The sequence below is a fragment of the Pseudacidovorax sp. NFM-22 genome, assembly GCF_021401245.1.
GTDB lineage: Bacteria > Pseudomonadota > Gammaproteobacteria > Burkholderiales > Burkholderiaceae_C > Xenophilus.
This window is the reverse complement of record NZ_JACBFY010000007.1, coordinates 278,017-323,341: the sequence shown is the minus strand read 5'-3', so window position 1 is coordinate 323,341 and position 45,325 is coordinate 278,017. Positions and strand designations below refer to the sequence as shown.

General features: G+C 70.7%; 45 protein-coding genes (1 of these 45 cut by a window edge). 22 read left to right on the top strand and 23 right to left on the bottom strand.

Going from position 1 to position 45,325, the window contains the following annotated elements; all coding sequences use genetic code 11:
• Window positions 1–411: 411 nt before the first annotated feature.
• A complete protein-coding gene (locus L0984_RS24415; protein WP_234196937.1) occupies window positions 412–1,665 on the bottom strand; it encodes a styrene monooxygenase/indole monooxygenase family protein in 1,254 nt (417 codons plus the stop codon).
• Between the two features lie 261 nt (window positions 1,666–1,926).
• Here L0984_RS24415 and L0984_RS24410 point away from each other — a divergent pair, with 261 nt between their 5' ends.
• The 7 genes from L0984_RS24410 to L0984_RS24380 are packed head-to-tail and all read left to right on the top strand — an operon-like array spanning window position 1,927 to window position 9,671.
• Window positions 1,927–4,266: a bifunctional salicylyl-CoA 5-hydroxylase/oxidoreductase gene (locus L0984_RS24410; RefSeq protein WP_234196936.1), complete on the top strand. Its 2,340-nt coding sequence runs from the start codon at window positions 1,927–1,929 to the stop codon at window positions 4,264–4,266.
• Complete coding sequence (locus L0984_RS24405; protein ID WP_234196935.1) at window positions 4,263–5,033, top strand: SDR family NAD(P)-dependent oxidoreductase; 771 nt, start codon at window positions 4,263–4,265, stop codon at window positions 5,031–5,033. Before L0984_RS24410 ends, L0984_RS24405 begins: the two co-directional genes overlap by 4 nt.
• A gap of 53 nt (window positions 5,034–5,086) precedes the next feature.
• The gene (locus L0984_RS24400) at window positions 5,087–5,947 is read left to right on the top strand and encodes an enoyl-CoA hydratase family protein (RefSeq protein ID WP_234196934.1); all 861 of its coding nucleotides are present in this window, start codon (window positions 5,087–5,089) and stop codon (window positions 5,945–5,947) included.
• Window position 5,948: 1 nt separating this feature from the next.
• Window positions 5,949–7,112: an acyl-CoA dehydrogenase family protein gene (locus tag L0984_RS24395; RefSeq protein WP_234196933.1), complete on the top strand. Its 1,164-nt coding sequence runs from the start codon at window positions 5,949–5,951 to the stop codon at window positions 7,110–7,112.
• 22 nt (window positions 7,113–7,134) lie between these two features.
• Window positions 7,135–8,769, top strand: a complete 1,635-nt coding sequence (locus L0984_RS24390; protein WP_234196932.1) for an AMP-binding protein — start codon at window positions 7,135–7,137, stop codon at window positions 8,767–8,769.
• 5 nt (window positions 8,770–8,774) lie between these two features.
• On the top strand, window positions 8,775–9,248 hold the full coding sequence (locus L0984_RS24385) for an acyl-CoA thioesterase (protein WP_370646178.1): 474 nt from the start codon (window positions 8,775–8,777) through the stop codon (window positions 9,246–9,248).
• 30 nt (window positions 9,249–9,278) lie between these two features.
• Window positions 9,279–9,671, top strand: coding sequence for a RidA family protein (locus L0984_RS24380; protein ID WP_234196931.1), 393 nt, complete (start codon window positions 9,279–9,281; stop codon window positions 9,669–9,671).
• A gap of 27 nt (window positions 9,672–9,698) precedes the next feature.
• Here the strand turns inward: L0984_RS24380 and L0984_RS24375 are convergent, their stop codons facing one another.
• On the bottom strand, window positions 9,699–10,358 hold the full coding sequence (locus tag L0984_RS24375) for an aspartate/glutamate racemase family protein (protein ID WP_234196930.1): 660 nt from the start codon (window positions 10,356–10,358) through the stop codon (window positions 9,699–9,701).
• A 122-nt stretch (window positions 10,359–10,480) separates the two neighbouring features.
• On the opposite strand from L0984_RS24375, the gene L0984_RS24370 reads away from it, so the two are divergent.
• The 11 genes from L0984_RS24370 (at window position 10,481) to hydA (ending at window position 23,336) form a co-directional block, all read left to right on the top strand.
• Window positions 10,481–11,419 (top strand): LysR substrate-binding domain-containing protein, encoded by a 939-nt coding sequence (locus tag L0984_RS24370; RefSeq protein ID WP_234196929.1) that lies wholly within the window; start codon window positions 10,481–10,483, stop codon window positions 11,417–11,419.
• A gap of 101 nt (window positions 11,420–11,520) precedes the next feature.
• Entirely contained in the window at window positions 11,521–12,459 is a 939-nt protein-coding gene (locus L0984_RS24365) for a dihydrodipicolinate synthase family protein (protein WP_234196928.1), read from the top strand.
• 45 nt (window positions 12,460–12,504) lie between these two features.
• Window positions 12,505–14,115, top strand: coding sequence for an ABC transporter substrate-binding protein (locus L0984_RS24360; protein WP_234196927.1), 1,611 nt, complete (start codon window positions 12,505–12,507; stop codon window positions 14,113–14,115).
• Between the two features lie 18 nt (window positions 14,116–14,133).
• Window positions 14,134–15,165 (top strand): ABC transporter permease, encoded by a 1,032-nt coding sequence (locus tag L0984_RS24355; protein ID WP_234196926.1) that lies wholly within the window; start codon window positions 14,134–14,136, stop codon window positions 15,163–15,165.
• Window positions 15,162–16,010 (top strand): ABC transporter permease, encoded by an 849-nt coding sequence (locus L0984_RS24350; RefSeq protein ID WP_234196925.1) that lies wholly within the window; start codon window positions 15,162–15,164, stop codon window positions 16,008–16,010. Before L0984_RS24355 ends, L0984_RS24350 begins: the two co-directional genes overlap by 4 nt.
• Entirely contained in the window at window positions 16,007–17,719 is a 1,713-nt protein-coding gene (locus L0984_RS24345; protein ID WP_234196924.1) for a dipeptide ABC transporter ATP-binding protein, read from the top strand. Before L0984_RS24350 ends, L0984_RS24345 begins: the two co-directional genes overlap by 4 nt.
• On the top strand, window positions 17,716–18,774 hold the full coding sequence (locus L0984_RS24340) for an NAD-dependent epimerase/dehydratase family protein (RefSeq protein WP_234196923.1): 1,059 nt from the start codon (window positions 17,716–17,718) through the stop codon (window positions 18,772–18,774). The genes L0984_RS24345 and L0984_RS24340 overlap by 4 nt, the downstream gene beginning before the upstream one ends.
• Window positions 18,765–19,526: an SDR family oxidoreductase gene (locus tag L0984_RS24335; RefSeq protein WP_234196922.1), complete on the top strand. Its 762-nt coding sequence runs from the start codon at window positions 18,765–18,767 to the stop codon at window positions 19,524–19,526. Before L0984_RS24340 ends, L0984_RS24335 begins: the two co-directional genes overlap by 10 nt.
• Window positions 19,523–20,983: an FAD-dependent oxidoreductase gene (locus L0984_RS24330; protein ID WP_234196921.1), complete on the top strand. Its 1,461-nt coding sequence runs from the start codon at window positions 19,523–19,525 to the stop codon at window positions 20,981–20,983. The genes L0984_RS24335 and L0984_RS24330 overlap by 4 nt, the downstream gene beginning before the upstream one ends.
• 3 nt (window positions 20,984–20,986) lie before the next feature.
• The gene (locus L0984_RS24325; RefSeq protein WP_234196920.1) at window positions 20,987–21,766 is read left to right on the top strand and encodes an SDR family oxidoreductase; all 780 of its coding nucleotides are present in this window, start codon (window positions 20,987–20,989) and stop codon (window positions 21,764–21,766) included.
• A gap of 100 nt (window positions 21,767–21,866) precedes the next feature.
• On the top strand, window positions 21,867–23,336 hold the full coding sequence (gene hydA, locus L0984_RS24320) for a dihydropyrimidinase (RefSeq protein ID WP_234196919.1): 1,470 nt from the start codon (window positions 21,867–21,869) through the stop codon (window positions 23,334–23,336).
• Window positions 23,337–23,392: 56 nt separating this feature from the next.
• Here hydA and L0984_RS24315 read toward each other — a convergent pair whose 3' ends face one another.
• The 5 genes from L0984_RS24315 to L0984_RS24295 all read right to left on the bottom strand — a co-directional run bounded on the left by L0984_RS24315 (window position 23,393) and on the right by L0984_RS24295 (window position 28,152).
• Window positions 23,393–23,806, bottom strand: coding sequence for a VOC family protein (locus L0984_RS24315; protein ID WP_234196949.1), 414 nt, complete (start codon window positions 23,804–23,806; stop codon window positions 23,393–23,395).
• Between the two features lie 35 nt (window positions 23,807–23,841).
• Complete coding sequence (locus L0984_RS24310) at window positions 23,842–24,843, bottom strand: Bug family tripartite tricarboxylate transporter substrate binding protein (RefSeq protein ID WP_234196918.1); 1,002 nt, start codon at window positions 24,841–24,843, stop codon at window positions 23,842–23,844.
• A 51-nt stretch (window positions 24,844–24,894) separates the two neighbouring features.
• Window positions 24,895–25,947 (bottom strand): threonine ammonia-lyase, encoded by a 1,053-nt coding sequence (locus L0984_RS24305; protein WP_234196917.1) that lies wholly within the window; start codon window positions 25,945–25,947, stop codon window positions 24,895–24,897.
• The gene (locus L0984_RS24300; RefSeq protein WP_234196916.1) at window positions 25,944–26,930 is read right to left on the bottom strand and encodes an N-carbamoyl-D-amino-acid hydrolase; all 987 of its coding nucleotides are present in this window, start codon (window positions 26,928–26,930) and stop codon (window positions 25,944–25,946) included. The genes L0984_RS24305 and L0984_RS24300 overlap by 4 nt, the downstream gene beginning before the upstream one ends.
• Window positions 26,931–27,150: 220 nt before the next feature.
• Window positions 27,151–28,152: a LysR substrate-binding domain-containing protein gene (locus L0984_RS24295; protein WP_234196915.1), complete on the bottom strand. Its 1,002-nt coding sequence runs from the start codon at window positions 28,150–28,152 to the stop codon at window positions 27,151–27,153.
• 308 nt (window positions 28,153–28,460) lie between these two features.
• On the opposite strand from L0984_RS24295, the gene L0984_RS24290 reads away from it, so the two are divergent.
• From L0984_RS24290 to L0984_RS24280, 3 genes are all read left to right on the top strand, one after another.
• Window positions 28,461–29,468 (top strand): AraC family transcriptional regulator, encoded by a 1,008-nt coding sequence (locus L0984_RS24290; protein ID WP_234196914.1) that lies wholly within the window; start codon window positions 28,461–28,463, stop codon window positions 29,466–29,468.
• A 66-nt stretch (window positions 29,469–29,534) separates the two neighbouring features.
• Entirely contained in the window at window positions 29,535–29,771 is a 237-nt protein-coding gene (locus L0984_RS24285; protein ID WP_234196913.1) for a type II toxin-antitoxin system RelE/ParE family toxin, read from the top strand.
• Window positions 29,768–30,055, top strand: a complete 288-nt coding sequence (locus L0984_RS24280; protein ID WP_234196912.1) for a helix-turn-helix domain-containing protein — start codon at window positions 29,768–29,770, stop codon at window positions 30,053–30,055. Before L0984_RS24285 ends, L0984_RS24280 begins: the two co-directional genes overlap by 4 nt.
• Before the next feature lie 113 nt (window positions 30,056–30,168).
• On the opposite strand, the gene L0984_RS24275 is transcribed toward L0984_RS24280, so the two are convergent.
• The 13 genes from L0984_RS24275 to L0984_RS24215 all read right to left on the bottom strand — a co-directional run bounded on the left by L0984_RS24275 (window position 30,169) and on the right by L0984_RS24215 (window position 42,165).
• Window positions 30,169–30,699: a flavin reductase family protein gene (locus tag L0984_RS24275; RefSeq protein WP_234196948.1), complete on the bottom strand. Its 531-nt coding sequence runs from the start codon at window positions 30,697–30,699 to the stop codon at window positions 30,169–30,171.
• Between the two features lie 23 nt (window positions 30,700–30,722).
• Window positions 30,723–31,511, bottom strand: a complete 789-nt coding sequence (locus L0984_RS24270) for an SDR family oxidoreductase (RefSeq protein ID WP_234196911.1) — start codon at window positions 31,509–31,511, stop codon at window positions 30,723–30,725.
• 327 nt (window positions 31,512–31,838) lie between these two features.
• Entirely contained in the window at window positions 31,839–32,192 is a 354-nt protein-coding gene (locus L0984_RS24265; RefSeq protein ID WP_234196910.1) for an alpha/beta hydrolase, read from the bottom strand.
• Between the two features lie 265 nt (window positions 32,193–32,457).
• Window positions 32,458–33,060, bottom strand: coding sequence for a DUF4337 domain-containing protein (locus L0984_RS24260; protein WP_234196909.1), 603 nt, complete (start codon window positions 33,058–33,060; stop codon window positions 32,458–32,460).
• 107 nt (window positions 33,061–33,167) lie between these two features.
• Window positions 33,168–34,316 carry a mandelate racemase/muconate lactonizing enzyme family protein gene (locus L0984_RS24255; protein ID WP_234196908.1) on the bottom strand — a complete coding sequence of 383 codons (1,149 nt, stop codon included), beginning with the start codon at window positions 34,314–34,316 and terminating at the stop codon, window positions 33,168–33,170.
• A complete protein-coding gene (locus tag L0984_RS24250; RefSeq protein WP_234196907.1) occupies window positions 34,313–35,362 on the bottom strand; it encodes a tagatose 1,6-diphosphate aldolase in 1,050 nt (349 codons plus the stop codon). Before L0984_RS24250 ends, L0984_RS24255 begins: the two co-directional genes overlap by 4 nt.
• Before the next feature lie 2 nt (window positions 35,363–35,364).
• Window positions 35,365–36,315: a PfkB family carbohydrate kinase gene (locus tag L0984_RS24245; protein ID WP_234196906.1), complete on the bottom strand. Its 951-nt coding sequence runs from the start codon at window positions 36,313–36,315 to the stop codon at window positions 35,365–35,367.
• Window positions 36,312–37,382, bottom strand: a complete 1,071-nt coding sequence (locus L0984_RS24240; RefSeq protein ID WP_234196905.1) for an ABC transporter ATP-binding protein — start codon at window positions 37,380–37,382, stop codon at window positions 36,312–36,314. Before L0984_RS24240 ends, L0984_RS24245 begins: the two co-directional genes overlap by 4 nt.
• A gap of 10 nt (window positions 37,383–37,392) precedes the next feature.
• The gene (locus L0984_RS24235) at window positions 37,393–38,367 is read right to left on the bottom strand and encodes an alcohol dehydrogenase catalytic domain-containing protein (RefSeq protein ID WP_234196904.1); all 975 of its coding nucleotides are present in this window, start codon (window positions 38,365–38,367) and stop codon (window positions 37,393–37,395) included.
• Between the two features lie 11 nt (window positions 38,368–38,378).
• Complete coding sequence (locus tag L0984_RS24230) at window positions 38,379–39,194, bottom strand: carbohydrate ABC transporter permease (protein WP_076506249.1); 816 nt, start codon at window positions 39,192–39,194, stop codon at window positions 38,379–38,381.
• Window positions 39,195–39,204: 10 nt separating this feature from the next.
• Window positions 39,205–40,074, bottom strand: coding sequence for a carbohydrate ABC transporter permease (locus L0984_RS24225; protein WP_234196903.1), 870 nt, complete (start codon window positions 40,072–40,074; stop codon window positions 39,205–39,207).
• Between the two features lie 10 nt (window positions 40,075–40,084).
• Window positions 40,085–40,867 carry an SDR family NAD(P)-dependent oxidoreductase gene (locus tag L0984_RS24220; protein WP_234196902.1) on the bottom strand — a complete coding sequence of 261 codons (783 nt, stop codon included), beginning with the start codon at window positions 40,865–40,867 and terminating at the stop codon, window positions 40,085–40,087.
• Window positions 40,867–42,165: an ABC transporter substrate-binding protein gene (locus L0984_RS24215; RefSeq protein WP_234196901.1), complete on the bottom strand. Its 1,299-nt coding sequence runs from the start codon at window positions 42,163–42,165 to the stop codon at window positions 40,867–40,869. The genes L0984_RS24220 and L0984_RS24215 overlap by 1 nt, the downstream gene beginning before the upstream one ends.
• A 186-nt stretch (window positions 42,166–42,351) precedes the next feature.
• On the opposite strand from L0984_RS24215, the gene L0984_RS24210 reads away from it, so the two are divergent.
• Window positions 42,352–43,374 (top strand): LacI family DNA-binding transcriptional regulator, encoded by a 1,023-nt coding sequence (locus L0984_RS24210; RefSeq protein WP_234196900.1) that lies wholly within the window; start codon window positions 42,352–42,354, stop codon window positions 43,372–43,374.
• A 23-nt stretch (window positions 43,375–43,397) separates the two neighbouring features.
• On the opposite strand, the gene L0984_RS24205 is transcribed toward L0984_RS24210, so the two are convergent.
• The 3 genes from L0984_RS24205 to L0984_RS24195 all read right to left on the bottom strand — a co-directional run.
• Window positions 43,398–44,189 (bottom strand): sulfite exporter TauE/SafE family protein, encoded by a 792-nt coding sequence (locus tag L0984_RS24205; RefSeq protein ID WP_234196899.1) that lies wholly within the window; start codon window positions 44,187–44,189, stop codon window positions 43,398–43,400.
• Window positions 44,190–44,273: 84 nt separating this feature from the next.
• Entirely contained in the window at window positions 44,274–45,239 is a 966-nt protein-coding gene (locus L0984_RS24200; RefSeq protein WP_234196898.1) for a tripartite tricarboxylate transporter substrate binding protein, read from the bottom strand.
• A 31-nt stretch (window positions 45,240–45,270) separates the two neighbouring features.
• A protein-coding gene (locus tag L0984_RS24195; RefSeq protein WP_234196897.1) for an HpcH/HpaI aldolase family protein crosses the window boundary here: on the bottom strand, window positions 45,271–45,325 show its 3' end. It continues 755 nt past the right edge of the window; the window shows 55 of its 810 coding nt (coding positions 756–810); the start codon falls outside the window, past its right edge — the gene reads right to left on this strand; its stop codon occupies window positions 45,271–45,273.

Below are 45,325 nucleotides of genomic sequence, written 5' to 3'. Positions count from 1 at the left end.
GCGGACGGGCTGCGGGCCTGCCGAAGGACAGGCCCGCTTCGTGAACTGACTCGCGGCGTTTGTCTGAGCGCAGCGCGAAGCGCGTAGCGAGTTATGCCGCGGCCCGTCTGCCCGAGCACCGGAGGGGAGTCGGCGCGCAGCGCCGACCGCTCCACTTGAAGCGCCGACACGCCCTCACCGGCGCCAGGGCCGGACCGTCGCCCCGGTCCGCCGATCACCTGGCACAGCCAACCGCAGCCGCTGACCGCCAACCGCCAACCGTGGAACGACTAACCGACGAGCCCACGAGCCCACGAGCCCACGAGCCCACGAGCCCACGAGCCGACGCATCGAAGCATCGAAGCATCGAAGCATCGAAGCATCGAAGCATCGAAGCATCGAAGCATCGAAGCATGGACCACCCGCGCCCACTCAGGCAGCCACCGCCACCCCACCCCCCGCGTGCTCCGCGATGAACCGCTCGCACGCCTGCGCATCGGTCCACCACGGGAAGAACCCCGGCGGGTGGTTGAAGTTGTTGGCGATGGCATGGGCCACGCCCGGGATCTGGCCCGCCGCGCCCAGCAGGTTCAGCACATGGGGCGGCGGCGGCTCCAGCAGCGTGTTGGTCCAGCGCACCACGTGCTGGGCATAGTCCCAGAAGCGCTCGAAGGTCGCGGTCATCCAGGCCGCGTCGAAAGGCGCATCGCCGCGCGCCACGATGGCGTCGTGCACCACCTTGAAGGCCTTGGTCGCGTTGTTGGAGCCCTGGCCCGTGATCGGGTCGTTCACGCACACTGCGTCACCCATGCCGAAGACCTGGCGGCCCGAGGGCAGCGTGCCCACCGGCCGGCGCACCGTCGGCACGAAGCGGCCGGCCAGCACGCCGCCGTCGTCGGTCAGGCGCACATTGCGGCAGCGCTCGGCCTCCCAGGGCAGGTAGGTGTCGAGGATCTTCAGGCTCTGCCGCAGATGGTCCTCGGGCGTGCGGATGTCGCTCCAGCAGTCCATCGGGCCGCCGGGCACGCCCTCGAACACCATGATCTCGCAGGGCCCGCTGAGCGTCAGCGCCGGGAAGACGAAATACTCGCCCACGCCCGGGATCAGGTTGAAGCACACCCGCGAGTAGGGCGTGCGCGGCGCCATGCCGTGCACATAGGTCAGGGCCAGCGCGCGCATCGGCTGCGTGAACACGCTGCGCACCGGGTCGCGCTCGAACAGGCGGGTGATCTCGCCCTTGCCGGCGGACACCACCACCAGGTCATGCGTGGCGGCCAGCTCCTCCAGCTCGGCGATGCCGGCGTCCTGCAGCACGAGGTTGCCGCCGCGCTCGCGGAACAGTTCCATCCACGCCGGCATCTTCAGCCGCTGGTCCACCGCCTGGGCCGGACGGTCGAGCCGGGCAGACCAGTCGATCAGCCGCTCGCCACGGTGCTCCGGATGCGGCACCGTCAGGCCGATGCCTTCCACGGGCGGGCAGTCGTCGGCCCACCGGTCCAGGCCGAAGTCGCGCTCGATCTGCAGCGCGTTGTCGAACATGCACTGGCTGGACATCACCTTGCCCCGGCGCAGGTCGTCCGGGCTGCGGTTGGTGAGCAGGGTGACCTGGTCGCCCCGGCCCTGCAGGGCGAGGGCCAGGGGCAGGCCGGACTGGCCCGCTCCGACGATGGCGATCTTGCGGCTCATGGATGGTTCTCCTGGCGGATGCAGACGAAGAGGAAGGGAATGAACAAGTCAGGAAGGGGTTCGCGGTGCACCGGCGGGGTTGTCCCGACCGTGGCAGGGCCATGCTAGGAAGCGCCCCGCACCGCCGCTATCCGCTGGCCGCAGCGCCTGTCCGCCCGCTGCACGAGTTGCGCAGGCGACGCGGGGCAGGCCCAAATTGCTTGACAACTAAACTAAATGAGGAGGAGACTCCAACCCAAGCCATCGCAAAGGAGCCTCTCCATGAACATCGTCTGCATCGGCGGCGGGCCGGCCGGCCTGTACTTCGCACTGCTGATGAAGAAGCACAACCCCGGTCACCAGGTGACCGTGGTCGAGCGCAACAAGCCCTACGACACCTTCGGCTGGGGCGTGGTCTTCTCGGACGCGACCATGGAGAACATGCGTGCCTGCGACCGGGAGACGGCCGACGAGATCGAGCAGGCCTTCAACCACTGGGACGACATCGAGCTGCTGTTCAAGGGCCGGCGCATCCGCTCGGGCGGCCATGGCTTCGTGGGCATCGGCCGCAAGAAGCTGCTGAACATCCTGCAGGCGCGCTGCGAGGCGCTGGGCGTCAACCTGGTCTTCGAGACCGAGGCCGACAGCGACGCCGACTACCCCGACGCCGACCTCATCATCGCCAGCGACGGCGTCAACTCGCGCATCCGCAGCAAGTACTCCGACGTCTTCAAGCCCGACATCGTGGCGCGGCCCAACCGCTTCATCTGGCTGGGCACCAACAAGGTCTACGAGGCCTTCACCTTCGACTTCCAGCGCACCGAACACGGCTGGTTCCAGGCCCACATCTACAAGTTCGACGACACCACGTCGACCTTCATCGTCGAGACCACCGAGGACACCTGGAAGGCCCACGGCCTGGACCAGGCCGACCAGCAGCAGTCCATCGACTTCTGCGAGAAGATCTTTGCCGGCGACCTGCAGGGCGCGAAGCTGATGACCAATGCGCGGCACCTGCGCGGCTCGGCCTGGATCAACTTCCAGCGCGTGGTCTGCGAGCAGTGGTCGCTGCAGAACGAACACGGCAGCCACGTGGTGCTGATGGGCGACGCGGTGCACACGGCGCACTTCGCCATCGGCTCCGGCACCAAGCTGGCCATCGAGGACGCCATCGAGCTGGCCCGCCTGTTCGTCGCCCAGGGCGACACCCGCGCGCACATCCGCGAGGTGCTGAAGGCCTACCAGGAAGCCCGTCGCGTGGAGACGCTGCGCATCCAGAACGCGGCCTGGAACGCCATGGAATGGTTCGAGGTCTGCGGCAAGCGCTACTGCGACCAGCTGGAGCCCGAGCAGTTCATGTACTCGATGCTCACGCGCAGCCAGCGCATCAGCCACGAGAACCTGCGCCTGCGCGACCGCGGCTGGCTCGAAGGCTACGAGCGCTGGTTCGCGCAGCGCGCCGACGTGCCCGTGGCCGAGGGCAGGACCCCGCCGCCGCCCATGTTCACGCCCTACACGGTGCGCGGCGTCACGCTCAAGAACCGCATCGTGGTCTCGCCCATGGCGCAGTACTCGGCGGTGGACGGCGTGGCTGGCGACTACCACCTGGTGCACCTGGGCGCGCGCGCCCTGGGTGGCGCCGGGCTGGTCTTCGCCGAGATGACCTGCGTGAGCCCCGAGGGCCGCATCACCCCCGGCTGCCCCGGCCTGTACAAGCCCGAGCACACGATGGCTTTCAAGCGCATCGCGGATTGGATCCATGCCAACACCGATGCGAAGTTCGCCATCCAGATCGGCCATGCCGGCGCCAAGGCCTCCACCCGCCTGGCCTGGGACGGCATCGACCAGCCGCTGGAATCGGGCAACTGGCCGCTGCTGTCGGCCTCGCCGCAGCAGTACCTGGAGGGCGTGAGCCATCTGTCGCGCGGCATGACGCACGAGGACATGGCCGAGGTGAAGGCGCAGTTCGTCGCGTCCACCCGCGCTGCGGCCGAGGCCGGCGCCGACTGGCTGGAGCTGCACTGTGCCCACGGCTACCTGCTGTCGAGCTTCATCTCGCCGCTGACCAACCAGCGCACCGACGAGTACGGCGGCTCGCTCGAAAACCGCCTGCGTTATCCGCTCGAAGTGTTCGCCGCTGTGCGCGCCGCCTGGCCGGCGGACAAGCCGATCTCGGTGCGCATCTCGGCCCACGACTGGGTCGAGGGCGGCATCACGCCCGAAGACGCCGTGGCCATCGCCAAGGCCTTCAAGGCCGCGGGCGCGGACATGATCGACTGCTCCTCCGGCCAGGTGAGCAAGAAGGAAAAGCCGGTCTACGGCCGCATGTTCCAGACGCCCTTCGCCGACCGCATCCGGCAGGAGGCGGGCATTCCCACCATCGCCGTGGGCGCGATCAGCGAGGCCGACCATGCCAACAGCATCCTGGCCGCCGGCCGCGCCGACCTGTGCGCGGTGGCGCGTCCGCACCTGGCCAACCCGGCCTGGACGCTGACCGAGGCCGCCAAGATCGGCTACACGGCCATCCAATGGCCCAAGCAGTACCGCTCGGCCAAGCCGCAGATGGAAGCCAACTTCGCCCGCGAGAAGGCCATGGCCGAGGCCGCGGGGGCCGCCAAGTGAGCGGCGCCGCGGGCCCGCGCCATGCACTGGTGACCGGCGGCGGGCGCGGCATCGGCGCCGCCATTGCGCGGCGCCTGGTGGCCGAGGGCTGGCAGGTGACCGTGCTGGGCCGCAGCGCCGAGGCCGTGCAGGCCGTGGCGGCGGAAGATGCCGAGCACCTGTTCGCCGTCAGCGCCGACGTGGCCGACGCCGAGGCGGTGGCCGCCGCACTGGCCCAGGCCGAAGGCCGCTTCGGCCCGGTGGCCGCGCTGGTCAACAACGCCGGCCAGGCCGAGAGCGCGCCCTTCCACAAGATGGACATGGGCCTGTGGCAGCGCATGCTGGCCGTCAACCTGACCGGCACCATGGTCTGCAGCCAGGCCGTGCTGCCCGGCATGCTGGCGGCGGGCTGGGGCCGCATCGTCAACGTGGCGAGCACGGCGGGGCAGGTGGGCTATGCCTACGTGTCGGCCTACTGCGCGGCCAAGCACGGCGTGGTGGGCCTCACCCGCTCGCTGGCGCTGGAGCTGGCCACCAAGGGCATCACTGTCAACGCCGTGTGCCCGGGCTACACCGAGACCGACATCGTGCGCCAGAGCATCGAGCGTGTGGTCGCCAAGACCGGTCGCAGCCCCGCGGCCGCGCGAGCCGAACTCGTCAAGAGCAACCCGCAGGGCCGCCTGGTGCAGCCCGACGAGGTGGCCGATGCCGTCGCCTGGCTGTGCGGCCAGGGCGCGGGCGCCGTGACCGGCCAATCCATTTCCGTGGCGGGCGGCGAGGTCATGTGACCGCGCCGTCGCCTTCCGCCCCCCAAACGCAGACAGCAAAGAACGGAGACCGCATGAGCGAGAGCATTCCCCGCGTGGACCCGGCCCTGGTGGCCGGCAACCAGCGCCCCCTGGCCAGCTACGAGGCCAAGCACTTTCTCTGGTCGGTGAAGGACGGCGTGGCCACCATCGTGCTCGACCGGCCCGAGCGCAAGAACCCGCTCACCTTCGACAGCTATGCCGAGCTGCGCGACCTGTTCCACCAGCTCAAGTGGGCCGACGACGTGAAGGCGGTGGTGCTCACCGGCGCCGGCGGCAACTTCTGCTCGGGCGGCGACGTGCACGAGATCATCGGCCCGCTGGTGCGGCTGAAGGCGCCCGAGCTGCTGATGTTCACCCGCATGACCGGCGAGCTGGTCAAGACCATGCGTGCCTGCCCGCAGCCCATCGTGGCCGCCATCGACGGCGTGTGCGCCGGCGCCGGCGCCATCCTGGCCATGGCCTCGGACCTGCGCCTGGGCACGGCCCGCAGCAAGACCGCCTTCCTGTTCAACCGCGTGGGCCTGGCCGGCTGCGACATGGGCGCCTGCGCCATGCTGCCGCGCATCGTGGGCCAGGGCCGCGCGAGCGAGCTGCTCTACACCGGCCGCAGCCTGGGCGGCGAGGAGGGCGAGCGCTGGGGCTTCTTCAACCGCCTGTGCGCGCCCGACGAGGTGCTGGCCGAGGCCCAGAAGCTGGCCGCCCAGCTGACCGAAGGCCCCAGCTTCGCCAACGGCATCACCAAGACCATGCTGCACCAGGAATGGGCCATGACCATTGAGCAGGCCATCGAGGCCGAGGCCCAGGCCCAGGCGCTGTGCATGCTGACGCAGGACTTCACGCGGGCCTACGAGGCCTTCGTGGCGAAGCAGAAGCCCGTCTTCGAGGGGAACTGACGTGGCCGATATGACCTACCTCGATTGGCCCTTCTTCGAGCCGCACCACCGCGAGCTGGCGAAGGCCGTGGACGCCTGGGCCGCGCAGAACATCGCGCAGGACCATGGCCATGACGTGGACGCCGAATGCCGCGCGCTGGTCAAGGCGCTGGGCGCCGGCGGCTGGCTCAAGCATGCCGTCGGCGAATCGGCGCAGACCATGGACGCGCGCGCCATCTGCCTGATCCGCGAGACCCTGGCCCGCCACAGCGGCCTGGCCGACTTCGCCTTCGCCATGCAGGGCCTGGGCAGCGGGGCGATCAGCCTGCACGGTACGCCCGCGCAGCGCGAGCGCTACCTGACGCGCGTGGCCCGCGGCGAGGCCATCTCGGCCTTCGCGCTCTCCGAGCCCGATGCCGGCTCCGATGTGGCCGCCATGCAGTGCAGCGCGCGGCAGGACGGCGACCACTACGTGCTCGACGGCGAGAAGACCTGGATCTCCAACGGTGGCATCGCCGACTTCTACGTCGTGTTCGCGCGCACCGGCGAGGCCCCTGGCGCCCGGGGCATCAGCGCCTTCATCGTCGAAGCCGGCACGCCCGGCTTCGAGATCGCCGAGCGCATCGAGGTGATCGCGCCGCATCCGCTGGCCCGGCTGCGCTTCACCGGCTGCCGCGTTCCCGCCGGCCAGCGCGTGGGTGCGGCGGGCGAGGGCTTCAAGGTGGCGATGCGCACGCTCGACGTGTTCCGCACCTCGGTGGCCGCCGCCGCGCTGGGCTTTGCCCGCCGTGCCCTCGACGAGGCGCTGGCCCGTGCCACCACGCGCCGCATGTTCAACGGCGTGCTGGCCGACTTCCAGCTCACGCAGGCCAAGCTGGCGCAGATGGCCACCGCCATCGACAGCGCCGCGCTGCTGACCTACCGCGCCGCCTGGCGCCGCGACCGCGGCGAGCCGGTGACCAAGGACGCGGCCATGGCCAAGCTCACCGCCACCGAGAACGCGCAGCAGGTCATCGACGCCGCCGTGCAGATGTTCGGTGGCCTGGGCGTGGTGAGCGAGCAGCCGGTGGAGCGGCTCTACCGCGAGATCCGCGCCCTGCGCATCTACGAGGGCGCGACCGAGGTGCAGCAGCTCATCATCGCCCGCGAGCTGCTGCGCGAGGCCGGCACGCCCAAGGCCGCCTGAGCGCGCACGGCCGGAGACCGCCATGACCGCCAGCGCCCACGTCGACACCTTCGCACGCGAACACCTGCCGCCGCCCGAACAGCAGCCGGAGTTCATCTTCGAGATGCCCTCGCTGCAGATGCCCGCGCGCCTGAACTGCGCCACCGAACTGCTGGACCGCCACGTGGCCGAAGGCCGCGGCGACCGGCCCTGCATCCTGGCGCCCGGCCTGCGCTGGACCTATGCCGAGCTGCAGGACAAGGCCAACCGCATCGCCAACGTGCTGGTGACGCAGATGGGCCTGGTGCCGGGCAATCGCGTGCTGCTGCGCGCGCCCAACAACCCGATGCTCGCGGCCTGCTGGTTCGCGGTGATGAAGGCCGGCGGCATCGCCGTGGCCACCATGCCGCTGCTGCGCGCCAAGGAGCTGGTGCCCATCCTGGAGATCGGCCAGGTCACGCATGCGCTGTGCGACACCGCCCTGGCCGAAGAGCTGGCCCTCGCCGCGCAGAAGGCGCCGGTGCTCCAGCACATCCGCCACTTCCATGCCGACGGGCCCGAAGGCCTGGAGGCGCTGATGGCCGAGGCTTCGCCCGTCTTCGACAACGTGGACACGGCCGCCGACGACACCTGCCTGTTCGGCTTCACCTCGGGCACCACCGGCGTGCCCAAGGCGACCATGCACTTCCACCGCGACGTGATGGCGGTGTGCCATTGCTGGCCGCCGCACCTGCTGCGCGCCACGGCCGACGATGTGTTCATCGGCAGCCCGCCGCTGGCTTTCACCTTCGGGCTGGGCGGGCTGCTGCTCTTTCCCATGCATGTGGGCGCCTCGACCGTGCTGCTGGAAAAAGCCGGCCCGGCGCAACTGCTGCAGGGCATCCAGGACTTCGGCGCCACGGTGCTGTTCACCGCGCCCACGTCCTACCGGCTGCTGGCCGAGCAGGGCGCCGTGCTGCGCGCCACGCCGCTGCGCAAGTGCGTCTCGGCCGGCGAGGCACTGCCCGCCACCACGCGCGCGCTGTGGAAGCAGGCCACCGGCATCGAGCTGATCGACGGCATTGGCTCCACCGAGCTGCTGCACATCTTCATCTCGCACGACGAGGCCGGCGCGCGGCCCGGCGCCACCGGCAAGCCCGTGCCCGGCTACCGCGCCCGCATCGTGGACGAGCAAGGCCGTGAGGTGTCGCCTGGCACCGTGGGCCGGCTGGCGGTGCAGGGCCCGACGGGCTGCCGCTACCTGTCGGACCCGCGCCAGGCGCAGTACGTGCAGGGCGGCTGGAACCTCACGGGCGATGCCTATGTGATGGACGCCGACGGCTACTTCTTCTACCAGGCCCGCACCGACGACATGATCATCTCGGCCGGCTACAACATCGCCGCGCCCGAGGTGGAAGAGGCGTTGATGCAGCACCCGGCCGTGGCCGAATGCGCGGTCATCGGTGCGCCCGACGCCGACCGCGGCCAGATCGTGCAGGCCTTCGTGGTGCTGCGCGCCGGCCAGGGCGAGCCGGGCGAGGCCATGGTGCGCACGCTGCAGGACTTCGTGAAGGCCACCGTGGCGCCCTACAAGTACCCACGCTCGGTGGTCTTCGTGGCGCAGTTGCCGCGCACGCAGACGGGCAAGCTGCAGCGCTTCGTGCTCAAGCAGGCGGCGCAGACGGGAGCCACCCCGTGATCCGCATCGCCACCCCCGCCGACCCGGGCGAGGCCACCACCGAGGCATCGCCGGGCCGCTTCGCGCGCACGCAGCTCATCCGCTTCTCGCACTGCGACCCGGCCGGCATCGTCTTCTTTCCCCAGTACCTGGTGATGTTCAACCAGCTCGTCGAGGACTGGTTCAACGAGGGCCTGGGCGTCAACTACGCCGGCATGATCGCCGGCCGCCACATCGGCCTGCCCATCGTGCGGCTGGAGTGCGACTTCCGCGCCATCAGCCGGCTGGGCGACACGGTGCAGCTGGGCCTGTCCGTGGAGCGCGCGGGCGGCCGCTCGCTCACGCTGGCGCTCCAGTGCACCGGCACCGACGGCGAACTGCGCGTGGCCTCGCGGCAGGTGCTGGTGTTCACCAGCCTGCAGACGCACCGCGCCATCGACATCCCGCCGGACGTGCGCGAGGCGCTGGCGCGCTTCGCGCCCGATCCGGCCCACCCCTGAATCCCCCGTTTTTCCCCGCAGGAGTCCCGCATGCAAGTTCTTCTTCCTCCCGGCTGGCCGCGCCCCAAGGGCTATGCCAACGGCGTCACCGCCCGTGGCCGCATGGTCTTCGTGGCCGGCATGATCGGCTGGGATGCGCAGGGCGTGTTCCACACCGACGACCTGGGCGAGCAGGTGCGCCAGGCGCTGCAGAACGTCGTGGAGGTGCTGCGCGAAGCCGGCGCCAGCCCCGAGCACATCGTGCGCATGACCTGGTACGTGACCGACAAGCGCGAATACGTGGCCGCCTATCCGGCCATCGGCAAGCACTTCCGCGAACTCATCAACTGCTACAACGCCGCGATGACGGCGGTGGAGGTGTCGGCGCTGGTGGAGGACCGGGCCAAGGTGGAGATCGAGGTCACGGCGGTCGTGCCGGACTGATTCGAGCGATCGGGGGGCAGGCAGGGCTCACCAGCCCAGCCGCACGCGCCCCAGTGCCATGGCCGTGGCCGCCTGGGTGGGCTCCACGACCGGCAGGCCCAGCGCCTGGGCCAGCGGCTCGCGGAAGGTGGCCATTCCGGCGCAGCCCATCACCAGCACGTTCGCCCCTCGCTCGTCGCGCAGGCGCCGGCCAGCCTCGGTCATGGCGGCCAGCGTGGCCGGGCGGTCGGCCAGTGCCGACACGCCGCGGCCGATGGCGATCTCCCCCACGCAGCGCTGGGAGATGCCCATGGCGCCCCAGTTGCGCAGGTGGCGCGGAATCGATCCCGGCAGGATGGCGATGACGCCGAAGCCGTGGCCCAGCGTCATGGCGGTCAGCGCGGCCGATTCGCTGATGCCCAGCACCGGCACCGGCATGCTCTCGCGCAGCAGCTGCAGGCCGGGGTCGCTGAAGCAGGCGATGACGAACGCGGCCGCGTCGTCGCGATGGCGCTGCGCAAAGGCATGCACCCTCAGCGCCGCCTCATCCACGTGGGCCTGGGTCTCCACGCCCGGCGGGCCGTCATGCAGCGTCTCGCAGCGGATGGCGGGGCCGCCGGCCAGGCGCAGCGGCGCCACGGCCTCGTCCAGCCCGGCCGTCACCGCGGCGTTGCTGTTGGGATTGATGACGTAGAGGGTGCGGGTCATTCGGGGCGGGGCAGGCGGGCGTTCCGAAAAGTCTACGGCCGGCCTGCGCGGCATGGCACTTGCTAAAACGTGGGTCGCCATTAACCCGTTGTTATGGGCCGCCACGCGGGCGGACGCATCCCATGTCTTTGAACCTGCGCCAGATCGAGGTGTTCCGGGCCGTCATGACCACCGGTTCCATCAGCGGCGCCTCGCAGCTGCTCTTCGTCTCGCAGCCGGCGGTCAGCCGGCTGCTGTCCCACACCGAGGCGCGGGTCGGCTTTGCGCTGTTCGAGCGGATCAAGGGCCGCCTGTATGCCACCCCCGAGGCCAAGAAGCTGTTCCGCGAGGTGGAGCATGTCTACACCGGCGTGCAGCGCGTCAACGTGCTTGCGCAGGAATTGCGGGACCACGGCGACGGCATCCTGAACATCGTCTCCAGCCCGAGCGTGGGCCAGATGCTCATCCCGCAGGCGGTGGCGCGCTTTCGCGAAGACCATCCCAACGTCAAGCTGACCTTCGAGTACCTGGCCTACGGGCCGCTGATCGAGCACGTGCTGCACCAGAAGGCGGACCTCGCGGTCACGCTGATGCCGGTCGACCATCCCAACCTGGAGACCTCGCTGCTGGGCTCTGCGCGCATGGTGTGCGCCTGCCCCTACGGCCATCCGCTCGCCGCGCGGGCCACCCTGACCGTGGCCGATCTGCTGCCCTGGCCCTTCGTGGCCTACAACCGCACGACGGCCTTCGGCCGCATGGTGGGCGAGCTGTTCGAGGCAGCGGGCGAGACCATGCGCGCGGCGGTGGAGGTGGGCTCGCCGCAGAACGCCTGCGCGATGGTGCAGGCCGGCGTGGGCATCGCCCTGGTGGACGAGTTCTCGGTGCGCAGCTGGCAGGCCAGTCGGCTCGTCGTGCGGCCGGTGCAGGGCGCCCATCTGCTGCATGCCAATGCGGTCCATCCCCGCTTCGAGCCGATGTCGCGCGTGGCCCAGGCCTTCACCGAGGTCCTGCGCGAATTGATGCATCCGGGTGCGGAGGCTCCCCAAGATGGAGCGCGGATGCACGCTTCGGCAGCTGCTTAACCTGGTGTTAAGGGCGGCGCACAAAAAGGCACGCGACAGCGCTCGGGCCGGCTCCAAATAATCCGCGGCATCGAAGCCAGCACGGCCTTCACCGCCGCATCATGACCCTTTCCGCTTCCCCGTCGACCGACTCGTTTGCCCAGGCGCGCGGCGTCTTCACCATCTGCCCCACGCCCTTCACGCAGGACGGCGCGCTGGACCTGGACAGCATCGCCACGCTGGTCGATTTCCAGATCGCGGCCGGCGTGGCCGGGCTGGCCATCCTGGGCTTCCTGGGCGAGGCGCACAAGCTGTCGCAGGCCGAGCGCACGCAGGTCGTCGCGGCCTTCGTGGGGGCGGCGCGCGGCCGGGTCCCGGTGTGGGTGGGCGTGCGGGCACTGGGCGTGGCCGGCGCCATCGAGCAGGCCCGCGAGGCAGAGGCGCTGGGCGCCGGCGCCGTCTTCGCCGCACCCATGGACAAGGTGTCGGACGCGCAGCAGTTCGCCTACTACGCGGAGCTGGCGCGCTCGGTGCGCATTCCGGTCGTGATCCACGACTTTCCCGACTCCTTCGGCACCGAGATCAGTGCCGAGCTGGTGGCGCGCCTGGGCCGCGAGGGCGGCGTGCCCATGATCAAGATGGAAGAGCCGCCCGTCGGCCAGAAGATCAGCCGCATCCGCGAACTGGCGGGCGAGCGCATGCGCATCTTCGGCGGGCTCGGCGGCGTGTACCTGCTGGAGGAGCTGCAGCGCGGCGCCGTGGGCACGATGACCGGCTTTGCCTTCCCCGAGGTGCTGGTGGGCATCCACCGCCGCTTCGAGGCCGGCGACGTCGAGGGGGCGGCCGCGATGTTCGACCGCTTCTGCCCGCTCATCCGCTACGAGTTCCAGCCACGGATCGGCCTGGCGCTGCGCAAGTACATCTACATGCGCCGCGGCGCCATCGCCTGCGATGCGATCCGTGCCCCCGGCATGCGCATCGACCCGCTCACGGCCCGCGAGCTGGAGGCCGTCGTCGCCCGCGTCGGCCTGCGCATCGATGCGCCTGCGCCTGCGCTCTGAGTCTTCTGCGTTCCTCCTTCCTCTTCTCTTCGACAGAAAGCAACCATGGTCCTCCGTCCTTCTCTGCTCATGGCCGGCGTGATCGCCGCCTCCGCCGCCGTGCTGTCCCTGCCGGCGGCGGCCCAGTCCCGCGCCGAGACCCTGCGCTTCGTCAGCGGCGGCAACGTGAACACGCTGGACCCGACCATGCTCGGCAGCACCCGCGAATCCTTCTCGGTGGGCATGGCCACCTATGACCGGCTCGTGGCCTTCGGCACCAAGCCGCAGGGCGACAGCACGGTGTTCGACCTCAGCAACATCCGTGGCGAGCTGGCCGAGCGCTTCGAGGTCAGTCCCGACGGGCTGACCCTGACCTTCCATCTGCGCAAGGACGCGAAGTTCCAGGACGGCACCCCCGTCACGGCCGACGACGTGAAGTGGTCGCTGGACCGCGCCGTCAGCGCCAAGTCGCTGGCGGCCGCGCAGCTGCTGACCGGCTCCATGACCAGCCCCAGCCAGTTCAAGGTGGTCGATGCCCACACCTTCCAGGTCAGCCTGCCCCAGCCCGACCGGCTGGCGCTGCCCAACCTGGCCACCGTCTACCCGATCATCATCAATTCGAAGGTGGCCAAGGCCCATGCCACGGCCGAGGACCCCTGGGCGCAGGAATGGCTCAAGAGCAACACGGCCGGCAGCGGCGCCTACGTGATCGAGAGCTTCAAGCCGGGCGAGCAGGTGGTGCTCAAGCGCAACGACGCCTGGACGCGCGGCCCCGGCGGCAAGCCGGCGAGCTTTCGCCGCGTGATCGCCCAGACCATCCCGGAGGCCGCCACGCGCGCCAACCTGGTGGAGCGCGGCGACGCCGACCTGGTCATCGACCTGCAGGCCAGCGACGCGGCGGCGCTGCAGGCCAAGGGCAAGGTGAAAGTGATCTCCACGCCCATGTACAACGCCGTGACCTTCGTCTCGTTCAACACGCAGATGCCGCCCTTCGACAAGGTCAAGGTGCGCCAGGCCATCGCCTATGCGCTTCCCTACGACGACATGTTCAAGGCGGCGCTGTTCGGCCGCGGCAAGCCGCTGTTCAACGCCACCTGGACCGCCGCCGGCCCCGGTCCCGAATACCCGGTCGCGCAACCCGTCAAGCTCGACCTCGCGCGCGCCAAGCAGCTGTTGACCGAGGCGGGCTTTCCCAACGGCTTCGAGACCAGCTTCTCCTTCAACCTGGGGCAGGCGGGCGTGGCGGAACCCATGGCGGCGCTGATCAAGGAGTCGCTGGCGAAGATCAACATCAAGGTCGACATCCAGAAGCTGCCCGACGCCCAGATGTCCACGATGGTCACCGAGAAGAAGCTGCCCTTCTTCACCGAGAACATCGCCGCCTGGCTCCCGGCGACCGACTACTACTACCGCAACTTCTACACCGGCAACCAGCGCTGGAACTACAGCTCGCTGAACGATCCGGCCCTGCAGCAACTCGCCGAGACGGCCCGCTTCGAGCCGGATGCGGCCAAGTACGCGGCGCAGTCGCGCAAGCTCAATGCCATGGCCTTCGAGCTGATGCCGCAGATTCCCGTGTGGCAGGCCAGCCAGGACGCGGTCATGGCGCCCTCGGTCGCGGGCTACGTCTACCAGTTCCATCGCCAGGCCGACTTCCGGGACCTGTCGCGCAAGTAAGCCCGACGCCGACGCGCCATGAGTCTCGCCGCCACCACCGCCCGCCGCATCGGCCGCCGCTTCGTCTCCTCGCTGCCGGCGCTGGTGGGGGTGCTGATCTTCACCTTCATGCTGATGCGGGTGCTGCCCGGCGACCCCGCCGTGTTCTTCGCCTCCGGCCCGAATGCCGGGCAGGCCGAGATCGACATGGTGCGCAAGCAGATGGGCCTGGACCGGCCCATGTACGAGCAGCTGGTGCTGTACGGCCGCGACGTGGCGACGGGCGACCTGGGCCGCTCGCTCACCACGGGCCAGCCGGTGGTGGACGATGTCCGCGCGCGGCTGCCGGCCTCGCTGGAGCTGACCTTCTGCGCGCTGCTGATCGCGCTGCTCGCGGCGGTGCCGCTGGGCATCGTGGCCGCGCTGCGCGCCGGCTCGCTCATCGACCATCTGGTGCGCATGCTGTGTGTCGCCGGCGTGTGCGTGCCGACCTTCGTGTCCGGCCTGCTGCTGGTCTACGTGTTCTATTACAAGCTGGGCATCGCGCCCGACCCCACGGGCCGGCTGGACGTGTTCGTCACCGCGCCGCCGCGCGTCACCGGCTTCCTGCTGATCGACTTCGCGGTGGCGGGCGACTTCGCGGGCTGGTGGAGCGCCGCCCGGCAACTGGTGCTGCCGGCGCTGACGATGGCCCTGTTTGTGCTCGCGCCCATCGCCCGCATCACGCGGGCCTCCATGCTGGCGGCCCTGGGCAGCGACTTCGTGCGCACCGCGCGCTCGCTCGGCATGGCGCCGTGGCGGGTCACGCTGGTGTATGCGCTGCGCAATGCCATCCTGCCCGTGCTCACCATCCTGGGCATCGTGTTCTCGACCATGCTGGGTGCCAACGTGCTGGTGGAGAAGGTCTTCTCCTGGCCCGGCGTCGCCTCGTACGCGCTCGACGCGCTGCTGGCCTCCGACTACGCGCCGGTGCAGGGCTTCGTGCTGCTCATGGCGTCCATCTTCGTGCTGGTCAACCTCACCATCGACATCCTCTACAGCGTGTGCGACCCACGCGTGTCCATCGAATGAAGAGCGCCACCCTCAACCATGCCGCGTGGGTGCTGCGCGGCAATCCGCTGACGGCCATCGCCGCCTTCGGTGTGACCGGGCTGTGCCTGGTGGCCGCCCTGGGGCCCTGGATCGTGCCCCACGATCCGCTGGCCTCCAACGTGGCCATCGCCCTGCAGCCGCCGAGTGCGGCGCACTGGGCGGGCACCGACCAGCTCGGCCGCGACGTGTTCAGCCGCACCATCGCCGCGGCGCGGCTCGACCTGGCGATCGCGGCCTCGGCGGTGAGCCTGTCCTTCGCGCTGGGCGCGGTGATCGGCAGCCTGTGCGGCTACATCGGCGGACGGCTGGACCGCGCCGTCGGCCGCTTCGTCGACGTGCTCATGGCCTTCCCGCTGTTCGTGCTGGCCATGGCGATGGTGGCGGCGCTGGGCAACCGGGTCGAGAACATCGTCATCGCGACGGCCTTCATCAACCTGCCCTTCTACATCCGCTTCGCGCGGACCGAGGTCAACGTGCGGCGCAATGCGGGCTGGGTCGAGTCGGCGCGGGCCTGCGGCGACTCGCACCTGTCGGTGGTGCTGCGCTTCCTGCTGCCCAACGTGCTGCCGGCCATGGCGGTGCAGGTGTCGCTCAACCTGGGCTGGGCGGTGCTCAATGCCGCCGGCCTGTCCTTCATCGGCCTGGGCGTGCAACAGCCCACGCCCGAGTGGGGAATCATGGTGGCCGAGGGTGCCCGCTTCATCTCCACCGGCAACTGGTGGCTGGTGGCCTGCCCGGGCTTCGCCCTGATGACCGCGGTGCTGTTCTTCAACCTGCTGGGCGACGGGCTGCGCGACATCCTCGACCCGAGGATGCGGACATGAGCGCGCTTCCCCTCGCTGCCAAGGACGCCGGCACGGCGGGCGCCCGCCTGCTCGACGTCGAGGACCTGCAGGTCAGCTTTTCCACGCGACGCGGCAGGGTGGAGGCCGTGCGCGGCGTCAGCCTGTCCCTAGATGCCGGCGAGACGCTGGGCATCGTGGGCGAAAGCGGATCCGGCAAGTCGGTGACGGCCTTCGCCGTGACGCACCTGCTGGAGGCTGCGGGCCGCATCACCGGCGGGCGCATCGCCTACCGCGGGCGCGACATCACGCGGGCCAGTTGGAAGACGCTGCGCAGCACGCACGGCGCCGCGATCTCGATGATCTTCCAGAACCCCCGGGCGGCGCTCAACCCGATCCGCACGGTCGGCCTTCAGATCGCGGACGCGCTGCGCGTGCATGCGGACCTGGGCGCGGCCGAGGCGCGCGAGCGCGCCCTGGGGCTGCTGCGCGACGTGATGATCCGCGAGCCGGAGAAGCGCCTCGATGCCTATCCGCACGAGCTGTCCGGCGGCATGTGCCAGCGCGTGATGATCGCGATGGCCATCGCCAGCGAACCGGCGTTGCTGATCGCCGACGAGCCCACGACCGGCCTGGACGTCACCACGCAGAAGACGGTGATGGATCTGCTGGCGGACATCGCCCGCCGTCGTGGCATGGCGATCATCCTCATCACCCACGACCTGGGCCTGGCGGCCACCTACTGCCAGCGCGTGGTCGTGATGGAGCAGGGCCGCATCGTGGAGCAGGCACCGCCGCTGCAGCTGTTCCAGGCGCCCCGGCATCCGTACACGCAGCGGCTGGTGGCGGCCTCGCCCACGCCCACGTCGACCATCGCCGACCTGGTCGCCGGGACGCCCGAAGGCGCCGCCGCCCCGGCACGCCTGCCGGTGGCGCAGGTGCCCCAGCCGCCCGGCACGCCGCCCTTGCTGGAGGTGCAGGGCGTGGCCAAGCACTTCGACGGCGGCATCGTCGCCGTGCACGACGTCAGCTTCCGCCTGGCGCGCGGCGAAAGCCTGGGGCTGGTCGGCGAGTCGGGCTCGGGCAAGAGCACGCTGTCGCGCATCCTGTGCCGGCTGATCGACGCCACGCACGGCGAGGTGCTGTTCGACGGCCAGACGCTCAGCGGCATTCCGGCGCGCGACTTCCACCGTTCGCCGCTGCGGCGCGAGGTGCAGCTCGTGTTCCAGGACCCGCATGACAGCCTGAATCCGCGCTTCTCGGCCTGGGACTGCATCGCCCATCCGCTGCGCCGCCTCATGGGTCTGAAGGGCCATGCCGAGCTGGACCGTGCCGTGCGCGACTGCGCCGCCCGCGCCGGGCTGCCCGGCGAGCTGCTCGACCGCTTTCCGCACCAGCTCTCGGGCGGGCAGAAGGCGCGCGTGGGCATCGCCCGGGCCATCGCCTGCAAGCCGCGCCTGCTGATCCTGGACGAGCCCACGGCGGCGCTGGACGTGTCGGTGCAGGCGGTGATCCTGCAGCTGTTGGACCGGTTGCGGCGCGAGGAGGGCCTGGCCTTCGTCTTCGTCAGCCACGACCTGAACGTGGTGCGCATGATGTGCGAGCGCACCCTCGTCCTGCGCAATGGCCGCGTGGTGGAGGAGGGGCGCAGCACCGAGCTCTTCAGCGCCCCGCAGTCCGACTACACCCGAGCGCTGATCGACGCCATCCCGCATGTGGCGCTGGCCGAGCCGCGAAAGCGCGCCGCATGAGCGCCCGTCCGGCCGCTGCGCATGAGGCGCACACCGCAGGCACCGCCGAAGGCCGACCGCTCAGGGCACTCGTCTTCGGCGGCGCCGGCTTCGTCGGCCTGAACGTCGCACAGCACCTGCTGGGCGCCGGCGATGAGGTGCTGCTGTTCGACCGCAATGCGATCCCCGAGGCTGCGCAGGCCGCCTTCGACGCGCTGCCGGGCCGCTGGCGCGCGCTGTGTGGCGACGTCACCGACGCCGAGGCGGTGCGCGAAGCCGTGTCGCCGGGCCTCGACGTGCTGGTGCTGGGCGCGGCCGTCACGGCCGGCACGCAGCGCGAGGCGGACGATCCGGCGGGCATCCTGCAGGTCAATGTGCTGGCGCTGCCCGGCATCCTTCAGGCCGCGCGCGCCGCGGGTGTGCGCCGCGTGATCCAGCTCAGCTCGGCCGCGGTCTATGGCCGCGCCGCGCTGGGGGGCGAGCCGGTGGCCGAGACGGCGCCACCGCAGCCCGTCGGCTTGTATGGCATCTCCCGGCTGAGCGCGGAGATGGTGGCGTTGCGCCTGGGCGAGCTGTACGGGCTCGACGTGGTCAACCTGCGCCTCAGTGGCGTCTTCGGCCCGTGGGAGCACCGCACCGGCGTGCGCGACACCCTGAGCCCGCAGTTCCAGATCGCCGAGGCGGCCCATGCCGGCCGCCCGGCCCTGCTGCCCCGCGCCGGCCTGCGCGACTGGATCTACGCGCCCGACGTGGCGCGGGCCGTCGCGGCCGTCGCGCGGGCACCGGCGCTGCCTTCGCGTTGCTACAACGTCTCGGCCCCGGCGGCCTGGACGGTGCTGGACTGGGGCCGGCACTACGCCGCCGGGCGGCCCGGCTTCGCGTGCCGAGTGGTGCAGCCGGGCGAGGCACCCACCATCGACCTGCATGCCGAGACGGACCGGGCACCGCTGTCCGTGGCCCGCATCGCGGCCGACCTCGGCTGGCAGGCGCAATGGGGCTGCGCGGATTCGGCCCATGCGCTGGATGCGTGGCACGGGACGCACGACACCCTCTGGAGAAAGAACCCATGCGATTGAAGGATCAGGTCGCCGTCGTCACCGGCGGCGGCTCGGGCATCGGCGCGGCCTGTGCGCAGCTGTTCGCCCAGGAGGGCGCCCGCGTGGCCGTGGTCGATCGGCACGCCGACGCCGCCGAGGCCACCGTCGCGGCGATCGAGGCGGCGGGCGGCACGGCCTGCGCCTTCGGCTCGGACGTCGGGCAGCCGGGCACCGCCGATGCCGACGCGGCCCAGGTGCTGGCCCGCTGGGGCCGCATCGACGTGCTCGTGTGCGCTGCCGGCTTCTCCTGCGGCGGCACGGTGACCACCGTCGATCCGGCCGACTGGCAGGCCGTGTTCCGCGCCAACGTGGACGGCACCTGGCTGTGGGCGCGCGCGGCCATTCCGGCGATGCAGCGCCAGGGCGGCGGTGCGGTCGTCACCCTGGCCTCGCAGCTCGCGCTGGCCGGCGGCCGCGGCAACAGTGCCTACATCGCGGCCAAGGGCGCGATCCTGAGCCTGACGCGCACCATGGCCCTCGATTACGCGGCGGATGGCATCCGCGTCAACGCAATCGCGCCGGGCGCGATCGACACGCCCATGCTGGCGCGGGGCTTCGCGCGCCAGCCCGACCCGGCGCAGGCCCGCGCGGCGTCGATGCAGCGCCACGCGCTGGGCCGCTTCGGCCGCGCCGAAGACATTGCCGCCGCGGCGCTGCACCTGGCCAGCGACGCGGGCGCTTTCATGACGGGGACCACGATGGTGGTCGATGGTGGATGGACTGCAGCATGACGGATTCAGAGAGCAACGAACACGGACCCGCGGCACTGGCCGCGCTGGAAGCGCGCCTGAAGCGCGAACTGGCCTTCATCGCCCACCCGGCGCAGCCCTGGCTCACGCCCCGCACCGGGCCGGACGGCGCGCCCGCGCTGGACGTGCTCATCGTCGGCGGCGGGCAGGGCGGCTGCGCGGCGGCCTTCGGCCTGCTGCGCTCCAAGGTCGACAACCTGCTGGTCATCGACGCGGCGCCCGCCGGCCAGGAAGGGCCGTGGAACACCTATGCGCGCATGCACACGCTGCGCAACCCCAAGGAATTCACCGGGCCCGACCTGGACATCCCCGGCCTGACCTGCCAGTCCTGGTACTCGGCCCGCTTCGGCGCGGCCGCCTGGGAGGCCCTGGACATGCTGCCCAAGGAACTGTGGTGCGAGTACCTGCTGTGGGTGCGCCGCGTGGTCGGCGTGCCGGTGCAGAACGACACGCGGCTGCTGCGCATCGCGCCCGCGGGCCCGGACGGCCTGCTGGCGGCGGAGGTCGAATCCGGCGGGCAGCGGCGCACGCTCTACACCCGCAAGATCGTGCTGGCCACGGGGCAGGAAGGCGTCGGCCGCTGGTCGATCCCGCGCGCCCTGGCCGGCCTGCCGGCGGACCGCTGCGTGAACTCGGCCGAGCCCTTCGACTTCGGCCGCGTGGCCGGCAAGGTGGTGACCGTGATCGGGGCCGGTGCCTCCGCCTTCGACAACGCCGCCGCCGCGCTGGAGGCGGGCGCCGCCGAGGTGCACCTGCTGTGCCGACGTCTGGCGCCCCAGGTCGTCCAGCCCTACCGCTGGCTCACCTTCCGCGGCTTCATGCGCCACCTCTCCGACCTGGACGACCGCTGGCGCTGGCGCTTCATGCAGTACATCCTGGGCATGCGCGAAGGCTTTCCGCAGGGCACCTACGACCGCTGCGCCCGCCATGCCGGCTTCCACCTGCGCACCGGCGCCGGTGTGCAGGCCAGCCAGTGGGACGCCGCATCGGGCCGCATCGTGCTGGAGACGCCGCAGGGCGCGCTGCACACCGACTACGTGATCGCCGCCACCGGCATCGAGGTGGACTTCCACGCCCGCCCCGAACTGGCCGCCTGCGCCGGCAACATCGCGACATGGGGCGACCGCTACACGCCGCCCGACGACGAGCGCAACCCGCGCCTGGCGGCCTTTCCGTACCTGGCGGACGACCATGCCTTCACCGAGCGCGAGCCCGGCCTCACACCCTGGCTGCGCGACGTCCACCTGTTCGCCATCGGCGCGACGATGAGCTTCGGTGCCTCGGGCTCGTCGATCAACGCGCTGACCACCGCCATTCCCAAGCTGGTCCACGGCATCACGCGCGGCCTGTTCCGCGACGATGTCGAGGCGCACTGGCAATCGCTGCTGCGCTACGACGTGCCCCAGGCCGTGATCGCGCCGCAGCACAACGGAGGCTGAGCGATGGACCTGGGACTGACAGGACGCACGGCGCTGGTCTGCGGCGCCAGCAAGGGCCTCGGCTTCGGCTGCGCGCAGTCGCTGGCGCGCGAGGGCGTGGCCGTGACCCTGGTGGCGCGCGGTGCCGACGCGCTGGAGGCCGCGGCCGAGGCGCTGCGCCAGGCCACGGGCGCGGCGGTCGCCACCGTGGCGGCGGACATCACCACGCCGCAAGGCAGGGCGGCCGCCCTGGCCGCCTGTCCGGCGCCGGACATCGTGGTCACCAATGCCGGCGGCCCACCGCCGGGCGACTTCCGCGACTGGAACCGCGACACCTGGATCGCCGCGCTCGACGCCAACATGCTGGCGCCCATCGCCCTCATCCAGGCCACGGTGGACGGCATGATCGCCCGGCGCTTCGGCCGCATCGTGAACATCACCTCCGCCGCGGTGAAGGCGCCCATCGACATCCTGGGCCTGTCCAACGGCGCGCGGTCGGGGCTCACCGGCTTCGTGGCCGGGCTGGCGCGCCAGACGGTCGCGCACAACGTCACCGTCAACAACCTGCTGCCCGGCCCCTTCGAGACCGGCCGGCTGCGCGAGACGGCGCGCCGGTGGTCCCTGCAGAGCGGCAAGAGCGAGGAGACGGTGCTGGCCGAGCGGCGCGCGGCCAACCCGTCGGGCCGCTTCGGCACCATCGCCGAGTTCGGCGATGCCTGCGCCTTCCTGTGCAGCGCGCAGGCCGGCTTCATCACCGGGCAGAACCTGCTGATGGACGGCGGGTTGTACCCCGGCGTGTTCTGAGCGCCGGATCGGCTTTCGTCACGTCCATGTCCGCCTGTCACGCCCCGCATCGCCAGGCTCCGGCAACCCCCAACGTCTTTTCCCCAAGCTGGAGGCTTTCATGACCCCTTCCTTCGACCTCACGCTGCGCGGCGGCCGGGTCTGCAATGCCGATGGCTGCGTCGACGCCGATGTCGGCATCACGGACGGCCGCATCGCCGCCATCGCGCCGGGCCTGCCCGCGGGCCGCGAGGACGTCGACGCCACGGGCCGCTGGCTGCTGCCCGGCGGCATCGACAGCCACTGCCACATCGAGCAGCTCTCGGGCATGGGGCTGATGTGCGCGGACGACTTCTACTCGGGCACCGTGTCCGCCGCCTTTGGCGGCACCACGACCATCCTCTCGTTCGCGGCGCAGCACCGCCACGACAGCATCCCGCAGGTGCTGGAGGACTACGGCCGCCGCGCACGCGAGAAGGCCGTCATCGACTACGGCTTCCACCTGATCCTGACGCGGCCCGACGACGAGGCACTGCAGATGCATCTGCCGCAGGCCATCCGCGACGGCATCACCTCGCTGAAGGTCTACATGACCTATGACCTGCTGCGCCTGGACGACCACGCGCTGCTGGACGTGCTGGCCACTGCCGGCCGCGAGGGGGCGATGGTGATGATCCATGCCGAGAACCACGACATGATCCGCTGGATCGCGCGGCGCCTGCTCGACCGCGGCCATGTGGCGCCGAAGTTCCATGGCGTGGCGCACGACCCGCTGGCCGAGGCCGAGGCCACGAACCGCGCCATCCAGCTGTCGCGCCTGCTCGACGTGCCGGCGCTGATCGTGCACGTGGCCGGCGCCGAGACGGTGGAGGTGCTGCGCAAGGCGCGGCGTCTGGGCGCGCAGGTGCATGCCGAGAGCTGCCCGCAGTACCTGTTCCTGGAAGCGTCGGACGCCGACCTGCCCGGCGTGGAGGGCGCGAAGTTCTGCTGCAGCCCGCCGCCGCGCGACAAGGCCTCGCAGGAGGCCGTGTGGGCCGGCCTGCTCGACGGCACGCTGGGCATCTATTCGTCCGACCACGCGCCCTACCGCTTCGACGAGGCCGGCAAGCTGCCCAAGGGCGAAGCCACCACCTTCAAGGAGATGGCCAACGGCGTGCCGGGCATCGAGCTGCGCATGCCGCTGCTGTTCTCGGAGGGCGTGATGAAGGGCCGAATGGGCATCGAGCGCTTCGTCGCGCTAACGTCCACCAACCACGCGCACATGTACGGCCTGGCACCGCGCAAGGGCGCCATCGCCGTCGGCGCCGACGCGGACATCGCCATCTGGAACCCGGCCCGCGAGGTGCAGGTGACGCATGCGATGCTGCACGACAACGTGGGCTACACGCCCTACGAGGGCATGCGCCTGACGGGCTGGCCCGAGGACGTGTTCAGCCGCGGCCGCAGCGTGGTGCGCGGCGGCGAGCTGCGCGCGCAGCGCGGCTCGGGCCAGTTCATTTCCCGGGGCCGGCCCCTGCCCCCGGAGGTGCCGCGTGCGGCACCGGGCGGCCGGGGCGCCTTCAGCGCGCTCATCGGCCTCGAACGCGGCTGAGTGAGCAACCCGGGCGCCGGCGCGGCGACCGGGCGGCGTGCCGCGTTCACCCCTTGTCAGGTCGCGTAGATGGCCTCGACGCTGCGGAAGCCCTTGACCTCGATCGGATTGCCGAAGGGGTCGCGGAAGAACATGGTCCATTGCTCGCCCGGCTCGCCCTCGAAGCGCACCTGGGGTGCCAGCACGAAGGCGGTCTGCGCCTGCCGCAGGCGCTCGGCCAGGGCCTGCCACTCGGGCAGCAGCAGGATGATGCCGAAGTGCGGCATGGGCACCATGTGCTGGCCCACCACGCCCGTGGGTGCGGTGGCGAAGGGCGTGCCGAGGTGCAGCGAGATCTGGTGGCCGAAGAAGTCGAAGTCGACCCAGGTCTGGGTGCTGCGGCCTTCGCGGCAGCCGAGCACGCCGCCATAGAAATGCCGGGCGGCGTCCAGGTCGGTGACGTTGAAGGCGAAGTGGAAGATCGAAGGCAGTTGCATCATGGTCGTCGGATTCTGGATCCCGTGGCTCAATCCAGCGTGGCGCCGGAGTGCCGGATGGCCTCGGCCCAGACCGGCCGCTCCTTTTGGGCCAGGTCGAACAGATCCTGCCGCGGGCCGACGTGCACGTCGTAGGCCTGCGCGTCGAGCTGCTGCTTCACGGCCGGCGTGCGCAGCGCCTTGTTGAAGGCCGCGTTCAGCACGTCGAGGATCTTCGGGTCCACGCCGGCCGGTGCCACGTAGCCGTTCCAGGCCACGGCCTGGTACTTGGGCAGGCCGCTCTCGGCCAGCGTGGGCAGCGTCGGAAGGCGGCTGTCGCGCGCGGCGCCGGTAACGGCCAGGGGCACGATCTTGCCGGTCTTCAGGTGCGGGGCGATGGAGGTCGTGTTCTCGAAGACCAGGTCGACTTCGCCGCGCAGCAGGGCCAGGTCGGCCTCGACGCCGCCCTTGTAGGGGATGTGCACGATGGCCAGGCCGGCCATCGACTTGAACATCTCGGCGCTGAGGTGGCCGGTGGTGCCATTGCCGCCCGAGGCCACGGTGAGCTTGCCGGGGTTCTTGCGGGCCAGGGCGATGAGGCCGGCGACGTCCTGCACGCCCAGGTCGCTGCGCACGGCCAGCACGTTCTGCACGGAGCCCGTCAGCGCGATGGGCGCGAGCTGCCGGTCGGCGTCGTAGGGCAGCTTCTTGTAGAGCGACTGGTTGATGGCCAGCGTGGCCACGTTGGCGTAGCCGATGGTGTAGCCGTCCGCCGGCGCGGCGATCAGCGCCTGCGTGCCGATGATGCCGGAGGCGCCGACGCGGTTCATCACCACCACCGGCTGGCCCAGATCGCGGCCGACGGCCTCGGCCAGCAGGCGCGAGACGATGTCGGGTGTGGTGCCGGCGGCAAAGGGCACGATGAGCGTGACGGGTTTGTCGGGAAAGGCGGCCAGGGCCTGGCCGGCGAGTGCGAAGGCGGCGAGCGTCGCGGCCAGGGCGCGGCGCAGGGCGCGGTGGGGCAGGGTGCGGGAGAAGTGGGGGAACGACATGGGGGAATACTTTTCAAAACGATCCGGCGGGGCGCCGGGGGGAAATTCGACTCAGGCGTCCTGCCGCGCCATCACGTCCTGCAGCACGGAAAGGTCCACGTTGCCGCCGGACAGCACCAGGACGGCCGGGCGACCGTCCAGCCGCAGGTGGCCGGCCAGCAGTGCGGCCAGGGCGACGCTGCCGCCGGGCTCGACCACCAGGCGCAGCTCTTCGAGCGCGAAGCGCATGGCGCGGGCCACCTCGGCATCGGTGACGGCGACGGCACCGGCGAGCAGCGGCTGGTTGATGGCGAACGGCAGCTCGGCCGGCGTGGCGGCCTGCAGCGCATCGCACAGGCTGCGCGCATCGGCCGCATTGCTTTCGCGGCGGCCGCTGGCCAGCGAGCGGACGGTGTCGTCGAAGCCGGCCGGCTCCACGGCGATGCGGCGCGTCCAGGGGCTCAGGGCGTCCAGCGCCAGGCAGCAGCCGGCCATCAGGCCGCCGCCGCCGCACGGGGCTGCGAACAGGCCCAGTTCGGCCCGGGCGTCCGCGGGCAGGTCCTGCAGCGCCTCCAGCGCCACGGTGCCTTGCGCGGCCAGCACCTGCGGATGGTCGCCGGGCGGCACCAGCGTGGCGCCCGTGTCGGCCAGCAGGCGCAGGCCGATGGTCTCGCGGCTTTCCTTGCGGCGGTCGTAGTGAACGACCTTCGCGCCCTGGGCGAGTGCCTTCTCCACCTTGTTGCGCGGCGCATCGACCGGCATCACGATGGTGGCGGGCACACCCAGCTGGCGTGCGGCCCAGGCGATGGCCTGCCCATGGTTGCCGGTGGAATAGGCGACGACGCCGCGGGCGCGCTGCCCGGCATCGAGGGCGAGCAGGGCGTTGAAGGCGCCGCGCAGCTTGAAGGAGCCGGTGAGCTGCAGGTTCTCCAGCTTGAGCCACACCGGGCCGCCGGCAAGCGCATCGAGCGCGGGCCAGCGCAGCAGCGGCGTGCGACGCACATGCGGGGCGATGGCGTGGGCGGCGCGCAGCACGTCGGCGAAGCCGGGGACGTCCATCGCGCCCAGCAGCTCGTGCGTGATTTGCGCCGGCAGCGCGCCCGCGCGGGAGGCCACGGCGCTCATCGGGCGGGCTGCCACACGGGCGGCTCGGTGCTGCCCGTCTGGGTGGCGATGCGGGCGTAGGCCTCCAGCCGGCGATGCTGCGCGAAGTTGAAGATGGTCGTGCGGCCCAGCTCGCACATGGCGAGGTCGCAGTCCGCCACGACCAGCTCGTCGCCGCAGCTGGTGGCCATCGCCATGATCTCGCCCTGCGGGTTGACGATGACCGAGTGGCCCATCAGCTCGAAGCCGTCCTCGTTGCCGGCCTTGGCCACGCCGACGCCGAAGGTGGCGTTCTGGTAGCAGCCGGCCTGGATCGACAGCTGCGAATGGAAGTTGCGCAGATGGTTGGCCTCGAAGCCGCGGTTTTCCTGGTTCACGGCCGGCGTGTTGTAGCCCAGCATGACCAGTTCCACCTGCTGCAGGCCCAGCTCGCGCCAGGCCTCGGGCCAGCGGCGGTCGTTGCAGATGAGCGTGCCCAGGTTCACGTCGACCCCACCCACGGGGGCACGCACGACCGGAAAGCCCAGGTTGCCGACCTCGAAGTAGCGCTTCTCCAGGTGCTGCACCTTGCGCACCGTGGAGAACTCCTTGTGGCCGGGCAGGTGCACCTTGCGGTACTTGAGCACGATCTCGCCCGAGGGCGCGATGACGACTGCGGTGTTGAAGCGGCGCTTGCGCACCACGCCGGTCTCGTCGGCCTCGTGGGCGATCTCGCCATAGCCGAGGTAGCAGGTCAGGCCCAGGCGGCGGATGGCGTCGAACACCGGCTGCGTGGCCGGCGAGGGCAGCGAGGGCTCGAACCAGGCATCGGCCTCGTCCAGGTCTTCCACGTACCAGCGGGGGAAGAAGGTGGTGAGGGCCAGTTCGGGAAACACCACGACCTGGGCGCCGCGATGGTGGGCCTGCTCCAGCAGCCGCACCAGGCGGGCGACGACGACGTCGCGGCCTTCGGCCTTCTGGATGGGGCCGAGCTGGGCGGCGGCCACGGTGATCACACGTTTCATGGAGAGCGCATGGAGGATTGGGAGTGGCGCGATGCTCGGCGCCGCGGCGTGCCCTGGCAAATGCGCCACAGCCGGCGCCCGCCGTGCGCCCGGGCTGCGGCGCATGCCCCAAGTCGTTGATGCAAAAGGAAAAGCCGGCGCGTGGCGCGCGGCGGTGGTCGAATTCGATAGCCGCCGGTTATGGGCCGCCGCCAAAAGATGATGCGCGGGCGCCCTGTGCTCAGGCCTGCTGCGCCAGGGTGCGCAAGGGCAGGTGCTCGCCCGGATGCTCCGGCAGCGTGGGCGCCAGCGCCGCGTCGCGTCCTTCTTCCTTGAGCACCCGGCGCAGCGTCGCCAGGAACTCCTTGGCCATGGCCGACAGCGGCGTGGCATTGGCATGGATCAGGTAGATGCGGTGCGACAGCATCGGCGCCAGGGGCTTGAGCAACACGCCGTCCTGTTGCGGCCGGCGGGCGCCGAAGGCCTCGACCAGCGCCACGCCCACGCCTGCGCGCACCAGGCCCATGGCCTCGGGGGTCGAGCGGATCTCGACATGGGCGCGCATCGTCAGCCCGGCCGCCGCGAAGAAGTCGCTGGTGAGCCGGCCGAAGGGCGTGTTCGGCCCGTAGCCGATGAGGGTCTGGCCCGCCAGGTCGGCCACGCTCACCGATGTGGCCGGCGCCAGCGGATGCTTCTCGGGCACCGCGCACTGGATGAAGCCATGGCCGATGGCCTGCGACGAGGTGTTGGCGCTGGAAGGCGGCGGCATGGACGAGATCGCCAGGTCGGCATGGCCCAGCAGCACGTGCGGCAGCAGCGAGTCGAAGGGCAGGGGCCGGTACTTGATGCGCACCTCGGGGTAGCGCGCCCGGAAGCGGCGGATGGCCACGGGCATCAGCCACTCCGCATAACTGGGGCTGCACACCAGCGAGAGTTCGCCGTGCGTGCCCGCCGCGAGGTCGGCCGCCAGCGCATTGAAGCGCCGTACCCCTTCGATGATGCCCTCGACCTCGGAGAAGAGGCGCTGCGCCTCGGGCGTCGGCTGCAGGCGGCCGCGCACCCGCTCGAACATCAGCATGCGCAGCCGGCTTTCGGCGGTGGCGAGCACCCGGCTCACGGCCGGCTGGGACACACACAGCATCCGCGCCGCCCCGCTGAGGGAGCCGGCGATCATGATGGCGTGGAAGACTTCGATCTGCCGCAGGTTCAGCGGCACGGGAGGAGCGGGCAGGGCGGAGGACATGGGCGGCAAGGACCGCACGGGCGGCCAGGGGACGGCAGACGCAAGGAGCAGGCCATCCGGCGGCTGGACGACCGGCCGTGCCCCTGCCGCCCGTGCGGACCGGGCCACCGACACGGTGCGGTCATGCACCGGCGGCGGGCGCCCGGTGGCATCTGGGGCTTGCCCGGAGTGCGCCCGAATTGGTTGAGGGTTAAATTAAATGGGCCGTTGCCGTGGCGCCGATCTTGCTATCGGTCAAGCCACTGCTGCATCGATCGCAGCGCGTCCAAACCCGCCGGCCACCGGCTCTGCGCGACACGAGGCCCGCCATGAACCCCACTGCCAGTGCCTTCTTCACCCGCCCGCCGTCGGCGCCCCTGCCGGCGACGCGGCCGCTGCGGCCCTTCTTCGCCTCGGCCGATCTCGAAGAGACGCGGCTGCGCGTGGGCAGCGTGATGAAGCCGCACCGGCTCGACGTGGCCGGCCGCGCGCAGCGCCTGGATGCGCGCATGCACCACGCCAGCTTCGGCGACGTGTCGCTGAGCCTGCTGGCCTATGGGGCGGAGGTGGAGATCCAGCCCGGTCCGCTGGAGGATTTCTTCCTGGTCCAGATGCCGCTGGCGGGGCGCGCGCAGGTCGACAGCGGCGGTCAGCACAGCGACTCGGGCCCGCACGAGGCCACGGTGCTCAGCCCGAGCGAGGACACGGTGATGCGCTGGTCGGCCGACAACCAGCAGCTGATGGTGCGCGTCTCGCGCGCGCTGGTGGAGCGCACGCTGGCGCTGCAACTGGGCCGCGCGCTCGACGCGCCGGTGCGCTTCCAGCTGGGCTTCGGCTGGCGCGACAACGCCATGTGGATGCACCTGCTGGGCTACCTGCAGGAGATGATGGCGCAGGACATCGACCTGTCGCAGCACCGCCTGGTGAGCCAGCAGGTGGGCCAGCTGGTGGCGGCCACGCTGCTGTCGGTGCAGCCCCACAGCCACAGCCATGCGTCGCCTGCGCGCTGCAACACGGTGCTGCCGCGCCATGTGCGCCGCGTGCAGGACCACATCCAGGCGCATGCGCACGAGCCGCTGTGCGCCGACCAGCTGGCCGAGGTTGCCGGCGTGAGCGTGCGCAGCCTGTACGCCGGCTTCAAGGAATTCCTGGGCGTGAGCCCCATGCAGTACCTCAAGGACCTGCGGCTGGAGCGGGCACGCGCCGAACTGCTGGGCGGCAGCACCCATGTGGCCGGCGTCGCCCTGCGCTGGGGCTTCGGCCATCTGGGGCGCTTCAGCGCCGACTACCGCGCGCGCTTCGGCGAGTATCCGAGCGAGACGGTGCGGCGGCATTGAAGGCAGGCACGCCCGCCGCGTCGCTCAGGATGGCCGTTGGCCACTGGGCCGAGTCGCGCTCGCCCCGTGGGCTGCAACGCAGCTACGGTGGGGTTTGACGGATTGCCCTCCGACACGGTGAAGCACCTGGAGGACAAGCTGTGGGAGCTGCGCATCCGAGGCAAGGACGGCATTGCAAGGGCGATCTACCTGACCGCGGTCAGGCGGCGGGTCGTGATCGTCCGGGTCTTCGTCAAGAAGACCCAGAAGACACCGAAGCACGAACTGGAATTGGCTCGGCAACGGGCGAAGGAAGTCGAATGACCAAGCTGAAGGACCTGCACGGGAAGTGGTCCAAGGACCCGGCATATCGGGAAGCCTACGACGCACTGGAGGAAGAATTCGCCCTCGCCGAGGCCATCGCGGAGGCGAGGGCGGCGGCAGGGCTCACGCAGGCCGAAGTGGCCGAACGCATGCAAACGACGCAGAGCAATATTGCGCGCATGGAAGCCGGCCGGAGTTCGCCATCCACGCGAACGCTGGAGAAGTTCGCCCACGCAATCGGGGCCCGGCTCAAGATCAGCTTTGATCCGGTTCGGTCCCGATGACGCCGAGGAGCGCCTGCCATGGGAAACATGGCGTCAATGGATAGCTGGCGGCGGAACAGCGTGGCGAACGCACTGCGCTCGAGCTGAGCGCGACCTGGGCGCGGCTGCGGGCCTCAGGCCGCCAACCCCGTGAACCGCCCCCCATGGAACACCAGCGGCGCCGTCTCGCTGCGCGCCACGCGCAGCACGCGACCCACCAGCAGATGATGATCGCCCGTCTCCCGATGGTGGTCGCTGGCGCACACCAGCGTGGCCGCCGCGCCCGCGATGGCGGGGACGCCCTCCGGCGCTTCCGTGATGGCGGTGCCCGCGAACTTGTCGAGGACCGCCGGGTTGGCGAAATGCCTGGCCAGCGCTTCCTGTTCGCAGCCCAGCACGCTGATCGTGAAGTGCGCGCAGTCCCGGAAGGCCTGCAGGCTGGGCGAACGGTTCACCAGGCTCCACAGCACCAGCGGCGGCTCCAGCGACAGCGAGGCGAAGGAGTTGATGGTGAGGCCCACCGGCCGGCCGTCGGCCGTGCGGGTGGTCACGATGGCCACGCCGGTGGGATAGCAGCCCAACACCGTGCGCAGCAGGCGCGGGTGCAGGGCCTCGTCGTTCCAGGGTGGCTGGGCGCTGTCGGGCGCCGCATCATTGGCCGCCATCGTGGGGGCAAGGGCGACGGCGTTCATTCGGCCAGCCTCGGAATGGCCGGCACGGCCTGCTCGGGGCCCATGGCCGAATAGCCGCCGTCCACCGCGTAGTCGGCGCCGGTGACGAAGCTGGCGCCCTCCGACAGCAGGAAGGCCACCACGTTGCCGACTTCCGCCGGGTCGCCCACGCGGCCGAGCAGGTGGTAGGCGGCCGCCACACGGTCGGTCTTGGCGCGGTCGCCCTGGGTCAGCTCGTCCATCACCCGCGACCAGGTCCAGCCCGGCGACACGGAATTGACGCGGATGCGGTCGGCCGCGAAATCCATCGCCATGCTGCGCGTGACCTGCACCAGCGCCGCCTTCGACACCGGATACAGCCAGCGCCCGGTCTGCGCCACCTTGGCCGAGATGCTGGTGAAGTTGACGATGGCGCCGCCGCCGGCCTGGACCAGGTGCGGGCGCACCGCCCGGGCGGCCATGACGGCGCTGACCACGTTCACGTCCAGTGCGGTGAGCCAGTCCTGCCGGCCCGATTCGGCGCCGCCATCCAGGTAGGTGCAGGCCAGGTTGACCAGCCCGTCGATGCGGCCGAAATGGGTGGCGACCTCGGCCACGGCCTGGGCCAGCGCGTCGTCCTTCGTCACATCCACCGGCCAGAAGCGGGCGCGGTCCTCCTGGCCGGCCACGGCGCGCGCGCCGCCCGCCTCATCGATGTCGAACACCGCCACCTTCGCGCCAGCCTGCAGGAGCACCTGGGCCACGCCCGCGCCGATGAGGGTGGCGCCGCCGGTCAGCACGATGACCTTTCCGTCCAAGCGATGCATGTGAGTTGCCTTTCATCCGTGATGTCGGCGCCGCAGGTCGGGCTCTGCGAGCCCGACCCGGCGCGTGGATGAATGGTGCGGCGCCCGTCCCCGCGGGCCTAGCCGCGCACGGCGGTGGCTATCCGCAGACTGCGAACACTTGGCTGCGGCCTGGACAGCCAGCCCGGCCACGGAAGCAGGCCGGAGCTTGCCTGGGCCCAGGCGGCTGCGATGCCCCAAAGCAGAAAGCCGGCATGCTTTCGCATACCGGCTTCCGGATTGCCCGAAGGCATCCGCCCTGCGCCTTGCCCGCTGACAACGGGCGCCGCGCCGGGCGGCGGAGGTCTTTTACAGACCGGCCTTGCGGTAGACCGACAGGCTGCCCTGGGTGTACTGCGTCGGGATCGTGCTGTTCACGAAAGCCTTGGAGTCCAGGTTGGCGGTCGGGTTGTGGGCAGCGGCCACGGCTTCGGCCTGCACGGCGGCACGGCTGCGGGGAGCGGCCGGAGCGACGGCGACTTGCTGGCCGACGTATTCCAGGTTCTGCTCGGCGCGAGCGGCTTGCACGCCTTGGGCGTTCACTTCGGCGCGGCTGAAGGCCGACACGGGGGCGACGACGCCTTGGTATTCCTCGGCGCTGGCGCCGGAAACGGCGGCGAACGACAGGGCGGCGAGGGCGATGATCTTCGAGGTCTTGGTCATGATTTTTCTCCTGTAGGCAGGCATTGCGTTGAACAGAGCTGGCAAGGCACCCGCCTCGCCGGCTTCGGGTCTGCGTTCAATCGCTGGCCCGTGAGATGAATTGTGGACCCAAGATCTAGGGAAAACCCTTGTCTTTGACGAACGTCACGTTCACGCCAGCGAAACAATCGCGGCGTGATTACCTACGTCGTTGCATCGGTAGAACTCTGCGCGTGACCCCCGGAACGGCGGCCCGCGGCGTAGGGGTTGCGCTGCGAAGCGTGTCTCAGATGTGGGCGAGCGCGAGGCCGCCGATCACCAGGCCCAGCCCGGCCACCCCGAACATGCCCCACTCCAGCCAGCGCTTGCGGGTGAGCAGCGCGATGGCGGCCAGGGCGATGGAGACCTGCAGCGCGGTGGTGGCCTGGGCCCAGCGGTGGTGCTCGTGCAGGGCCGCGTCGGAGCGGTGGTCCCAGTCGTCGGCCTCCTTGTCCAGCTTCTGGGCGGCCAGCTGGATCTCGGCCTTCTCCTTGTCGTAGCGCGTCGCCTTTTCCTGCATGGCCGGCTTGCGGTCCTCGGGCGACAGGTCGCGCGCGAACTCGGCCAGCGCCTGCTTGGTGCTCTTGGCCTGGTAGTAATTCCACTGGTTGGCGGCTTCGGTGCGCTTCATGCCGGCGTTGTTCTTGTAGAGGCCGGCATTGGCCTGCGTCAGCCCGCCCATGTAGGCAAAGATGGCGCCGACCGTGGCGATCACGGCGGTGAAGACGGCCACCTCGTTGGTGATGCTGCGCTGCTTCTTGGCGGCGGCGGCATGCTCGGCCTCGTGTTCGGCGGCATGCTGGAGTTCGTGGTCGTGCGGACCGTGGACGTGGAAACCGGAAGAGGACATGGCGGAAGGCGTGCGTTCTTGGAGGTGTTGGACGCCGCCGGATGGCAGCGACCGGGATGATCCCAGCCTTCGATGAACGCACGCCGTACGGCCGGCGCCGACCCCGCCTAGAGCGGGATGCGGAAAGCCTGGGCCGCCTTGAGGTCGGGCTGCACGCCCAGGCCGGGCTTCATCCCCAGGTGCACGGCGCCTTCTTCCAGCGCGAACACCGGCGTGGCCAGCAGGTCGCGCAGCGGGTTGGGGTTGGCATCCACCTCCACATGGCCCGGCCCGCCCACCGCCGCCTTGAGGTGGAAGGAGGCCGTGAGGCCGATGCCGGCCCCGAGCCAGTGCGGACAGAAGCGCTTGCCCTGCGCCAGCGTGCGCCGGCCCACGGCCAGGCAGCCGCTGAAGCCGCCCCATTTGCCCAGGTCAGGCTGGATGATCGACAGGCCCTCGGCGCCGATGTGGGCGTCGAAGGCGTCCAGGCCGGCCAGGTTCTCGCCACCGGCCAGCGGCAGCGGCTGCTCGCGCGCCAGCCGGGTCCAGTCGGCCAGCGGCGTGTCGGCGCGCACGGGCTCCTCCAGCCAGCCGAGGTCGTGGCGCGCCATGCGGCGGCCGGCCGCGATGGCCTCGTCCAGGTCCCAGGCCTGGTTGGCATCGACCATCAGCGGCGCCGCGGGGCCGATCACCTCGCGCAGGGCAGCCAGGTTGGCCTCGTCGCGCTCGGCGCCGAAGCCGACCTTGAGCTTGAAGGCACGGTAGCCCTCCGCGCGCTTGGCCGCTGCCAGCTTCTCGGGCGCCGTCGGGTTGAGGCCCGAGGCATAGAGCGGCACCGGCGCAGGCGCCGCCAGGTCGGGCGCGAGCAGCTTCCACACGGGCAGGTCGTGGCGGCGGCCCAGCAGGTCCCACAGCGCGATGTCCAGGCCGGCCACGATCTGCGCCAGCGGGCCGGGCTCGCCGCACTGGATGGCCAGCACGGCCAGTTTGGCGCTGAGCGTCTCGAAGCAGTGCTGCGGGCTCGTCCACTGCGGCCCGCAGGCCAGCGGCGGCAGGTAGGTCAGCGCCATGCGCGCGCGGTGCTCCGCGCCCACGGTCGGAAAGTTGCACCAGACCTCGCCCCAACCCTCGGCGCCGTCGTCGGCGATGGCGCGCAGCAGCAGGGCCGGCCGGTCGCGCATGATGCCGAAGGAGGTCTGCACCGGCGGATCGGCCGGCGCGCGGAAGACGAAGGCCTCGATGCGTTCGAGGCGCAGATCGGTCGCCGCTGCCGTCATCCCGCGTAGGCCAGGCAGAACTCGCCCTCGGCCTTGAGCGTGTCGAAGGCGCTGTAGTCGGCCTGCCAGGCGTTGCCGGCGCGCTCGGTGAGGGCGGCCAGTTCGGCCAGCGTGGCCGTGCCTTCGCGGCGCAGCTGGGCCTCGAAGCCGGCCAGGTCGGGGAACTGCTGCAGCGCCTCCCACCACACGGCGCGGCCGGCCAGGAAGCCATGGGCGCCCGCCGCGTAGGCGTACGCCATCACGCGCAGGAACTGCTTGGGCGTGACACCGGCCGACAGCATCACCCACGGGATGCCGGCATCGCGGCAGATGCCGCCCATCTGGTCGAACAGGGCCTGGGCCTGGCGCGACTCGGCACTGTCGCCATGCGCCGGCAGGCTAGCGCCGGGCAGCGGGCTTTCGAGCTTGAACAGGTCCACGCCGTAATGCGGCTTGGCGAACTCGCGCACGCTGTCGAGCACCAGCTCGGGCAGCTTCTCGGGCGACTCCACATAGTCGGTGGTGTGGCGCTCGCTCTTGGGAAAGGGGTAGACCAGCAGCTCCAGCACCAGCGGGATGTCGTGGATGCGGCACTGCTCGCCGATCTCGGCCACGTAGCGCTGCTGGTGGGCCACGATGTCGGCATCGGCATCGGGCCGGTACCAGGCCAGCACCTTGACGCCGTCGCCGCCGGCGCGCTTGATCTTCTCGACGCTCCAGTCCTTGATCGAATGCGACAGGCGGCCGCCGGGCTGGTCGCGGAAGCGGTGGTCTTCCAATGTCACCACCAGGCCGGTGTGGGCCGGCAGCTTCTGCAGGCCCGCCGGGAAGGCGTAGTTGGGATCGAACAGCATGGCGCTGGCATGCGGGCCCAGCACGTCCACCAGCACGCGCTTGACCGCGACCATGTCGGCGAAGGCCACGTCGGCCGGGGCGATGCCCTGCTTTTTGGCGATGAGGCTGGCGATGGGCGGGCGCTGGTCGAGCGCCACCATCGTGAAATGCCCGGCGGGCGTGGCCATGCGGCGCAGGCCCCATTGCTTGCCCAGACGGAGGTTGTTCGCCATGTTCAGTGCTCCTGGATCTCTTGAAGGAAGGTGAGTGCATCGCCCAGCCGGGGCGCGCCCGAGCGGCCTCCGGCCTGCCGGCACTTGAGTGCCGCGGCTGCGGCGGACAGACGGAAGGCCTGCGCCGGTGCCAGTCCGGCACCGAGGGCGAAGGCGAGGGCTCCGTGGAAAACATCGCCGGCACCGGTGGTGTCCACCGCGTCGACGGCAAAGGCGGGCAGCGTCTGCAGGGCGCCGGCTTCGTCCAGCCAGGCCACGCCGCGTTCGCCCAGGGTCACGGCGGCCAGCCGACAACCGCGCGCGCGGGCCACGCCCAGTTGTGCGTGCAGTGCGCCGCCGCCGCTGTAGGCGGCGAGCGCGGGCTCCGAGAAGGCGGCCACATCGGTGTGCGGCAGCAGCTGGTCGAAGACCCAGGGTTCGGCCATGTCGCCGTCGAGCACCGAGGGCACGCCGTGCCGGCGGGCGGCCTGGAAGAGGGCGAGCGCGCCCTCGGGCCAGCGTGGGTCGGCCAGCACCGCCTGGGCGCCGGCCACCGCGTCGAGCGGCAGCCAGGTGGGATCGGCCGGCAGGCCGTCGCCGCGGAAGTTGACGATCATGCGTTCGCCGCGGCCGTCGACCACGATGCCCGAGACCGAGGAGCGGGCCCCGTCGAAGAGCCGGAACTGCGCCACGTCCACGCCGTCCCGCGCCAGTTCGTCGCGCATGGCGCGGCCGGCGCTGTCGTCGCCGGCACGGCCCCAGAAGCGCGCGTCGGCGCCCAGGCGGGCGGCGGCCACCGCCGCATTGGCGGCCATGCCGCCGCCGCCTTCGCGAAAGTCGCCGGCGCGGGTCTTGCCACCGCCCGTAGGCAGGGCGTCCACCCCCCAGGTCAGGTCGAAGGCCGACAACCCCAGGCAGATCACCACGGGCCGCGCCGCGCGCAGCGCATCGGGCAAGGGGGGCAGGGCGTTCACCGCAGCACGTCCCCGGTGGCGGCGTCGAACAGGTGCACCTTGGCTGGGTCGAAGCCCAGCGCGATGGGGGCGCCCGCGTTCACCGCCAGCTCGGGCGCCACGCGCGCCACATGGCGCTTGCCGTCGAAGTCGAAGTACACCAGCGTGTCCGAGCCCAGCGGCTCGACCACGCTCACGGTGGTGCGCAGCGGGCCCTCGGCCTGCGCCAGCAGGTGCTCGGGGCGGATGCCCAGCACGGCCCTGGCGCGGCCGGCCGCGAGCATCGGCTGCAGCCGCTCGGCGGGCATCGCGAGCAGGGTGCCATCGGCCAGGCACAGGCCGCCGGCTTCCACGCCCACGTCGAAGAAGTTCATGGTGGGCGAGCCGATGAAGCCCGCCACGAACTGGTTGGCGGGCTGGCGGTACACCTCGTCGGGCGTGCCGAACTGCTGCACCACGCCGGCCTTGAGCACCACGATGCGGTCGGCCATGGTCATGGCCTCCACCTGGTCGTGGGTGACGAAGATCATGGTGGTCTTGAGCTGCTGCGACAGCGCCTTGATTTCGGTGCGCACCTCGCCGCGCAGCTTGGCGTCCAGGTTGGACAGCGGCTCGTCGAAGAGGAAGACCTTCGGGTTGCGCACCATCGCGCGGCCCATGGCCACGCGCTGGCGCTGGCCGCCCGACAGGGCCTTGGGCTTGCGCTGCAGGAAGGGCTCGATGTGCAGCAGGCCGGCCGCGCGCTGCACGCGGCGGTCGATCTCGGCCTTGTCCATGCCGCGCATCTCCAGGCCGAAGGCCATGTTCTGGTAGACGCTCATGTGCGGATAGAGCGCGTAGTCCTGGAACACCATGGCGATGTCGCGCTGCGCGGGCGGCACGTCGTTGACGCAGGTGTCGCCGATGTAGAGCTCGCCGCCGTCGATGGGCTCCAGCCCCGCGATCACGCGCAGCAGGGTGGACTTGCCGCAGCCCGAGGGCCCGACGAAGACGACGAATTCCTGGTCCCGGACCTCCAGGTCGATGGCGGGCACCACGGTGATGTCGCCGTAGCGCTTGGTCAGGCCTCGCAGATGGATCGCTGCCATTCGCGTCGCCTCAGGAAAAAGCCAGCAGCGGCTTGACCAGCTCGCCCGCCACGAAGCGGCCGAACATCTCGGGCAGCTGCGCGATGCCGAACTGCGCGTCCACCAGCTGGCGGTAGCGCGCCTTCTCCTTGCGCAGCAGCTCCACGTTGAGCGCGAAGTCCGACTTGGGGAAGTAGAAGGTGCGCACCATGTAGAAGTCCTTGCGGCGGATGGCCGGCGTCTCCTGCACGGGCCAGGGGGCATCGCTTTCGCCGATGAGGATCAGCACGCCACGCGGCAGCACGATGTTCATGCCCAGCGAGCGCGCCGCATGCGAGCCGCTGCACTCGACGATGAGCTTGAAGCGCTTGCTGTTGTCGCCCACCGGGTGCCGGCGCGCGCCGAAGGACTCGGCCAGTTGCAGGCGCTCCTCCTTCAGGTCGGACACGTAGACCTCGGTGTAGCCCAGGTTGAGCAGCGCCACGATGGCGCCCATGCCCACCGGACCCGCGCCCGTGACCAGCACCGGCCCTGCGCCCTGCGGCGGCACCAGGTTCTGCACGAAGCGGATGCCGTGCGCCGCGGTGCCGATGGTGTCCAGCAGCAGCGGCGCCAGTTCGTCCTCGATGTCGTCGGGCACGGGCAGCAGGCACTGCTCGGGCACGGCCAGGTATTCGGCGTAGCCGCCCGGGCGGTTCCAGCCCACCAGCACCGACTCGTTCAGGCACATCTGCGTGTCGCCGCGGCGGCAACTCTCGCAGTGGCCGCAATGCACCGGGATGTAGACCAGGCAGCGCCGGCCGTCGAGCGCATGGCCCGGCTGCTCGACCACGCCGAAGATCTCGTGGCCGGGCGTGAAGGTCGCGCCCTTGATCCAGAGCTTGGTGTCCGAGCCGCACAGCGCCGTGCGGCGCACGCGCAGGAGCACCTCGCCGGCGGCGGGCACGGGACGTTCGATGTCGGCGACCGTGATGGTCTTGTCGCCATGGAAGACAGCTGCTTGCATGAGGTTGGCTCCTAGCCCTTGACGGCACCGAGCGCGAGGCCCGACACCAGACGGCGTTGCACGAAGAAGGCGAGCACCAGCGGCGGCAGCGCGATGAGCGTGGCCGCGGCCATGAGGGCGCCCCAGTTGGAGGCCCCCTCGCCGATGAAGTTGAACGAGGCGGCGATCAGCGTCTTGGTGTCGCCGTTGGACAGCACCAGCGCGAAGAGGAAGTAGTTCCAGGAAAAGACGAAGGCCAGGATGGCCGACACCACCAGCCCCGGCATCACCAGCGGCAGGGCGATGCGCCACAGGATGCGCGGCACGCTGCAGCCGTCCACCTGCGCGCTTTCCAGCACGCTGCGCGGGATGTTGTCGAAGAAGGGCAGCAGCACCCAGATGACGATGGGCATGGTGATGACCGCATGCGTGACCACCAGCGCCGTGTAGGTGCCGATCAGGTTCAGCTCGCGGAACATCACGTACCACGGCAGCAGGAAGAGCGTGCCCGGCGCCATGCGCGCCAGCAGCGTGACCGTGGCCGGCCAGGTGATGCGCGTCCACGACACCGCGAAGGCCGCCGGCACGCCCAGCACGATGCCGATGACCGTCGAGCCGATGGTGATGACCAGGCTGTTCCAGGTGTAGTGGGCGAAGGGCGTGGTGCCGAAGAGCTGGCGGTAGTTGTCCAGCGTGGGCGTGAAGAACAGCTTGGGCGGGTAGGCCGTGACCTCGGCGGAGGGCTTGAAGGAGGCCAGCACCATCCAGGCGATGGGCGCCAGGATGATCAGGCCCACCAGCGCGATCTGCAGCGCGTTCAGGCGGCGGATGAGGGCGTCGTCGTGCATGCGTGTCTCCTCACCAGGCGACGCGCTTGCGCGCCTGGGTCAGCACCACCACGGCGCCCAGCACCAGCGTCGAGAGCGTGATCATCAGCGCGCTCGCATAGCCGATCTCGAAGAACTCGAAGCCCTTGCGGAAGCCGTAGATGTTGAGCGTGTTCGAGGCATTGCCCGGCCCGCCCTGGGTGGTGATGTAGATGATGTCGAAGAAGCGCAGCAGGTCGACGCTGCGCAGGATGGCGGCCGTGACGATGGTGGGCATCAGCAGCGGCAGCGTGATGCGCCAGAAGGTCTTCCAGCGCGAGGCGCCGTCGATCTGCGCCGCCTCGTATACGTTGGGCGGCAGCGACTGCAGCCCGCCCAGCACGATCAGCGCCACGTAGGGCGTCCATTGCCAGGTGTCGATGAAGGCGACGGTGGGGATCACCCACTGGGGCGACGCCAGCCAGTCCGAGCGCGGCAGGCCCACGCTCTCCAGCAGCCAGTTGGCCGCGCCGATGGACGGGTCCAGCACCACCAGCCACATCATGCCCACCACCACCGGCGGCAGCACGAAGGGCGAGATCATGAGCGTGCGCACGATGCCCGAGAGCTTCTTGGACGAATGCAGCAGCAGTGCGACGTAGGTGCCCAGCACCAGCTGCAGCACCAGCGAGAGCACGTACAGCACCAGGGTGATCTTCAGGCCGTTCCAGAACTCGCCGTCCTGCAGCATGAGCAGGTAGTTCTGGCCGTAGTTGAGCGTGGCGCTGCCGCCGAAGCTGAACTCGTGCAGGCTCAGCCAGATCGTGTAGGCGAAGGGAAAGGCGATCAGCGCCAGCGTGAAGATCACGGCCGGCGTGGACAGCATGTTCAGCTGCCGGCGGGTTCCGATGGATTGGCTCATGGGAAGGTCCTCATCCGGCCAGGAAGCCGCCGTCCACCGCCAGCACGGTGCCGGTCATGTAGTGGGCGGCCGGCGAGGCCAGGAAGAGCGCGCTGCCCGCGATGTCGGTGGGCTGGGCCCAGCGGCCCTGCGGAATGCGCGCGCGGATGCGTTCGTAGTGGGCCGCGTCCTGGCGGCCTTCGGCGTTGATCGGCGTCTCGACATAGCCGGGCGCCACCGCGTTGACACGGATGCCCTCGGCGGCCCAGGCCAGGGCCAGCGACTTGGTGAGCATCACCACGCCGCCCTTGCTGGCGCAGTAGGCCGGAATCCACGGCAGCGCCGCGAAGGCGTTCATGGAGGCGATGTTGACGATGCTGCCGCCGCCAGCATCGCCATGCGCCGCGAGCAGCGGCTTGCAGGCCGTGCACAGGCGGAAGGTGCCGGTGAGATTGACGTCCAGCACGCGCTGGAAGGTCGCAACCTCGAACTCCTTGAAGCGCGCCAGGATGCCGGCGCAGTTGACCAGCGTGTGCAGGCCGTCCAGCTCGCCCACCAGCCGCGCCACGTCGTCGTCGCGGGTCACGTCCAGCGTGGTCAGGCGCAGGTGCGCGGCAGGCTTCAAGGTGGACGCCGCCAGCGCGGCGTCGTCCACGCCGGTGGCGACCACCTCGCAGCCGGCGTCGGCGAAGGCCTGCGCGATGGCGCTGCCGATGCCGCCCGCACCGCCCACCACCAGCACGCGGTGGCCCGGCGCGAAGGCGAAGGGGCTCCCGGCCGCCCGCGGGCGGCTGTCTTCGGCGATCGTGTCCATCAGTCCTTGGCGATCAGGGCGTCGAGCTGCTTGTCGGCGTCGGCACAGGCCTGGGCGACGGTCTTCTGGCCCAGCAGCAGTTCGTTCACAGCTTGGCCCACGTATTCGCGCGAGGCCGGGTTGGCCACGATGGGGTAGCCCACTTCGGAGGTGCCGGTCTTGCCCAGTTCGCTGACGGTGGCGGCCCATTCGCGGCGCACCGGCTCGCCGTCCATCCAGGCCTTGTAGTCGGCGCCGTTGGCGACCGAGGCGCGCGGCGGCGCCACGCCGTCCAGCGCCAGCTTCTCCTGCACGGCGCGGCTGGTGGCCCACTGCACGAAGTACCAGGCGGCTTCCTTCTTCTTGCTGTAGGCCGAGACGGACATGGTCCAGCCGATCACCGTGGGGCGCGAGCCGCCGGGGCCGGCGGGCAGCACGGCGATGGCCGTGTCCTTGAGGCGGGCGCCGCCTTCCATCACGCTGCGCAGCTCGTTGGAGGACTCGAAGGCCATCGCCGCCTTGCCCTCGCGGTACAGGCTGCTGATCTGATAGAAGCTGTAGTTCACCACGCCACGCGGGCCGTAGTCCTTGAGCAGCTTGGCATACAGGGCCAGCGACTCCTGGCCCGGCTTGCTGCACAGCTGCGACTTGCCGTCCTTCATGTAGTCGCCGCCGAAGTTGTGCAGGAACACGCTGTAGCTGAAGGGCAGGGCCGGCTTGAGGCCGCGCGAGACGAAGGGCGTCACGTCCGGCTCGCAGCTCTTGAGCTTGGCGGCCACGCCTTCGAGTTCCGGCAGGCTCTTGGGCAGCTGCACGCCGCACTTCTGGAACAGGTCCTTGCGGTAGTACAGCACCGGCCCTTCGATGTTGAGTGGCACGCCCATCACGCGGCCGTTGTAGCTCGCGTCCTTCACCAGGCCGGGGCTCAGGTCGGCGAAGTCGTAGCCGGGCGCGGCGGAGGTCTTGATGAGGTCGGTCAGGTCGGCATACCAGCCGGCCTTGGCGAACTGCAGGCCCTCGCGCGAGGGCAGGGACATGAACAGGTCCACCTCGTCGCTGCGCGAGTTCATCACCGTCACCATGCGCTGGCGCATCTGCTGCTCCTGGTAGCTGTCCACCTTGAGCGTCATGCCGGTCTGCTTCTCGAAGTCGTCCTTGTGCTTGAGCAGCGCCGCCGCCACCGGGTTGTTGTTGGCCAGGAAGGTGAGGGTCGTGCCCTGGTACTTCTTCCAGTTGAACTCCTGGGCGCCCGCCGTGAGCGACAGCGTGGCCAGGGCGACCGTGCCGAGCACGGCGATGGGACGGTGGATGGAACGCATGGATGTCTCCTTGTTCTGTCGGCCATGCCGACGGGTCGAAGCGATGTAACCGTTTACAGAATTGTGGGTGATTGACGGGTGACGATCAACCGCGCCGCGGGCGGAGATGGGGTGTTTTTTATTGGGGTTTGCCCTTGAAAACGGTGCTTCAGCCGATGTACCTGTTTTATGTAAACTGTTTCATCGATGAAGAACAAATCCGTCGGCATCCGCGAAGTGGCGCAGCACGCGGGCGTGTCCACTGCCTCGATCTCGCGGGCGCTGAACAGCCCCGAATCGGTGAGCCCGGCCCTGCGCCTGAAGGTGGACGCGGCCATCGCTGCGCTGGGCTACATCCCCGACGCGGCGGCGCGGGCGCTGTCGTCGCGGCGCACGCGCACCATCGGCGCCATCATCCCGACGGTGGACAACGCCATGTTCGCGCGCGGCATCGAGGCGCTGCAGCGCTACCTGTCGCTGCAGGGCTACCTGCTGCTGCTGGCCACCAGCGGCTACGACCCCGAGGTCGAGTTCCGCCAGGCGCAGAACATGGTCAGCCGCGGCGTCGACGGCCTGATCCTGCGCGGCGACATGCACACCGAAGGCCTGCGGCGCCTGCTGGCCACCCAGCGCATGCCCTTCGTGAACGTGGGCGTCTACCACCCCGACAAGCCCTATGCCTCCATCGGCGCCAACAACGAGGACGCCGCCTGGCGCGCCACGCGCTACCTGATCGGGCTCGGCCACACGCGCATCGCCATGGTGGCGGCCATGTCGGCCCACAACGACCGTGCCTCGGCCCGCGTGGCCGGCGTGCGGCGCGCGCTGAAGGAGCAGGGCCTGCCGCTGCCCGACGACTGGTACTACGAGGTGCACTACCGGCTGGACGATGCCCGCCAGGCCGCGCGGGCGCTCATGGCCCGCCCCGAGCGTCCGACGGCGGTGGTCTGCGGCAACGACGTGCTGGCCTACGGCGTGCTGCTGGAGGTCGAGCGCCACGGCCTGCAGGTGCCCGGCCACATCTCGGTCATGGGCTTCGACGACCTGGAGTGGAGCCGCCACCTGCGGCCCAGCCTCACGACCATGCACCTGCCCACCGACGAGGTGTGGACGCGGGCCGGCGAGCACCTGGTCAAGCAGCTCAGTGGCCAGCCCTGCGTGATGCACCACGAGGTGGATGCGACGCTGGTCGTGCGCGAATCGACCGCGCCGCCGCGCGCCAGTGCCTGAGGGTCGGTGGCGCGCAGGCCGTGTCAGTGGGCGTGCAGCGCCCCAAGCGCGAGCGAACCGCCCGTGGCCACCAGCAGCGCCGCCACGCCCCAGCGCAGCGCCGCGGCCGGCACATGCGGCTGCAGGCGCAACGCCAGCCGCGTGAGCACCTGCACCAGCGGCAGCGCGATGGCCGACAGCAGCACCGCCCGCAGCGAGAAGCCGCCCGTGGGCACGTTCAACACGATGCGGGTCAGCGCATTGGCCGCGAACATCAGCAGCAGGCTGCGGCGCACCACGTCCAGCCCCAGCGGCTGGCGGTAGAGGTGGTAGACGATGGGCGGCCCCGAGGTGCCGAACAGCCCGCCCATCAACCCCGACACCAGCCCGGCGACCGCGAACTGCCGCGGCGGCGCCAGCGTGGCCCGCACGGCGCCCCGGCGCAGCAGCACCAGCGCGCACAGCACGATCACCACCCCCAGCAGCAGCTTGAGCGCCGTGGTGGCGCCCGCGCTCAGCCAGTGCAGCAGCACCAGGCCCAGGCCCACGCCGACGCAGCTCGTGAGCATGGCCGGCTTCATCAGCGTCCAGGGCACCGGCTGCCGGTGCGCGCGGAAATAGGCCCAGGCATTGGCCAGCGTCAGCACCGTCGCCACGTTGGCCGCATCGGCCACCGAGGCCAGGTCGAAGCTGGCTACCAGGCTCAGGAAGACCAGCCCGAAGGCGAAGCCCGAGAGCGTCTGGGCGAAGGTGGCGATGGCGACGCACAGCAGGTACAGGGCCAGCGTGGCGGGCGAACCGAGAAGGGCGGCGAGCGAGGTGAGCGAGGGCGGCATGCGGGAGAGGAAGTCGGCCCGGCGGCCGGCACAGGAGCCTCGACGGCTGAGCCCATTTCGGCCGACGCCGAAAGGCCCAGGGGCTCAGTCCTTGTCGGCGAGGCCCAGGTCGCGGATGAGTTTTCCGTAGGCCTCGGATTGTTGCGCGGCGAAGGCCGCGAAGCGCGGGCCGTCCAGGTAGGCGGGCGGCGTCTCCAGGCGTTGGGCTTCGCTCTTGTACGCCTCGCTGGCCAGCGCGGCCTGACAGGCCGACTCCAGCCTGGCCAGCACGGGCGCGGGCAGGCCCTTGGGCGCGATCACGCCGCCCCAGATGGAGGCCGTGATGGGCCAGCCGGCCTCGGCCATGGTGGGCACGTCCGGATAGCCGGGCAGGCGCTGCTCGGCGAACACGGCCAGCGGCCGCAGGCCGTATTGCTTGGAGACGGTGGGCGTCTCGCTGAACAGCATGACCTGCTTGCCCAGCAGGCCGGTGACCATCTCGCCCGAGCTCTTGTAGGGCACGTGCAGACCCTTGGCCTGCGCCTTGTCGAGCAGCATCTCCATGGCCAGGTGCAGCAGCGTGCCGCGGCCGGACGAGCCGTAGGTGAGCGTGCCGGGGTTCTTGCGCGCGAAGGCCAGCACGTCGGCCACGCTCTGGAAGGGCGACTCCTTGGGCACCATCATCATCAGCGGCACGGCGTAGGTGCGGCAGACGTGGTCGAAGTTCTGGTGGCTGTAGCCGGTCTTGCGGATGGCCGGCTGCAGCACCTCGGGCCCGATCACCGACAGGCCCACGGTGTAGCCGTCGGGCCGGGCGCGCATGAGCTGCAGCATGCCGATGGCGCCGCCCGCGCCGGCCTTGTTGTCGACCACCATGGCCTGGCCCAGCTGCTCGCCCATGTGGCGCTCCAGGATGCGGGCCATGATGTCCGAGGTGCCGCCGGGCCCGAAGGGCACGACCAGGGTCACGGGCTTGTCGGGATAGGTGGGCTGCGCCTGCGCCGGCAGGGCGGCGGCACAGGCCAGGGCGGCCCACAGCAGGCCGCGCACGGCGGCCGGTCGGATCTTCATCGTTGTCTCCTTGAATGGGGTCGGGCGCGCGTCAATACACGCTGCTCTCGAATCCCTTGGCGAGCGAAGGACGGATCGCCTCGATG

What these genes read in the sequence shown, in the direction of transcription:
- L0984_RS24415 (WP_234196937.1), bottom strand. Translation starts at nt 1,665, where the DNA reads ATGAGCCGCAAGATCGCCATCGTCGGAGCGGGCCAGTCCGGCCTGCCC.
- L0984_RS24410 (WP_234196936.1), top strand. Translation starts at nt 1,927, where the DNA reads ATGAACATCGTCTGCATCGGCGGCGGGCCGGCCGGCCTGTACTTCGCA.
- L0984_RS24400 (WP_234196934.1), top strand. Translation starts at nt 5,087, where the DNA reads ATGAGCGAGAGCATTCCCCGCGTGGACCCGGCCCTGGTGGCCGGCAAC.
- L0984_RS24390 (WP_234196932.1), top strand. Translation starts at nt 7,135, where the DNA reads ATGACCGCCAGCGCCCACGTCGACACCTTCGCACGCGAACACCTGCCG.
- L0984_RS24380 (WP_234196931.1), top strand. Translation starts at nt 9,279, where the DNA reads ATGCAAGTTCTTCTTCCTCCCGGCTGGCCGCGCCCCAAGGGCTATGCC.
- L0984_RS24375 (WP_234196930.1), bottom strand. Translation starts at nt 10,358, where the DNA reads ATGACCCGCACCCTCTACGTCATCAATCCCAACAGCAACGCCGCGGTG.
- L0984_RS24370 (WP_234196929.1), top strand. Translation starts at nt 10,481, where the DNA reads ATGTCTTTGAACCTGCGCCAGATCGAGGTGTTCCGGGCCGTCATGACC.
- L0984_RS24365 (WP_234196928.1), top strand. Translation starts at nt 11,521, where the DNA reads ATGACCCTTTCCGCTTCCCCGTCGACCGACTCGTTTGCCCAGGCGCGC.
- L0984_RS24360 (WP_234196927.1), top strand. Translation starts at nt 12,505, where the DNA reads ATGGTCCTCCGTCCTTCTCTGCTCATGGCCGGCGTGATCGCCGCCTCC.
- L0984_RS24355 (WP_234196926.1), top strand. Translation starts at nt 14,134, where the DNA reads ATGAGTCTCGCCGCCACCACCGCCCGCCGCATCGGCCGCCGCTTCGTC.
- L0984_RS24350 (WP_234196925.1), top strand. Translation starts at nt 15,162, where the DNA reads ATGAAGAGCGCCACCCTCAACCATGCCGCGTGGGTGCTGCGCGGCAAT.
- L0984_RS24345 (WP_234196924.1), top strand. Translation starts at nt 16,007, where the DNA reads ATGAGCGCGCTTCCCCTCGCTGCCAAGGACGCCGGCACGGCGGGCGCC.
- L0984_RS24340 (WP_234196923.1), top strand. Translation starts at nt 17,716, where the DNA reads ATGAGCGCCCGTCCGGCCGCTGCGCATGAGGCGCACACCGCAGGCACC.
- L0984_RS24335 (WP_234196922.1), top strand. Translation starts at nt 18,765, where the DNA reads ATGCGATTGAAGGATCAGGTCGCCGTCGTCACCGGCGGCGGCTCGGGC.
- L0984_RS24330 (WP_234196921.1), top strand. Translation starts at nt 19,523, where the DNA reads ATGACGGATTCAGAGAGCAACGAACACGGACCCGCGGCACTGGCCGCG.
- L0984_RS24325 (WP_234196920.1), top strand. Translation starts at nt 20,987, where the DNA reads ATGGACCTGGGACTGACAGGACGCACGGCGCTGGTCTGCGGCGCCAGC.
- hydA (WP_234196919.1), top strand. Translation starts at nt 21,867, where the DNA reads ATGACCCCTTCCTTCGACCTCACGCTGCGCGGCGGCCGGGTCTGCAAT.
- L0984_RS24310 (WP_234196918.1), bottom strand. Translation starts at nt 24,843, where the DNA reads ATGTCGTTCCCCCACTTCTCCCGCACCCTGCCCCACCGCGCCCTGCGC.
- L0984_RS24305 (WP_234196917.1), bottom strand. Translation starts at nt 25,947, where the DNA reads ATGAGCGCCGTGGCCTCCCGCGCGGGCGCGCTGCCGGCGCAAATCACG.
- L0984_RS24300 (WP_234196916.1), bottom strand. Translation starts at nt 26,930, where the DNA reads ATGAAACGTGTGATCACCGTGGCCGCCGCCCAGCTCGGCCCCATCCAG.
- L0984_RS24295 (WP_234196915.1), bottom strand. Translation starts at nt 28,152, where the DNA reads ATGTCCTCCGCCCTGCCCGCTCCTCCCGTGCCGCTGAACCTGCGGCAG.
- L0984_RS24290 (WP_234196914.1), top strand. Translation starts at nt 28,461, where the DNA reads ATGAACCCCACTGCCAGTGCCTTCTTCACCCGCCCGCCGTCGGCGCCC.
- L0984_RS24280 (WP_234196912.1), top strand. Translation starts at nt 29,768, where the DNA reads ATGACCAAGCTGAAGGACCTGCACGGGAAGTGGTCCAAGGACCCGGCA.
- L0984_RS24275 (WP_234196948.1), bottom strand. Translation starts at nt 30,699, where the DNA reads ATGGCGGCCAATGATGCGGCGCCCGACAGCGCCCAGCCACCCTGGAAC.
- L0984_RS24270 (WP_234196911.1), bottom strand. Translation starts at nt 31,511, where the DNA reads ATGCATCGCTTGGACGGAAAGGTCATCGTGCTGACCGGCGGCGCCACC.
- L0984_RS24265 (WP_234196910.1), bottom strand. Translation starts at nt 32,192, where the DNA reads ATGACCAAGACCTCGAAGATCATCGCCCTCGCCGCCCTGTCGTTCGCC.
- L0984_RS24260 (WP_234196909.1), bottom strand. Translation starts at nt 33,060, where the DNA reads ATGTCCTCTTCCGGTTTCCACGTCCACGGTCCGCACGACCACGAACTC.
- L0984_RS24255 (WP_234196908.1), bottom strand. Translation starts at nt 34,316, where the DNA reads ATGACGGCAGCGGCGACCGATCTGCGCCTCGAACGCATCGAGGCCTTC.
- L0984_RS24250 (WP_234196907.1), bottom strand. Translation starts at nt 35,362, where the DNA reads ATGGCGAACAACCTCCGTCTGGGCAAGCAATGGGGCCTGCGCCGCATG.
- L0984_RS24240 (WP_234196905.1), bottom strand. Translation starts at nt 37,382, where the DNA reads ATGGCAGCGATCCATCTGCGAGGCCTGACCAAGCGCTACGGCGACATC.
- L0984_RS24235 (WP_234196904.1), bottom strand. Translation starts at nt 38,367, where the DNA reads ATGCAAGCAGCTGTCTTCCATGGCGACAAGACCATCACGGTCGCCGAC.
- L0984_RS24230 (WP_076506249.1), bottom strand. Translation starts at nt 39,194, where the DNA reads ATGCACGACGACGCCCTCATCCGCCGCCTGAACGCGCTGCAGATCGCG.
- L0984_RS24225 (WP_234196903.1), bottom strand. Translation starts at nt 40,074, where the DNA reads ATGAGCCAATCCATCGGAACCCGCCGGCAGCTGAACATGCTGTCCACG.
- L0984_RS24220 (WP_234196902.1), bottom strand. Translation starts at nt 40,867, where the DNA reads ATGGACACGATCGCCGAAGACAGCCGCCCGCGGGCGGCCGGGAGCCCC.
- L0984_RS24215 (WP_234196901.1), bottom strand. Translation starts at nt 42,165, where the DNA reads ATGCGTTCCATCCACCGTCCCATCGCCGTGCTCGGCACGGTCGCCCTG.
- L0984_RS24210 (WP_234196900.1), top strand. Translation starts at nt 42,352, where the DNA reads ATGAAGAACAAATCCGTCGGCATCCGCGAAGTGGCGCAGCACGCGGGC.
- L0984_RS24205 (WP_234196899.1), bottom strand. Translation starts at nt 44,189, where the DNA reads ATGCCGCCCTCGCTCACCTCGCTCGCCGCCCTTCTCGGTTCGCCCGCC.
- L0984_RS24200 (WP_234196898.1), bottom strand. Translation starts at nt 45,239, where the DNA reads ATGAAGATCCGACCGGCCGCCGTGCGCGGCCTGCTGTGGGCCGCCCTG.